This window comes from Actinoallomurus sp. NPDC052308, assembly GCF_040679195.1.
Taxonomy (GTDB): Bacteria; Actinomycetota; Actinomycetes; order Streptosporangiales; family Streptosporangiaceae; genus Actinoallomurus; species Actinoallomurus liliacearum.
The window spans coordinates 57,055-113,403 of record NZ_JBFAUM010000003.1; the positions used below are offsets into that span (position 1 = coordinate 57,055).

At 72.1% G+C, this 56,349-nt stretch carries 55 protein-coding genes (2 of these 55 cut by a window edge); 28 read left to right on the plus strand and 27 right to left on the minus strand.

Annotation, left to right across the window (positions count from 1 at the left end):
- Together AB0L00_RS11585 and AB0L00_RS11590 are read left to right on the plus strand one after the other, a co-directional pair.
- Positions 1-202: the end of an APC family permease gene (locus tag AB0L00_RS11585; protein WP_364431762.1), read on the plus strand. The gene continues 1,247 nt to the left of window position 1, outside the view; the window shows 202 of its 1,449 coding nt (coding positions 1,248-1,449); the start codon falls outside the window, past its left edge; it ends in the stop codon at positions 200-202.
- Complete coding sequence (locus AB0L00_RS11590; protein ID WP_364431764.1) at positions 199-642, plus strand: heme-binding protein; 444 nt, start codon at positions 199-201, stop codon at positions 640-642. Before AB0L00_RS11585 ends, AB0L00_RS11590 begins: the two co-directional genes overlap by 4 nt.
- A gap of 12 nt (positions 643-654) precedes the next feature.
- Here the strand turns inward: AB0L00_RS11590 and AB0L00_RS11595 are convergent, their stop codons facing one another.
- Positions 655-1,626 carry an SDR family NAD(P)-dependent oxidoreductase gene (locus tag AB0L00_RS11595; protein WP_364431767.1) on the minus strand — a complete coding sequence of 324 codons (972 nt, stop codon included), beginning with the start codon at positions 1,624-1,626 and terminating at the stop codon, positions 655-657.
- Positions 1,623-1,874 (minus strand): hypothetical protein, encoded by a 252-nt coding sequence (locus tag AB0L00_RS11600; RefSeq protein WP_364431770.1) that lies wholly within the window; start codon positions 1,872-1,874, stop codon positions 1,623-1,625. The genes AB0L00_RS11595 and AB0L00_RS11600 overlap by 4 nt, the downstream gene beginning before the upstream one ends.
- Positions 1,875-2,066: 192 nt before the next feature.
- Here AB0L00_RS11600 and AB0L00_RS11605 point away from each other — a divergent pair, with 192 nt between their 5' ends.
- Both AB0L00_RS11605 and AB0L00_RS11610 read left to right on the plus strand, forming a co-directional pair.
- On the plus strand, positions 2,067-2,885 hold the full coding sequence (locus tag AB0L00_RS11605; protein ID WP_364431773.1) for a helix-turn-helix domain-containing protein: 819 nt from the start codon (positions 2,067-2,069) through the stop codon (positions 2,883-2,885).
- Between the two features lie 54 nt (positions 2,886-2,939).
- Positions 2,940-3,620 (plus strand): hypothetical protein, encoded by a 681-nt coding sequence (locus AB0L00_RS11610; RefSeq protein WP_364431776.1) that lies wholly within the window; start codon positions 2,940-2,942, stop codon positions 3,618-3,620.
- Between the two features lie 22 nt (positions 3,621-3,642).
- Here AB0L00_RS11610 and AB0L00_RS11615 read toward each other — a convergent pair whose 3' ends face one another.
- From AB0L00_RS11615 to AB0L00_RS11630, 4 genes are all read right to left on the minus strand, one after another.
- The gene (locus AB0L00_RS11615) at positions 3,643-4,710 is read right to left on the minus strand and encodes a hypothetical protein (protein WP_364431778.1); all 1,068 of its coding nucleotides are present in this window, start codon (positions 4,708-4,710) and stop codon (positions 3,643-3,645) included.
- Positions 4,711-4,920: 210 nt separating this feature from the next.
- Positions 4,921-5,691, minus strand: coding sequence for an alpha/beta fold hydrolase (locus tag AB0L00_RS11620; protein ID WP_364431781.1), 771 nt, complete (start codon positions 5,689-5,691; stop codon positions 4,921-4,923).
- A gap of 68 nt (positions 5,692-5,759) precedes the next feature.
- Positions 5,760-6,977, minus strand: coding sequence for a sigma-70 family RNA polymerase sigma factor (locus AB0L00_RS11625; protein WP_364431784.1), 1,218 nt, complete (start codon positions 6,975-6,977; stop codon positions 5,760-5,762).
- 64 nt (positions 6,978-7,041) lie between these two features.
- Positions 7,042-7,374, minus strand: coding sequence for a YciI family protein (locus AB0L00_RS11630; protein WP_364431786.1), 333 nt, complete (start codon positions 7,372-7,374; stop codon positions 7,042-7,044).
- Between the two features lie 164 nt (positions 7,375-7,538).
- Here AB0L00_RS11630 and AB0L00_RS11635 point away from each other — a divergent pair, with 164 nt between their 5' ends.
- Complete coding sequence (locus AB0L00_RS11635) at positions 7,539-8,438, plus strand: PAC2 family protein (RefSeq protein ID WP_364431789.1); 900 nt, start codon at positions 7,539-7,541, stop codon at positions 8,436-8,438.
- A 164-nt stretch (positions 8,439-8,602) separates the two neighbouring features.
- A complete protein-coding gene (locus AB0L00_RS11640; RefSeq protein ID WP_364431791.1) occupies positions 8,603-8,875 on the plus strand; it encodes a GlsB/YeaQ/YmgE family stress response membrane protein in 273 nt (90 codons plus the stop codon).
- Between the two features lie 193 nt (positions 8,876-9,068).
- On the opposite strand, the gene AB0L00_RS11645 is transcribed toward AB0L00_RS11640, so the two are convergent.
- The 4 genes from AB0L00_RS11645 to AB0L00_RS11660 all read right to left on the minus strand — a co-directional run bounded on the left by AB0L00_RS11645 (position 9,069) and on the right by AB0L00_RS11660 (position 13,271).
- Positions 9,069-9,659: a helix-turn-helix domain-containing protein gene (locus AB0L00_RS11645; protein ID WP_364431793.1), complete on the minus strand. Its 591-nt coding sequence runs from the start codon at positions 9,657-9,659 to the stop codon at positions 9,069-9,071.
- A 7-nt stretch (positions 9,660-9,666) separates the two neighbouring features.
- Positions 9,667-11,814 (minus strand): YhgE/Pip domain-containing protein, encoded by a 2,148-nt coding sequence (locus tag AB0L00_RS11650; protein WP_364431795.1) that lies wholly within the window; start codon positions 11,812-11,814, stop codon positions 9,667-9,669.
- Positions 11,811-12,662 carry an ATP-binding cassette domain-containing protein gene (locus AB0L00_RS11655; protein ID WP_364431797.1) on the minus strand — a complete coding sequence of 284 codons (852 nt, stop codon included), beginning with the start codon at positions 12,660-12,662 and terminating at the stop codon, positions 11,811-11,813. The genes AB0L00_RS11650 and AB0L00_RS11655 overlap by 4 nt, the downstream gene beginning before the upstream one ends.
- Before the next feature lie 150 nt (positions 12,663-12,812).
- Positions 12,813-13,271 carry a helix-turn-helix domain-containing protein gene (locus AB0L00_RS11660; RefSeq protein WP_364431799.1) on the minus strand — a complete coding sequence of 153 codons (459 nt, stop codon included), beginning with the start codon at positions 13,269-13,271 and terminating at the stop codon, positions 12,813-12,815.
- A gap of 84 nt (positions 13,272-13,355) precedes the next feature.
- Here AB0L00_RS11660 and AB0L00_RS11665 point away from each other — a divergent pair, with 84 nt between their 5' ends.
- On the plus strand, positions 13,356-14,555 hold the full coding sequence (locus tag AB0L00_RS11665) for an MFS transporter (RefSeq protein ID WP_364431802.1): 1,200 nt from the start codon (positions 13,356-13,358) through the stop codon (positions 14,553-14,555).
- Between the two features lie 110 nt (positions 14,556-14,665).
- Here AB0L00_RS11665 and recQ read toward each other — a convergent pair whose 3' ends face one another.
- On the minus strand, positions 14,666-16,507 hold the full coding sequence (recQ, locus tag AB0L00_RS11670; RefSeq protein WP_364431805.1) for a DNA helicase RecQ: 1,842 nt from the start codon (positions 16,505-16,507) through the stop codon (positions 14,666-14,668).
- 119 nt (positions 16,508-16,626) lie between these two features.
- Positions 16,627-17,679, minus strand: coding sequence for a nitronate monooxygenase (locus AB0L00_RS11675; RefSeq protein ID WP_364431808.1), 1,053 nt, complete (start codon positions 17,677-17,679; stop codon positions 16,627-16,629).
- 163 nt (positions 17,680-17,842) lie between these two features.
- Between AB0L00_RS11675 and AB0L00_RS11680 the strand changes: the two genes are divergently transcribed.
- The 6 genes from AB0L00_RS11680 to AB0L00_RS11705 all read left to right on the plus strand — a co-directional run bounded on the left by AB0L00_RS11680 (position 17,843) and on the right by AB0L00_RS11705 (position 23,107).
- Positions 17,843-18,334, plus strand: coding sequence for a VanZ family protein (locus tag AB0L00_RS11680; protein WP_364431811.1), 492 nt, complete (start codon positions 17,843-17,845; stop codon positions 18,332-18,334).
- A 239-nt stretch (positions 18,335-18,573) separates the two neighbouring features.
- Positions 18,574-19,422: an STAS domain-containing protein gene (locus AB0L00_RS11685; RefSeq protein ID WP_364431814.1), complete on the plus strand. Its 849-nt coding sequence runs from the start codon at positions 18,574-18,576 to the stop codon at positions 19,420-19,422.
- Positions 19,419-19,796 carry an STAS domain-containing protein gene (locus AB0L00_RS11690; protein ID WP_364431817.1) on the plus strand — a complete coding sequence of 126 codons (378 nt, stop codon included), beginning with the start codon at positions 19,419-19,421 and terminating at the stop codon, positions 19,794-19,796. The genes AB0L00_RS11685 and AB0L00_RS11690 overlap by 4 nt, the downstream gene beginning before the upstream one ends.
- Complete coding sequence (locus AB0L00_RS11695) at positions 19,793-20,215, plus strand: ATP-binding protein (protein ID WP_364431820.1); 423 nt, start codon at positions 19,793-19,795, stop codon at positions 20,213-20,215. The genes AB0L00_RS11690 and AB0L00_RS11695 overlap by 4 nt, the downstream gene beginning before the upstream one ends.
- 1 nt (position 20,216) lies before the next feature.
- A complete protein-coding gene (locus AB0L00_RS11700) occupies positions 20,217-21,245 on the plus strand; it encodes an ATP-binding protein (protein WP_364431823.1) in 1,029 nt (342 codons plus the stop codon).
- Positions 21,242-23,107 carry a GAF domain-containing SpoIIE family protein phosphatase gene (locus AB0L00_RS11705; RefSeq protein ID WP_364431826.1) on the plus strand — a complete coding sequence of 622 codons (1,866 nt, stop codon included), beginning with the start codon at positions 21,242-21,244 and terminating at the stop codon, positions 23,105-23,107. Before AB0L00_RS11700 ends, AB0L00_RS11705 begins: the two co-directional genes overlap by 4 nt.
- Positions 23,108-23,166: 59 nt before the next feature.
- Here AB0L00_RS11705 and AB0L00_RS11710 read toward each other — a convergent pair whose 3' ends face one another.
- The gene (locus AB0L00_RS11710; RefSeq protein WP_364431829.1) at positions 23,167-23,691 is read right to left on the minus strand and encodes a hypothetical protein; all 525 of its coding nucleotides are present in this window, start codon (positions 23,689-23,691) and stop codon (positions 23,167-23,169) included.
- Between the two features lie 277 nt (positions 23,692-23,968).
- The gene (locus tag AB0L00_RS11715) at positions 23,969-24,175 is read right to left on the minus strand and encodes a hypothetical protein (protein ID WP_364431832.1); all 207 of its coding nucleotides are present in this window, start codon (positions 24,173-24,175) and stop codon (positions 23,969-23,971) included.
- A gap of 721 nt (positions 24,176-24,896) precedes the next feature.
- Here AB0L00_RS11715 and AB0L00_RS11720 point away from each other — a divergent pair.
- Positions 24,897-25,811 carry a universal stress protein gene (locus AB0L00_RS11720; RefSeq protein WP_364431835.1) on the plus strand — a complete coding sequence of 305 codons (915 nt, stop codon included), beginning with the start codon at positions 24,897-24,899 and terminating at the stop codon, positions 25,809-25,811.
- Between the two features lie 99 nt (positions 25,812-25,910).
- Entirely contained in the window at positions 25,911-26,906 is a 996-nt protein-coding gene (locus AB0L00_RS11725; protein ID WP_364431838.1) for a hypothetical protein, read from the plus strand.
- A 22-nt stretch (positions 26,907-26,928) separates the two neighbouring features.
- On the opposite strand, the gene AB0L00_RS11730 is transcribed toward AB0L00_RS11725, so the two are convergent.
- Positions 26,929-27,516: a hypothetical protein gene (locus AB0L00_RS11730; protein ID WP_364431841.1), complete on the minus strand. Its 588-nt coding sequence runs from the start codon at positions 27,514-27,516 to the stop codon at positions 26,929-26,931.
- A gap of 183 nt (positions 27,517-27,699) precedes the next feature.
- Between AB0L00_RS11730 and AB0L00_RS11735 the strand changes: the two genes are divergently transcribed.
- Positions 27,700-28,566, plus strand: coding sequence for a universal stress protein (locus tag AB0L00_RS11735; RefSeq protein ID WP_364431844.1), 867 nt, complete (start codon positions 27,700-27,702; stop codon positions 28,564-28,566).
- 27 nt (positions 28,567-28,593) lie between these two features.
- On the opposite strand, the gene AB0L00_RS11740 is transcribed toward AB0L00_RS11735, so the two are convergent.
- Positions 28,594-29,331 carry an HAD family hydrolase gene (locus AB0L00_RS11740; RefSeq protein ID WP_364431847.1) on the minus strand — a complete coding sequence of 246 codons (738 nt, stop codon included), beginning with the start codon at positions 29,329-29,331 and terminating at the stop codon, positions 28,594-28,596.
- Positions 29,332-29,401: 70 nt separating this feature from the next.
- The gene (locus AB0L00_RS11745; protein WP_364431850.1) at positions 29,402-29,617 is read right to left on the minus strand and encodes a V-type ATP synthase subunit F; all 216 of its coding nucleotides are present in this window, start codon (positions 29,615-29,617) and stop codon (positions 29,402-29,404) included.
- Between the two features lie 406 nt (positions 29,618-30,023).
- Between AB0L00_RS11745 and AB0L00_RS11750 the strand changes: the two genes are divergently transcribed.
- From AB0L00_RS11750 to AB0L00_RS11760, 3 genes are all read left to right on the plus strand, one after another.
- Positions 30,024-30,677: a universal stress protein gene (locus AB0L00_RS11750; protein ID WP_364431853.1), complete on the plus strand. Its 654-nt coding sequence runs from the start codon at positions 30,024-30,026 to the stop codon at positions 30,675-30,677.
- A gap of 90 nt (positions 30,678-30,767) precedes the next feature.
- Positions 30,768-31,580, plus strand: coding sequence for a GAF domain-containing protein (locus AB0L00_RS11755; RefSeq protein WP_364431856.1), 813 nt, complete (start codon positions 30,768-30,770; stop codon positions 31,578-31,580).
- Between the two features lie 166 nt (positions 31,581-31,746).
- Positions 31,747-31,908: a hypothetical protein gene (locus AB0L00_RS11760; RefSeq protein WP_345353787.1), complete on the plus strand. Its 162-nt coding sequence runs from the start codon at positions 31,747-31,749 to the stop codon at positions 31,906-31,908.
- 69 nt (positions 31,909-31,977) lie between these two features.
- Here AB0L00_RS11760 and AB0L00_RS11765 read toward each other — a convergent pair whose 3' ends face one another.
- Positions 31,978-32,157 carry a hypothetical protein gene (locus tag AB0L00_RS11765; RefSeq protein WP_364431859.1) on the minus strand — a complete coding sequence of 60 codons (180 nt, stop codon included), beginning with the start codon at positions 32,155-32,157 and terminating at the stop codon, positions 31,978-31,980.
- A gap of 54 nt (positions 32,158-32,211) precedes the next feature.
- Entirely contained in the window at positions 32,212-33,996 is a 1,785-nt protein-coding gene (locus tag AB0L00_RS11770; RefSeq protein WP_364431862.1) for a thiamine pyrophosphate-requiring protein, read from the minus strand.
- Positions 33,997-34,076: 80 nt separating this feature from the next.
- On the opposite strand from AB0L00_RS11770, the gene AB0L00_RS11775 reads away from it, so the two are divergent.
- Both AB0L00_RS11775 and AB0L00_RS11780 read left to right on the plus strand, forming a co-directional pair.
- Positions 34,077-36,959, plus strand: coding sequence for an FAD-linked oxidase C-terminal domain-containing protein (locus AB0L00_RS11775; protein ID WP_364431865.1), 2,883 nt, complete (start codon positions 34,077-34,079; stop codon positions 36,957-36,959).
- Entirely contained in the window at positions 36,956-38,026 is a 1,071-nt protein-coding gene (locus AB0L00_RS11780) for an enolase C-terminal domain-like protein (RefSeq protein WP_364431868.1), read from the plus strand. Before AB0L00_RS11775 ends, AB0L00_RS11780 begins: the two co-directional genes overlap by 4 nt.
- Here the strand turns inward: AB0L00_RS11780 and AB0L00_RS11785 are convergent, their stop codons facing one another.
- On the minus strand, positions 38,027-38,386 hold the full coding sequence (locus AB0L00_RS11785) for a hypothetical protein (protein ID WP_364431871.1): 360 nt from the start codon (positions 38,384-38,386) through the stop codon (positions 38,027-38,029). It abuts the gene before it with no gap.
- Positions 38,387-38,766: 380 nt separating this feature from the next.
- On the opposite strand from AB0L00_RS11785, the gene AB0L00_RS11790 reads away from it, so the two are divergent.
- Positions 38,767-39,678: a hypothetical protein gene (locus tag AB0L00_RS11790; protein ID WP_364431874.1), complete on the plus strand. Its 912-nt coding sequence runs from the start codon at positions 38,767-38,769 to the stop codon at positions 39,676-39,678.
- 155 nt (positions 39,679-39,833) lie between these two features.
- On the opposite strand, the gene AB0L00_RS11795 is transcribed toward AB0L00_RS11790, so the two are convergent.
- A complete protein-coding gene (locus tag AB0L00_RS11795; RefSeq protein WP_364431877.1) occupies positions 39,834-41,852 on the minus strand; it encodes a S53 family peptidase in 2,019 nt (672 codons plus the stop codon).
- A gap of 205 nt (positions 41,853-42,057) precedes the next feature.
- Between AB0L00_RS11795 and ctaD the strand changes: the two genes are divergently transcribed.
- Positions 42,058-43,734: a cytochrome c oxidase subunit I gene (gene ctaD, locus AB0L00_RS11800; protein ID WP_364431880.1), complete on the plus strand. Its 1,677-nt coding sequence runs from the start codon at positions 42,058-42,060 to the stop codon at positions 43,732-43,734.
- Positions 43,735-43,767: 33 nt separating this feature from the next.
- Here the strand turns inward: ctaD and AB0L00_RS11805 are convergent, their stop codons facing one another.
- The 3 genes from AB0L00_RS11805 to AB0L00_RS11815 are packed head-to-tail and all read right to left on the minus strand — an operon-like array spanning position 43,768 to position 46,263.
- Positions 43,768-44,589 carry an SDR family oxidoreductase gene (locus AB0L00_RS11805; protein WP_364431883.1) on the minus strand — a complete coding sequence of 274 codons (822 nt, stop codon included), beginning with the start codon at positions 44,587-44,589 and terminating at the stop codon, positions 43,768-43,770.
- Between the two features lie 22 nt (positions 44,590-44,611).
- Entirely contained in the window at positions 44,612-45,607 is a 996-nt protein-coding gene (locus AB0L00_RS11810) for a diiron oxygenase (protein WP_364431885.1), read from the minus strand.
- An 11-nt stretch (positions 45,608-45,618) separates the two neighbouring features.
- On the minus strand, positions 45,619-46,263 hold the full coding sequence (locus AB0L00_RS11815) for a TetR/AcrR family transcriptional regulator (RefSeq protein WP_364431888.1): 645 nt from the start codon (positions 46,261-46,263) through the stop codon (positions 45,619-45,621).
- Positions 46,264-46,409: 146 nt separating this feature from the next.
- Here AB0L00_RS11815 and AB0L00_RS11820 point away from each other — a divergent pair, with 146 nt between their 5' ends.
- Complete coding sequence (locus AB0L00_RS11820) at positions 46,410-47,621, plus strand: pyridoxal phosphate-dependent aminotransferase (protein ID WP_364431890.1); 1,212 nt, start codon at positions 46,410-46,412, stop codon at positions 47,619-47,621.
- A 44-nt stretch (positions 47,622-47,665) separates the two neighbouring features.
- On the opposite strand, the gene AB0L00_RS11825 is transcribed toward AB0L00_RS11820, so the two are convergent.
- The gene (locus tag AB0L00_RS11825) at positions 47,666-48,154 is read right to left on the minus strand and encodes a nuclear transport factor 2 family protein (protein WP_364431892.1); all 489 of its coding nucleotides are present in this window, start codon (positions 48,152-48,154) and stop codon (positions 47,666-47,668) included.
- A 40-nt stretch (positions 48,155-48,194) separates the two neighbouring features.
- Here AB0L00_RS11825 and AB0L00_RS11830 point away from each other — a divergent pair, with 40 nt between their 5' ends.
- Positions 48,195-48,554: an ArsR family transcriptional regulator gene (locus AB0L00_RS11830; protein WP_345353805.1), complete on the plus strand. Its 360-nt coding sequence runs from the start codon at positions 48,195-48,197 to the stop codon at positions 48,552-48,554.
- Between the two features lie 190 nt (positions 48,555-48,744).
- A complete protein-coding gene (locus AB0L00_RS11835; RefSeq protein WP_364431895.1) occupies positions 48,745-50,832 on the plus strand; it encodes an ATP-dependent DNA helicase in 2,088 nt (695 codons plus the stop codon).
- A 212-nt stretch (positions 50,833-51,044) separates the two neighbouring features.
- On the opposite strand, the gene AB0L00_RS11840 is transcribed toward AB0L00_RS11835, so the two are convergent.
- A complete protein-coding gene (locus AB0L00_RS11840; protein ID WP_364431898.1) occupies positions 51,045-52,745 on the minus strand; it encodes an AMP-binding protein in 1,701 nt (566 codons plus the stop codon).
- 120 nt (positions 52,746-52,865) lie between these two features.
- A complete protein-coding gene (locus tag AB0L00_RS11845; RefSeq protein WP_364431901.1) occupies positions 52,866-53,900 on the minus strand; it encodes an aminotransferase class V-fold PLP-dependent enzyme in 1,035 nt (344 codons plus the stop codon).
- Between the two features lie 153 nt (positions 53,901-54,053).
- On the opposite strand from AB0L00_RS11845, the gene AB0L00_RS11850 reads away from it, so the two are divergent.
- Positions 54,054-55,307, plus strand: coding sequence for a DUF4192 domain-containing protein (locus AB0L00_RS11850; RefSeq protein WP_364431904.1), 1,254 nt, complete (start codon positions 54,054-54,056; stop codon positions 55,305-55,307).
- Positions 55,308-55,604: 297 nt separating this feature from the next.
- Positions 55,605-56,349: the start of a DUF2207 domain-containing protein gene (locus AB0L00_RS11855; RefSeq protein WP_364431907.1), read on the plus strand. It continues 1,031 nt past the right edge of the window; 745 of the gene's 1,776 nt are visible here — the first part of the coding sequence; the start codon lies at positions 55,605-55,607; its stop codon lies off the right edge, out of view.

The window sequence follows — 56,349 nt, forward strand, 5'->3', positions numbered from 1 at the left end:
CATGCTCATCCCGATCTACGGCTCGGTCTGGCCGATCCCCAAGGCGCCGTACAACCTCTTCCCGTATGTCATCGTGGCCTTCATCGTGGCCACGGCGCTGGTCGCGGTGTGGCTGGGCCGCGCCCGGCCGGAGCGTCTCACCCGGGCCGGGGCCGTTCTGGCGACCGGTGACACGGACGCGCCGGAGGCCGTCGCATCGTGAACACGGCGGCATCCATCACCCTGACGACGGCGCTGCGGATCTGCGAGGCGGCAGTGGTGGAGGCGGAGAGGGCCGGAGCGCTGGTCTCGGTGGCCGTGGTGGACGCGGGCGGCCATCTGGTGGCGTTCATGAGGATGGACGGCGCCGAGATCGCCGGCCCGGTGCTCGCGCCCGACAAGGCCTACACGGCGGTCGCCAACCGGATCGCGACGCACGAACTCGCCGAGCAGGCCGCCCCCGGAGGACCGCTGTTCGGCCTGCACGCCCACGCGTCCGGGCGGTTCGTGATCTTCGGTGGCGGAGTTCCTCTCTGGCTGGGCGACCACGTCATCGGTGGGGTCGGGGTCAGCGGCGGCACGGTGACCGAAGACGTGGCCTGTGCGCACGCCGGCGAGCAGGCATGGCGTCAGGCGATCATCGCTGGGCAACCACACCCTTGAAGAGCGAACCGGTCATGAAAGGTGCGGGTCCGGGGTTCCGGCGGTGAGGAGGAGGCGTTCGGACAGGTCCCAGAGGCGGTCGGCGTTCGCGGCGTCCAGGGCGTACGGCAGGTAGGTCCCGTTGGGCGGGTCGTCGTCGGCCGTCCAGGGTTCGGCGACGGCGCAGTCGTCCAGGAGCCTCCCGGCGACGCCGTCCAGCTCGGGTGCGACGGCGGCCCAGACGGTGGTGGCCGCGCCTTGTTCGGGTGTCTTCCATCCGGGCGGCATCGCGGTGTCCCACCCCCGGGCGGTCAGTTCCCGCTGCGACATGTGGCGTTGCAGACCGGTCCTGATGGCGCCGGGCATCACGGCGTTGGCGGTGATGCCGGACTCGCCGTAGCGATGGGTCAGGGCCACGCCGAAGAGCGCGTTCGCGGTCTTGGACTGGCCATAGCTCTGCCAGGGGTCGTACGGCCGGTGGTCGTAGTTGGGATCGTCGAAGTGGACGTCGCTGCGCCGGTGGGCCCGGGAGGACACCACCACCACCCGGGCGGTCCCGGCCGCGCGCAGCGACGGCAACAGCCCGATGGTGAAGGCGAAATGACCGAGGTGGTTGACGCCGAACTGCAGCTCGAAACCCTCGGCCGTGCGCAGCAGCGGGGTGGCCATCACGCCGGCGTTGAGAACCAGGACGTGGCACGGCTTACCGGTGGCCGAGTGCCTGCGCGCCCACGTGGTCACCGACGTCAGCGAGGCCAGGTCCAGGCGGCGATGGACGATCCGCTCGTTGCCGGTCTGCTCGCGCAGTGCCCTGACCGCGAGCACGCCCCTGGCCTCGTCACGTACCGCGATCACCACACGGGCACCGGCGGACGCCAGCGCACGGGCGGTCTCGTACCCGAGGCCGGACGCGCCGCCGGTGACGATGGTCTCCTTGCCGGTCAGGTCGTGACCCGCGATCACCTCGAGCGCGGTGGAGTCACCGCTGAACGGAACGGCGCTCATCGGGTCAGCCAGGGCCGGAACAGCCTGGTGAGTGCGGGCATCACCAGGAAGATCAGCAGTGCGACCGCGATCGGCACCATGATCAGGAAGTGCGCCCACACCGGCAGGCCGGCGGCCAGGCCGGCGAGCGCGTAACCGAGGGCGGTGATGATCGGGTAGATCGCGAAACAGGTCAGCGTCCACATCTTCCAGCGCCTGGGCGGCGTCATGGGGCGGACGGGAGCCGCCGGATCGGCGGGAGTGGTCATGGTCTCTCTCCATCGGTGTCGGCCATCGCTCGATGACGCGTCCAGAGTCGCGGGCGGCCGCGTTCCGGAGAAGATCTCGCCAGGGCGAGGCACCGTAGTCCTGGTAGTGACAGGGTCAGCCACGACACTGCCGGTACACGTGTCCGCCGTGACAGACTCTGCGGCGTGACGAGCTCCCCGACAGGATCGGCCTTGGGCGAGTTCCTGCGGGCTCGTCGCGCGCGGGTGGAGCCGACCGACCTCGGACTGCCCGCCGGCACCGGGCGCCGGCGCAATCCGGGGCTGCGCCGGGAGGAACTCGCGGCGCTGGCCGGGATCAGCGTCGACTACTACATCCGCCTCGAGCAGGGCAAGGAGACCAACCCGAGCGCCCCCGTGCTGCGGCAACTGGCTCGCGCGCTGCGGTTGGACGACGAGGAGACCGGTCACCTGTTCGCGCTGGCCGACCGCGCGGCCGGACGGGGTCCGAGGGTACGGACCGGCCAGGGCGTGCGCCCTGGCATCCGGCAGCTCCTGGAGACGTTGCGGCCCTGCCCGGCCTACGTCCGCAACCGGACCAACGACATCCTGGTCGCCAACCCGGAAGGGCTGGCGCTGCTGGCCGGCATTGACGACTGGCCGCCGGAACGGCGTAACACCACCCGCTATACCTTCCTGCACCCGGCGGCCCGTTCGCTGTTCGACGGCTGGCCCGCGGTCGCGGCGGCCACCGCCGCGCAACTGCGCACCGCGGTGGCGGCCGACCCGGAGGATCCCGCGCTGCCGGCGCTGGTCGAGGAGCTGACCGAGGCAAGCGCCGACTTCGCCGACCTGTGGCGGCGCCACGACGTCCGGTACCGGCACACCGATCACAAGGTCTTCCACCATCCCGCCGTCGGGGACATCACCTTCAGCTACGAGAGCCTCGGAATCGGCCCGGACGGCCAGCGGCTGGCCGTCTACCAGACCACTCCCGGCACGCCCGACCACGAGAACATGCGACTGCTCGCCCTCATCGCGGAGCAGGGATGAATCCTGTCCTCGCGGGGCTCGGACCGGCGCTCCGCTGTCGTTACAGTGCGGCGCGTGGGATTCATGCGCGAGTACCGCGACGGCCGCCGGGCGATCCGGGAGTTCGCGGCGGCGCGCGGCTGGGCCTTCACGACCTCCCCGGAAGAACACGAGGCCATCCTCGAACGGCTGCACGGCGAGCCGTTCCACCCCGAGCCTCCGGAGCCGAGCCCGTACCTCGTGCTCGGCCGGCGACGGCACCGGCTCTCGCAGGTGATGCGCGGCGCCCACCACGGAGGAGCCGCCGTCGTGTTCCTGTACACGGCCGAGCAGGAGATCCTCGACGACGGCTTCGGCCGGCGCGGCCGGGAGCTCTCCACCTACTGGGTCGCCGCGCTGGTGGACCTGCCCGTTCGCGTCCCTCGGCTGCAGGTCGCTCCCCATACCACCGTGCGGCCGCCGCGACCTGGGATCGCGACGGCGGACCCGCGCGTCGACGAGCGCTTCCACGTCCATACCGACGACCCCACGTGGGCCTCCAGGGCCACACGCGAGCTCGCCCCGATCCTGCTCGATGGCCCGCACCGGGCGTGGCGGATCTCCGGCACGTCGATTCTGACCTGGGAACACGTCCTGACCCGGCCGCTGGGGATTCCGCTCGGCCGGGTCGATGAGGCCCTCGACGAGCTGACCCTCATCGCCGCCCGGCTCCTCCCGCCGGCCCCGGGCGACGGGCCGGGCGCCGGACCGCGCTGAATCGGCCGCCTCGGCAAGGAGGCTAGGACGGTGGCTCGTTGATCGCCATGAAGTCGGTCTGGCGGGCCGGTACGACCCTCGACATCCAGGCGGCGGCCTCCTCCGGTCCGAGGACACGGTCGACGATGAGAGTCGGTGTCATGTGTTCGTAGCTGCGGCCCGCGGACCAGGCGAACCGGCCGAGGGGCGGGTGAAGGACCAGGATCCGAGTGCCGCCGATCGATGCGATGTCCGCCGGCCGGCCCTCCGGGAGAACGTAGGCTCCATGCCCGTCGAACAGCCGGAACCGGCGGACGATGGGTGTGGTCGGAGGCACTTCAGGTGGCCCGTCGCCGGCGGCGGCGACCCAGGCGGGTTCCGGGGAATCGGTGGTGAGGTGATCCCGCAGCCGGTCGGCGAGCAGGGTGTGCAGCTGGAAGTTGTCGCCGATCCCGCCCATCGTGAGCCTGAATCCGGACTTCGACCGAGGGTTGAGTACGACCAACGGCTCATCGTCCAACACGACCGACAGCCCGAACACCCAATGCGCCGGTTCAAGACGATCGGCGATCGCTGCGGCGGCTTCTCGCACCCGGTCGCGGTCCCTCATGGCCACACGGAACTCGCGCCTGGCCATGACCGTGATCATTGCCTGGAGCCAATCCGCTGTGTCGAACCAGGACATGGCGACCCGTGGCGCGACGTCCTTGGGGATTCCGGCGCGCCGACAGACTCGAACCATCGTCTTCGTCGCCGACAGGTCGTCATGACCTGGAAGAGCCCGGCCACGCGCGGCGCGCGCCCAGATCTCGGGCACCAGCGCGTAACACTCCATCGCTTCGGCAGCTCGTGGGGGCAGTACATCGAGTAGCGGCAGCGCGGAGCCACCACGCTCGACACAAGCTCCCGCCAGCACGGCCAGCTTGGCGTACAAGCCACCGAGCCCGGGCAACCACGGAGCCAGATCCTCGATGACCGCGGTCAATTCATCCGGGCTGCAACGCTGGGTGTCCGACCAGATGCGGGCGAACCCTCGATGAAATCCCGCGCCGTCACCGCGCCGCATCACCGTGACCAACTCATCGATGAGTGGGCGCAGGGTGGATGACACGAGATCTCACGCTAGGCCTTTCGCTTCCCGCCCGCTGTGTTTCGTCGGATCTCGGATGTCGGCTCGGCATCCTGTCGGTGGCGGCGGGCACGGACGAAGGCTCGGCGACCGGAGCACGGACGGCGCGGACCACCGCCGCCCGGGCCGGCGGTGGTCGATCGCCGAGCCTCGCCGCCCCGCCCGGCCGCGGTGCCGTACGGACCGGCGCGTTCAGGTGAGGAAGGACGTCAGGTGAGGGGCGAGGGCGTCCCAGGAGACGTTGTGGTTCTGGCCTTCGAGGACCGTGTGCACGGGAGTGGGCAGGACGTTCGACAGGGCCCGCGCGGCGGTCTCGGCCCACGGGCCGCTCCGCGACCCGGTGAGGACCAGGGTGTGAGCCTTGACGTCCGCGAGGCCCGCCGGGAGCCCGCCCTCGCCCATCACGGCGGCGTCGTAGGCGAGCGTGGGGGCGAGCGCCTCCATCGCGGCCCACACGGGGGCCTGGCGCATCTCGTCGATCACCGCGGGCGTGATGCCGACGGAGCGCATGAACAGCGCCATGGCGTCGCCGCGGCGGCCGTCCGCCAGGCAGGCCGTCAGCTCGGTGACGTACGCGCGGGCGCGCCCGGGCGCGTCGGCGTCGAGCTGGAACGGAGGCTCCCACAGGACCAGCCGGGTGATCGGCAGTCCCGCCGCCGCCGCGCGCAGCGCCAGCACGGCGCCGGAGGAGTTGCCGAACACGGCCGCGGCGGCGCCGGCCGCCTCGATCACGGCGGCGAGGTCCTCGATCTCGCGGTCAACCGCGTACGGCGCGGTGTCGCCGCTGTCACCGCGTCCCCGCCGGTCGTAGTTGAGGACGGTGAGGTCGCCGGCGAGCAGGCCGGCGAGCTCCGCGTGGACCTCGCGGGCGCAGGACGCGCCGCTCACGAGGACGACCGGGGCGCCCGAGCCCAGCCGGTCGAAGGCGATCGGCGTGCCGTCGGCGGAACGGGTGATGTGCATGGTCTCCAGCCTTTCCAAGGGGTCCGTCTCACCCACCTACGAACAAGCCTCCGGCGAACGGACCGGTTTCACGGAGAGATCTCGGCGAGGCGCCGGGCGAGGTGGCGGCGTTCGGGCCCGGACGGGGCCAGGGCGAGGGCCTCCCGGTAGGCGGTGGCCGCCTCGGCCGCACGCCCCTGCCGGCGCAGCAGGTCGGCCCGCGCGGCCGGCAGCAGGTGATGGCTCCCCAGATCGGGGGAGAGCGCGTCGAGAAGGGACAGCCCCCGTGCCGGGTCGAGCATCCCCACGGCGACGGCGCGGTTGAGCCGTACCATCGCGGACGGCACCAGCCGCTGGAGGTGGCCGTAGAGGGCCGCGATCTCGATCCAGGACGTCTCCTCGAAGGACGGCGCGGTCGCGTGGCAGGCGGCGATCGCGGCCTGCAGCCGGTACGGTCCCGCGCCGCCCTGACGCAGCGCGCCGTCGAGCAGGGCCACCCCCTCGGCGATCCGCTCGTGCTGCCACCGGGAACGATCCTGCTCCTCGAGCGGAATCAGGTCCCGCCCGTCGAGCCGGGCCGGGCGCCGGGCGTCGTGCAGCGTCATCAGTGCCAGCAGGCCGGCCGCCTCCGGGTCGGTCGGCAGCAGCCGTACGAGCAGCCGGCCGAGCCGGATCGCCTCGTCCGACAGTCCCCGTCGGATCGGCTCCTCGCCGCCGGTCGCGGCGTACCCCTCGTTGAACAGCAGGTAGAGGACGCCGAGCACGGAGTTCAGCCGGTCCGGCCGCTCGTCCGCGGGCGGGACCCGGAAGGGGACCCCGGCCTTACGGATCCTGCTCTTCGCCCGCGTGAGCCGCTTGGACATGGTGTCCTCGGAGACCAGGAACGCCCGGGCGAGCTCGGCGGTCGTCAGCCCCGTGAGGGTCCGCAGCGTCAGCGCGACCCGGGACTCGAACGGCAGGACCGGGTGGCAGCAGGTGAAGATGAGCGCCAGCCGGTCGTCCCCGAACTCCCCGGCGGCCGACGGCGCGTCCGCGGTGTCGTGGCGGGCGGCGAGTTCGCGCAGCTTGGCGGCGCCGACGGCGGCCCGGCGGAGCCGGTCGATCGCCTGGTTCCGCGCGGTCGTCATGAGCCAGGCGCCGGGCCTGGGCGGGATCCCGTCCGCCGGCCAGCGCTGGAGCGCCCGCGTGAAGGCGTCCTGCGCGCAGTCCTCGGACAGATCCCAGTCGCCGGTGGTCCGGATCAGCGTCGCGACGATCTGCCCCCATTCCTCGCGGAACAGGGCCGCGATGGTCGCGTCGACGCTCACGCGCCCTCCTTCTTCGGAGGAGTGACCTGAGGCACCGTGCCGCCGATTCACGCGCTCCGCTCGCTCATGCCTGCAGGGCCCGCACCTCGACGGTGCCGTGCCGTGCCACGGGATGACTCCGCGCGGCCTCGACCGCCTCCTCCCGCGACGCGCACTCGATCAGGCTGAACCCGGCCACGACCTCCTTGGACTCGACGAACGGACCGTCGGTGAGCAGGACCTCCCCGTCGCGTACCCGGACCGTCGTGGCGTCGGTCGGCGGTTCCAGGCCGCCGGACGTGACGAGCCCGTCACCCCGGGCGGCGGCCCAGGCCTTGCACGCGGGCAGGAAGTCGGGATCGGCGAGCATCGCCTGGTAAGCCGCCTCGTCTCCGCATATCAGCAGCAAGTACTTCACTTCACCGACCTTAGGCCTGACCGCCCGCGAAGAGGGCCTTTCGCCGTCGCCTCGGCGGCACGCCGTAGATTTGCGAACCGCTGCGGGAGGTCGCCGGGCCGATGGTGGAATTCACCCGCGGTCTGACACGTTCGTACGGACATTGACGCGTTGAGGAGGGCTCTGTGGCCGATCCGAGTGAGCTTTACACGCTGGCCGAGGACATTCCGGAGTTGGGCCGGCCGGTGCTGGTGTACCACCTTGACGGTTTCATGGACGCCGGCCGTGCCGGACAGCTGGCCGCCCGGCACCTGCGGACGATGGACGCCCGGCCCGTCGCGACGTTCGACGTGGACTCGCTGATCGACTACCGCTCACGGCGGCCCCCGATGATCTTCGACACGGATCGTTGGATCGACTACGAGGCCCCCGAACTCGCCGTGTACGCGTGTGAGGACGCCGTCGGGGTGCCATTCCTGGTGATGACGGGGCCGGAGCCGGACCGGGCGTGGGAGCGGTTCGCCGCCGCGTTCATCTCGCTCAGTGAGCGGCTCGACGTCCAGCTGGCGGTCGGCCTGCACGGCATCCCCATGGCGGTGCCGCACACCCGGGAGACCGGCCTGACGCCGCACGGCAACCGTGCCGACCTGCTGGGGGAGCACCCGGCGTGGATCAACCGCGCCGAGGTCCCGGGGAGCGCCGCCGCGCTGATCGAGTACCGCATGGCGGAGGCGGGCCACGACGCCATCGGGTTCGCCGCGCACGTGCCGCACTATCTCGCCCAGTCCGCGTACCCGACGGCCGCGATCGCGCTCCTGAACGGCGTTTCGTCCGCCACCGGCCTGATGTTCCCCACCGCCGACCTCGATGAGGCGGCGGCAGAGGCGCGCGAGCAGATCGACAGTGAGGTCGCCGCCTCGGAGGACGTCGCGGAGGCGGTGCGGGGCCTCGAGGCGCAGTACGACGCGGTGCTGGAGGCGGGCCGGAACAGCCTGCCGCTGGCCGGTTCGCCCGCCCGGATGCCGGACGGCGAGGAGATCGCCGCGGAGTTCGAGCGGTTCCTCGCCGAACAGAACGACCAGTAGGCCCGGTGGGGAGCTCCGCGGCGGCCGTCCGACCTGGTGATGAGGGGCCGAAATGGGCTCCTACCTGGGAAGACGCCGAATCGCGGAGGGAGCGTGCATACCCCGCCGGATCCAGGGAAGCATCCGATCGCCCGGAGCCCCGAGTGTAAAAGGAAGCCCTGGATATGCACGTCACCGGCATTATCACCGCCATCATCATCGGTCTGGTCATCGGTGCGCTCGGCCGCCTGGTCGTCCCAGGCCGCCAGCACATCCCGATGTGGCTCACCATCGTCATCGGCGTCGTGGCGGCGCTGATCGGCACCGCGATCGCGGGCGGCATCGGCGTCGCGGACACGAAGGGCGTCGACTGGATCGAACTGGTCATCCAGGTTGGTCTGGCGGCCGTCGGCGTGGCCCTGGCCGCCGGGATGTACGGCCGACGAGGGGTGCGCTGACCGCGGATCTGAAGCAACGCGGGTCGGCCGACGTCACGTCGGCCGGCCCGCCTGCGTCATGCCGGGCTCAGGTCGGCGGGCCCGCAGGCTTCCATCCCGGCTCGGGCCGGGCCACAGGGCTTCATCCCGGGCTCAGGCCGCCACCCGCGCGTCATGCCCGGCTCAAGGTCGGCCGGCGCGGGCCAGGCCCGGCTCAGGTCGCCGGGCCGGCGATGCGGCCGCGGAGCAGGTCGACCAGTGTCGCGTGCACGTCGGTGAGCGGACGCGCCGGCTGCAGGGTGCGCCAGTCCAGGGCCACGGTCAGCACCATCCCGAACACCGCCGAGGCCGCCATGCCGACGTCCAGGTCCGCGCGGAGGTCCCCGTTCGCGACGGCGGCGCGCAGCACGTCGGCGATCACCCCGATGGCGCGTTCGCGGATGAGCCGGGCGGCGTTCTGCCAGTCGCCGCCGGCCCGCCAGGTCTCGGCCAGCAGGAGCCGGGCGAACGCCTCGTACTGCCCGATGAAGGCGAGCTCCGCGCCGACCACGGCGTCGAGCGCGTCGAGCGGAACGCGTCCCTCGGCCGCGGTGCGCAGCGCGGCCGCGAGCCGCTCCACGCCGTACTCCAGCAGCTCGCCGAACAGCGCCGCCTTGCTCGCGAAGTTGTAGTAGACGGTGCCCTTGGCGACCCCGGCGCGTTCGGCGATCTGGTCCACGGTCGTCGCGGAGTAGCCGTGCTCCGCGATCAACTCGACGGCGGCCTCGTACAGGCGTTGCCGCGTGCGTTCCCGTCGGGTGGGCATGGTCTCCCTACAGCTTGAGCACCGGGTGCAGGCGCTTCAGCGTCCACACGCGTTCGCGTCGCACGGTGAGCATGGTCAGTGCCAGGCCGCCGGCCAGGTAGGCCAGCAGCACCGCACAACATTCCCATACCGAGGTGAGCGGCCCGCCACTGATCAGATGCCGCAGCGCGGTGACCACCCAGCCCATCGGCAGGATGGGGTGCAGGACCTGGAAGAACGCCGGGCTGGTCTGGATCGGGTACGTCCCCGCCGACGAGGTCAGCTGCAGCATCAGGAGCACCAGCGCGATCACCCGTCCGACCGGCCCGAATTTGCCGTAGATCAGCTGTACCACGGCCATGAACGAGGCGGCGGTGAGCACGAGGAGAGCGATCAACCCCGCCCACCGCGCGGCCGTCAGCCCCAGGGCGAACTTCAGCACGAGCAGCAGGACGGCGACCTGCAGGACGCCGACCAGCACCGCCGGCAACCACCCCGCGAACGCCACCCGCCGGGCGGGCGCGGCCGCCGCGAGCGCCCGGGGATTCAGGGGACGCAGCACCATGTAGACGAACATCGCGCCGACCCACAGGGCGAGGGGGACGAAGAACGGGGTGAAACCGGTGCCGTAGTCCGGGGCCGGGTTCGACTTGGCCGTCGCCAGCCGTACGGGGTCGCTCATCACTCCGGAACGCTGGTTCCGCTGGTCCTTGGTGTAGTCGGGGACCTGCCCGGTGCCCTCATGCAGGCCCTTGGCGAGCCGGTGCGCGCCCGTGGACGCCTGGCTCAGCCCGGACTCCAGTTGCCGGGCGCCCGTGTAGAGCCGGCCGAGCCCCGCGTCGAGCCGGCCCGCGCCGGACTGCAGCCGGGCGAGCCCCTGCGACAGCTCGACCTCGCCGCTGTAGGCGGTGCCGATGCCCCGGTGCAGGGTGACCAGGCCGGCGGCGACCTGGTGGGCGCCGCTGTTGAGACGGTGGACGTCGCGCCGGGCCTGCTGCACCTTCCCGGCCAGGTGCGGCGCGTCCGCGGCGAGCCGCCGGGCGTCGGCGGCGAGCCGCCGGGCCTGGGCGGCGACCCGCCGCAGCTCGCCGGTGTGCGCCCGTACCTGGGTGTTGACCTGCCGAGCGGTGGTCAGCACCGTCGTGGCCGCCGAGCAGGCGGATGCCGCCTCCGGATGGGTCGCGGCCAGCGCGCAGATCGTCTTGCGGGCCGCCGCGGCCTGGCGCACGGCCTGGGCGGTCTGGTTCGGGAGGGCGTCGAGGGCGGTCGCGGCGGCGTCGGCGCCACGGGCGACGAGCAGGGCGGCGTTCTCGATGTCCTGGGGATGCCCGTTCAGGACGGGCAGGAGCTTGTCCGTGACCTGGTCGAACATGGTCGTGAGCCGCTGGGTTCCGGCGGCCACCTGGGCGCTGCCCGACTGCAGTTTCGCGGCGCCGGCGTTCAGCTCGGCCAGGCCGGCGACCAGCCGGTCGGCGCCGCGCTTGGCGGTCGCGAGCCCACTGACGAGTTCACCGGTGCCGTTCTTCGCCGTGCCGATGCCCTTCCTGAGCTGGGCGGCGCCGCTCTCGGCCTGGTCGATGCCCCGGGCCAGCCTGTCCGCGCCGTCCGCGGCCTGCTGGAGCTTGTCGTGCAGTTGCCCGAACGAGACGAAGATCTGGTCGAAGTAGTCGTGTACGGCACCGGCCGCGGCGGCGGTCTTGATCTCGTTGAACGCCGCGTTGGCGATGACGCTCGCGATGTAGCTGTTGGCGTCGTTCAGGTGGACCTGGAGGGCGCCCGGCCGCGGCGCGTTCTCCTGGTCCTGCGGCGACGCGAGGCTCGCGCTGAAGTCGGCGGGGATCGTCAGTGACATGTAGTACCGGCCGTTCGCCACGCCGTCGGCGGCCGTACGGTCGTCGACCTGATGCCAGTCGAAGACCTGGCGCCGCTTCAGCTCGTCGGCCAGGTCCTGCCCGGCGTGCACCGTCCCACCGCCGGCGGTGGCCGGCCGGTCGTCGACCACGAGGGCCACCGGCAGCCGGGAGATCTTGCCGTACGGATCCCAGAACGACCACAGGTACAGCCCGGCGTACAAGAGGGGCAGCATCACCAGCGCGACGATCGCGAGGCGGGTGAGCCGGGCCCGGGCGAACCGGCGGAGCTCGAGCCCGGACAGTGACAGAGCGGGGAGCCTCACAGCGCGACCTCCACGTCGGCGAGGTCGGCCGCGGACGCGCCGTCGACGCAGCTCGCGATGATCGTCACCTCGGCCTGCCGCGTGAGGGCGCGCAGGCAGGCCCACATCTCCCGCTGGTGGTCACCGCGCATGCCATGGTCGACGTCGTCGAGGACGAGGAGCCGGGGCCGGTCCAGCAGGGCGAGGGCGGCGCCGAGCAGGTGCCGGTCGCGGGGACCGAGGTCGCCGGTCGGCGTGTCGGGATCCACGTCCAGGCCGACCGGGGCGAGCGCGGCGGCGACCTCGTCGGACCGCTTCGCCCGGCGGCGGGGGAGGAGCCCGGCGCGCAGGTGCCGGCGCTCGAAGACGTGCTCCGCGACGGTCAGCGCGTCGTCGAGCTCGTTGACGCCTTCCGTCTCCCCGATCGCGGCCACGCGTTGGATCGCCGCCGGGCCCGACCGCCCGGCGACCGTCACCTCTCCGGACGTCGGCCGCATCCGGCCGGCCAGCGTGAGCAGCAGTGACGTCCGCCCGCTCCCGGCCTCTCCGGACACCACGGCCAGGCCGCGCTCGGGCAGTGTGAGGTCGACGTCGCGGTACGCCCAGCCGCGGGCGCCGCGCAGCGCCAGCCCACGGGCCGCGACGAGGGGAGCGGGCGACCGGCGTCCGTCGGGCGCCGTGGGTTCGCCGGGCGCTGCGGGTTCACCGGGCGGCGCGGGTTCACCGGGCGGCGGTCCGGGCACGTCGGACGGCTCTGCCCTCGGCGTCGATACGTCGGAGGGCTCTGACGCCGGCGGCCCGGTCAGGCCGTGCGGGTCGTCCACCGGCTGCGGCGTCGCGGTGCCTTCGGGTTGAGGGTTCGCTGTCACGGTCGTCTCGCCTGCTTTTGAACTGACTGGTCAGTTCAAAAGTATCGTGATGAGGTGAACCATTGACCGTGATCCGTGGTGACATGACTCACCTGGGGCATTCGTGCCGCTGACCTGCCCGATCGCGGACACCACAAACCGGCGCGGGGGTCAGGGGTTCCGTCGCACCGAGGTCGTGTCGCTCGTCAGCGGCGATCCGTTCGCTGCCGCGGGCCGGAGGTCGGGTACGCGGGCGCCGTCGCCGTCGACCAGGACCGAGTGCGTCTCGCCCGCCTCGAAGGCGTGGCGTTCGCCCCACTGCCGCAGCGTGACGATCACGGGGAAGAGGTCTTTGCCCGCCTCGGTGAGCGCGTACAGCCTGCGTCTGCCCGAAGGGGCGTCGACCTGGGCGAGCAGTCCGTGGGCGGTGAGCTTGCGGAGCCGGTCGGTGAGGATGTTGCGGGCGATGCCGGTGCGCTGCTGGAAGTCGGTGAACGAGCGGGCGCCGTCCATCGCGTCGCGGATGATGAGCAGGCTCCATCGGTCGCCGACCAGATCGACCGTGCGGGCGACCGGGCAGTTCGGGTCCGTCCACGCGGGGCTCTGTCCGTCGGTGTCGTCGCGTGCCATCACCCCTCCAATGAGTTGCGTAATGAAACCATTCTCGCCTACTCTCCGATCAGTTGCAATTTGAAACCAATCGGAGGTGTGCCCGTGAACGGGAGGACGAGGCTGCTGCTGGCGGTGGTGTGCGGTGTCGCGGTGGCGAGCGTCTACGCCGGGCAGCCGGTGCTGGGCCCGATGGGGCGTGACCTGGGCGTTCCGGTCGACTCGCTCGGCTGGTTCGTGGCCATCGGCCAGCTCGGCTATCTGACGGGACTGGTGCTGCTGGTGCCGTTGGGCGACATGCTCGACCGCAGGCGCCTGATCGCCGCGCACCTCGCCCTGGTGGCCGCGGGAACGGCGATCACCGCGGCAGCGCCGGTCGCCTGGGCGGCATTCTCCGGACTGGCGACGGCGGGCGTGTTCGCGGTGGTGGTGCAGACCACCGTCGCGTACACGGCATCGATCTCCCCGTCCGCCGAGCGCGGGCGCAACCTCGGCATCGTGACCTCGGGCGTGGTGATCGGCATCCTCGGCGCGCGCGTCATCGCGGGAGTCCTCGCCGACCTGTGGGGATGGCGGAGCATCTACCTGGCCCTGGCGATCCTCGCCGCCGTCCTCGCGCTGCTCACCCTCGCCCTGCTGCCCGCGGACGTCCGTCCGGGCACGGCACGGTACGGGCAGGTCCTCCGGTCCTTCGGCGGGCTGTTCGCCCAGCCGGTGTTCCTCAGCCGCGGGCTGATCGCGTTCTTCCTGTTCGCCTCGTTCGGCACGCTGTGGAGCGGCATGGCCCTGCCGCTGGCCGGTGCGCCGTGGCACCTCAGCGAAGCGCAGATCGGGCTCTTCGGCGTCGCCGGGCTTGCCGGAGCCCTCGGCGCCGCCCGGTCCGGACGCTGGGGCGATGCCGGGCACGCGCGCCGGGTCACCGGCATCGCGCTCGCACTCCTGGTCGCCTCCTGGGCCGCGATCGGGCAGCTCCCGTGGTCGCTGCCGCTGCTGATCCTCGGCGTGATCCTGCTCGACTTCGCCGTTCAAGCCGTGCACGTGAGCAACCAGCACACGCTCACCGCCGCCTACCCCGACCGCACGAGCACCACCATCGGCGCCTACATGGTCTTCTACTCCCTCGGCTCCGCCCTGGGAGCGGCCGCGACCACGGCCCTGTTCGACGCCGCCGGCTGGATCGGCCCCACCGTCCTCGGCCTGGCGCTCGCGTTGTGCGCGCTCGCCACCTGGGCGTTCAGCGCCCGTACGGCGACTCGCGCCGCCCGTCGTCCCCCGCTCGGCCAGGCGGAAGAGGCATTCGATTGATCCCGCGGCTCCGTGCCGCCATCGTGGGCCGACTCGGCTTCGGCGGCGGCGCGGCCAGAACCGCCGTGCGGCACCCCGCGTGGGCGGCCGGCGGGGCCGGCCGCCTCCGCTCAGTCCTGGGCCGCGGCGAGGGCGTCGAGGATCTGCTGGCCGTACTTGGCCAGCTTGCTCTCGCCGACCCCGTTGACGGAGGACAGCTCGGCGAGGGAGCCCGGAACGCGGGTGGCGATCTCGCGCAGCGTCGCGTCGTGGAAGATGACGTACGCGGGCACCCCCTGCTCCTTGGCGGTGGCCCCGCGCCAGGCGCGCAGCCGCTCGAAGACCGGGAGGGCCTCCTCGGGCAGCTCGGCGGCCGCCGCGCGACCGGCCTTGGCGGCCTTCGCCGCCTTGGGCGCGGTACGCGCCGGGTCGCGGCGCATGGGGACCTGTCGCTCCCCGCGCAGCACGGTCGCGCTGGCGTCGGTGAGCACGAGCGTGCCGTAGTCACCCTCCACGGCCAGCAGCCCCTGGGCCAGGAGCTGCCGGACGACCCCGCGCCACTCGGCGTCGCTCAGGTCCGTGCCGACGCCGAACACCGTCAGGGTGTCGTGGTCGTTCTGGATGATCTTCGGTGTCTTCTTGCCGAGCAGGATGTCGACGATGTGCCCCGCGCCGAACTTCTGGCGCCGCTCGCGGAGCAGCCGGACGACGGTCGACAGGACCTTCTGCGCGGCGACCGTGCCGTCCCACGACTCCGGCGGCGACAGGCAGGCGTCACAGTTGCCGCACGCGGTGCCGCCCTCCTGCCCGAAGTAGGCGAGCAGTTGGACGCGGCGGCACTCCACGGTCTCGCACAGGGCGAGCATCGCGTCGAGGTGGGCGGCGAGCCGGCGCCGATGCGCGGCGTCCCCCTCTGAGGAGTCGATGAGCTTGCGCTGCTGGACCACGTCCTGCAGGCCGTACGCCATCCAGGCCGTGGACGGCAGGCCGTCGCGCCCGGCGCGGCCGGTCTCCTGGTAGTAGCCCTCGACGGACTTGGGCAGGTCGAGGTGGGCGACGAAGCGCACGTCGGGCTTGTCGATGCCCATGCCGAACGCGATCGTGGCGACCATGACGACGCCGTCCTCGCGCAGGAAGCGCGCCTGGTTCGCCGCGCGGGTGGCCGGGTCGAGGCCCGCGTGGTACGGCAGCGCGGTCACGCCGTTCTCCACGAGGAAGGCGGCGATCTTCTCCACCGACGCGCGGGAGAGGCAGTAGACGATGCCGGCGTCGCCCGGATGCTCGGTGCGCAGGAACTCCAGCACCTGCCGCTTCGGCTCCCGCTTCGGCACGATGCGGTACTGGATGTTCGGCCGGTCGAAGCTGGCCACGAAGTGGCGGGCGTCCGCCAGGCTCAGCCGCGCCGTGATCTCCTGGTGCGTGGCCGGAGTGGCGGTGGCGGTCAGCGCGATCCTGGGCACGTCGGGCCGGCGCTCGTGCAGCACCGACAGCGCCAGGTAGTCCGGCCGGAAGTCGTGCCCCCACTGCGCGACGCAGTGCGCCTCGTCGATCGCGAACAGCGAGATGTCGGCCCGGTCGAACAGCCGCAGCGTCGACTCCAGGCGCAGGCGCTCCGGCGCCAGGTAGAGCAGGTCCAGCTCGCCCGCCGCGAACGCCGCCTCGACCGTGCGCCGCTCGTCCGGGTCCTGGGTCGAGTTGAGGAACCACGCGCGCACACCGAGGGCGCGCAGCGCGTCGACCTGGTCCTGCATCAGGGCGATGAGCGGCGAGACGACGACGCCGACGCCCTTCCGTACGAGCGCGGGGATCTGGTAGCACAGCGACTTGCCGCCGCCGGTCGGCATGAGCACCAGCGCGTCCCCGCCGGCGACGACGTGCTCGATGATCTCCTGCTGGCCCTCCCGGAACTCCTCGTAGCCGAAGACCCGTCGCAGGACCTCGGACGCCTCGCTCATCGGTTCGGAAAAGGCCATTCCGCAACCCTACGGCGAAGCGTTCCCTCCCCGCGCCCGGAATCCCCCGCCTGTGGACGACCGAGGTGAGAGCCGCCAGGCGGCCGGTCCCGCAGGGCCGGGGCCCGCACACAGCCGCGCTACGGCCGCCGCAGGCGGGCGGCGGCCCGCAGCGCCGCGTCGGTCTCCGCGGCGAGCAGGCCGACGAGCTCGCCCGCGGGCACCTCCCGGGCGAGGGCGTGCGCCTGGCCGGCCCACAGGTTCACCCGGTCCGGGTCGCCGGCGGTGCGCGCGGCCTGCCGCAGCGGCGCGGTGACGTGGTGGATCTCGGGGTAGGCGACCGGCGCGTCGTCGCTGTGCCGCTCAAGGAACCCGTTGCGGATGCCGCGCGCGAGGCGCCCGGTGAACGCCCGCGTCATCGCGGTCGGGGTCGGCGAGGCCAGGGCCTGCCGGTGCACCGGGGTAGTGCCCGCCTCCGGGCAGCGCAGGAACGCGGTGCCGAGCTGGGCGGCCGAGGCCCCGGCGGCCAGCGCGGCCGCGATCCCGGCGCCGGTGGCGATGCCGCCACTCGCCACCAGCGGCACGTCGACGGCGTGCCGCAGGAGCTGCAGCAGGGACAGCAGCCCGATGCCCTCGCCGCGGTCGGCGGGGTCGTCGACGAAGGAGGCCCGGTGCCCGCCCGCCTCCGCGCCCTGGACGACGAGTGCGTCGGCGCCCGCGTCCACCGCCTGGACGGCCTCCTCCTCCCGGGTCACGGTCACCCAGACCTCGCTGCCCGCGCGGCGCAGCCGCTCGACGACGCCGGCGGGCGGGCGACCGAAGGTGAACGACACGACCGGGACGGGCGCGGCGGCGAGCAGGTCGAGCTTGGCCGCCCACTCGTCGTCCTCGAACCTGGGCTCGCCGAGACCGGCGCCCGCGCGCGCCGCCTCCTCGGCGAGGCCGGCGGCGTACCGCGCGACGGTCTCGGGGGCCGCCGGGCGGCCGGGGACGAAGAGGTTCACCCCGATGGGCCGCCGGGTGCGGGTTCGCGTCTCGTCGAGCCGGGTGCGCAGGGCCTCGGTCGTGAGATAACCCGCGGCGAGGAATCCCAGCCCGCCGGCCTCGCTGACCGCCGCGGTGAGGCGCGGGGTGGACGGGCCTCCGGCCAGCGGGGCCAGCACGATCGGCACGGGCAGTTCGTCGAGGATCATCCCGTCCTCCGTTCGCCGTGGGCCGGACGACCGACCACGAGTTCGGTGAACGAACCATCGTACGGCGCGTGGCATCCGCGTGCCCGGTCGGGCGCATATCCGGGGAACTGGCGGGTATCGGTGCGCAGTCCCCATCAGTGGCCCCGAGTCAGGGAAGGCGCAAATGCAGTCGGTCGCGAAGCGGCACGGTACGGAGCAGGTCTCCCGGCCTTTCATCACGCGAGTCATACGGTGGCTGTGGATCCTTCTCGCGCTGGCGGTGGCGGTGGTCTTCGCCGTCGCGCTCGCCCGGCTGACGCTGCGCCCGATGCCCGGAGCCAGCGGTCAGGTGCACGACAACCCGCACCCGGGGGCCACCCTGCGGTTCTACCTCGACCGCCCGAGCATCAAGGAGGCCGTCCTCGAGATCGGCGGCAACCTGGCGCTCCTGATGCCCCTGGGCGTCCTGCTGCCCGTTCTGTTCGACCGCTTCCGCGGCGTCATCCGGCTGACCTTGACGGTGGCCCTGATCTCGCTGGCGATCGAGGCGGTCCAGGGCCTGTTGATCACGGGGCGCAGCTTCGACGTGGACGACGTCATCCTCAACACGGCGGGCGCGATGATCGCCTATCTCGTGGTGGGGCGCAGGTTCGGCCGTTGGGCGCACCCGGGTTGACCTGGCAGGCGGGATGCGGTTTCGTTACCCGCCCGTGACGTCTCCTAAGATTGTCGGATGACAACGATGGTCGCCACCAAGGACTCGTCCCCCGGGGCGGCCGATCCGTCCCGGCTCTTCCGGAGGCTTTCGGGCCCGCTCCCGTGACTTCTTCCAACGCGGTGCCCGGCAGGGTCCGCGTCCCCTGGAACGGCGGGTAGCCGATCCAAGACCACCGATGAACCGGAGGAGATGATCAAGTGACGGTAGCGGAGGACCGCGGCGCCGCCGCGGTGGCGGAGTTCCTGCGGACGCGGAGAGAGCAGGTGGCGCAACAGTGGGCGGACCTCACGCTCTTCCGCGCCGTGTACGTCTCCGGCCGCGACGCCGCCGTTAACGCCGCCCGCCGCCTCGTGGACGCCCTCACCGAGGTCGCCCGGGATGGACGGGTCGACGACGTCACCGTGCCGGCGCTCGACCAGGTGCGGACCGTTCTGGCCCAGATGATCGCCGCACGGTCCAGGTCGGGGTCGCCGCTGCGGGTGGCGGCGGAGGTCGCCGAGCTCAAGCGGCCGGTGATCGCCATGGTCGACCGCGAGTTCGCGGACGCCGACCAAGGCGCTGCGCTGATCGCCGCCACCGACCTGATGGGCACGCTCCGCCTCGTCGGCATGGAGATCTCCCTCAGCGACGAGGGCGACATCGTGGCCCGGCAGCGCCAGCAGCTGTCCGAGGTCGCCACGCCGGTCCTGAAGCTCTGGGACAGGGTGGTGGCGGTCCCGCTGATCGGGACCCTCGACAGCGCCCGCACCCAGGTGGTCATGGAGACGCTGCTGGAGGCGATCGTCGACCAGCACGCCACCGTGGCGATCCTCGACATCACGGGGGTTCCGCTCGTCGACACGGTGGTCGCCCAGCATCTGATGAAGACCGCGCTCGCCGTGCGCCTCATGGGCGCCCGGTGCGTGATCAGCGGGATCCGGCCCCAGATCGCCCAGACGATCGTCCAGCTCGGCATCGACCTGGGCGACATCACCACCCGAGCCACTCTGGCCGACGCGCTCGAATGGTCGCTCGGCCAGGTCGGCACCAGCGTCGGCCGGGCGTGAACGCGGCGACCGGCATGCAGCGCGTGTCCGTGCACCGGATCGGTGAGATCCTGCTGGCGAGCATCCAGCAGGATCTCACCGACTCCCTCGCGGTCGCGTTGCAGCAGGATCTGGCGGAGATGGCCGCGGCGGGCACCGACGGTGTGATCATCGACATCTCCCAGGTGGACATGATCGATTCGTTCCTCGCCCGCGTCCTGGCGGAGATCGCCGCGGCGACACGCGTCCTGGCGGGCCGGACGGTCGTGTGCGGTATGCGGCCGTCCGTGGCGATCACCATGGTGGAGATGGGTCTCGGCCTGCCGGGACTGCAGACGGCGAGGTCGTTGGAGGACGCCCTCGCCCTCCTGGAGGTGGACGGGGTGGGCCCGTGACCACAGTGGCCGTGACGACCCTGCCCATCACCAGCGACATGGAGATCGCCGGTGTCCGCCAGGCGGTCCGTGAGGCCGCCGTGGCGGCCGGTTTCAGCCTGGTCGAGCAGACCAAGCTCGTCACCGCCGCCAGCGAGCTCGCCCGGAACACCCTGGTGCACGGTGGAGGCGGCCGGATGGAGATCGCGATGCCGGAGGCGCCCGGGGGCCGGGGCGTCCGGCTGCGGTTCAGCGACCAGGGGCCGGGCATCGCCGACGTGGAGACGGCGCTGTCCGACGGGTACACGACGGGACACGGGCTCGGCCTGGGGCTCGGCGGCGCGCGCCGGCTCGTACAGGAGTTCGCGATCGAGACCGGTGCCGGCCGCGGAACGACCGTGACGGTCACGGCGTGGCCGCGCGGAGTCCGGGGAGCCTGAGGTGAGCCTCCGCGTGCAGGTGGGCGCGGGCTGGAACCTACCCGTGTCCGACGAGAGCCAGGTCCACGGCGTGGTCGCCGCGACCACGGCCGCGGCCCGGACGGCGGGGCTCGACGCGCGGTCGACCGCACGCTGCGAACTGCTCGCGACGGAGCTGGCCACCAACCTGGTCAAACACGCGTACGGCGGCCGGTTGCTGGTGACCGCGTCGGGACAGGGCGTCGTCCAGTTGGCCGCCGTCGATCGCGGACCGGGCATCGCCGACGTTCCCGCGTCGATGGCGGACGGCTACACGACGACGTCGTCCCTCGGCGGCGGACTGGGGATCTGCCGCCGCGTGGCCACCCGCTTCGACCTGTACAGCCGGCCCGGTCAGGGCACCGTGGTGCTGGCCCGCGTCGGCGCCGCCGCGGAGGAGAGCGCGGACGGGATCGAGGTCGGCGGCGTGCTCACCCCGCACCCCGCGGAGTCGGTGGTGGGAGACGGGTACGGCGTCGCCTGGGAGGGCGACCGGCTGACCGTCGCGGTCGTCGACGGCCTGGGGCACGGCCCCCGCGCGGCCGAGGCCCGGCAGGCGACCCTCGACCTCGCCGGGCGGCACACCGTCACCGACGTCTCCCGGCTGCTGCGCGAGTTCGACGCCGGCCTGCGGACCACCAGGGGAGCGGCGGCCGGGGTGGCCCAGGTCGACGGCTGGGGGCGCAGGCTGACCTATGGGTGTGTGGGAAACGTCACCGGCCGGCTCTACCCGCCGCGCGAGGGGCGTACGCTCCTGTGCATGCCCGGCATTCTCGGCGCCGGAGTCCCCACCCGCTCCCATCGGCTCGACACGGCCGACTGGACGGATCCCGCGATGCTCGTCATGCACACCGACGGGATCAACGGCCGCTGGCGGCTGGAGGACTACCCGGAGGTCGACCGTCACCACCCCGCCATCCTCGCCGCGCTGATCTGGCGGGACGCGCACCGCGGCAATGACGACGCCACCGTGGTGGTGATCAGGACCCCGACGAACAAGGACGTCCGATGAGGCAGCGGATCTACGACGGACCCGTCACGGACGCCGGCCCGGCGCTGGCCTCCGCCGCGGCCGCCGCGGTCCGGCTCGGGGTGGCGGCCGGCGAACGCGCGCGCTTCCTCACGGCCGTCGCACGGGCGCTGCGCGACCACCACCCCGAGGGCACCGTCGAGCTGAGCGCCGAGGACCACCGGCTGACGGCCGTGATCAAGGTCGGGACGCCGCCGGAGGGTACGGTCACCCTGGCCACGACCGTCGGGACGGCTCCGCGGCCGATCGACGGCACGCCCGCCGCACGCGACGGGGCCGGCTCGCTCGACGGGGCCGCGTCGCTCGACGGGGCTGGGTCGCCTGATGGGACCGCGCCGCCCGATGGGGCCGCGCCGCCCGATGGGGCCGGGTCGCCCGATGGGGCCGGGTCGCTCGGCGGGACCGCGTTGCTCGGCGGGACCGCGTTGCTCGATCACCTCATCGAGCTGCAGACCATGGTCGAGTGGTCCCAGGAAGAGCTGGAGCAGACCAACAAGGGCGTCGTCGCGCTGCACGCGGAGCTCGCCGAGAACGCCGAGCGGCTGCGCAAGGCGAGCGAACTGCAGCAGCGTTCCCTCCGCGCCGAGCGCACGGCCCGCGCGGCGGCCGACGCGGCGCGGTCCCGGCTGGCGTTCCTGGCGCACGCCGGGTCGACGCTGTCGGAGTCCCTGGACCACGAGACGGTCCTGGCCCGGCTGCACTCCCTCGTCGTCCCCCGTTACGCCTCGGCGGTGACCGTGTGGCTGGTGCGCGGGTCCGGGCCGTTGGAACCGGTCCCGGCCGCGTCGTCCGCCGCGGCGCCGTCGCCGTACGTGGAGAAGGCCTATGTCAGCGGCCGCGTGCAGCGGGTCACCGTGGCCCGTGACGACCCGCACCCGTCCAGGGACCTCGACACCAGACCGGGACGGGAGCCGCTCCTGGCGCTCCCGCTGATCTCCCACGGAGTCACCCTGGGCGTCCTGGAAGCGAGGGCCGCGGCGGCGTCGTTCGGCACCGAGGACATCGCGATGTTCCGGGAACTGGCGCGGCTCACCGCGGCGGCGATCGACAACGCGCTGCGCTACGAGCACGAGCGCGACGTCGCCGAACGCCTGCAGCGCGCCATGCTCACCGATCTGCCGCCGGCCGCGCGGCTGGAGTTCACCGCGCGCTATCTTCCGGCCGAGGCGGGACTGAACGTCGGCGGCGACTGGTACGACGCGTTCGAGCGCCCGGACGGCGACGTGATCATCGCTGTCGGCGACGTCACCGGGCACGGGCTGCAGGCGGCCGCGCTGATGGGGCAGCTCCGCACCGCCCTGCGCGCCTACGCGATGGAGGCCGAAGGCCCCGGCGAGGTGCTCACCTGCATGCACCGGATGCTGTCCCACCTGCAGCCGGAGGACCTGGCGACCGCCGTGCTCGCCCAGATGTCGCCCGACGGCCGGTTGCGCTGGTCGAACGCCGGCCATCCGCCGCCGCTGCTGCGCGCGCCGGACGGCTCGGTCACCGTCCTGCACGGCCATGACTTCCTGCTCGGTATGCCGTTCGAGAAGGCCGCGATCAAGGAGCACCGCACCTGGCTGACGCCCGGATGCGCCGTGATCTTCTACACCGACGGCCTGATCGAGCGCCGCGACGCGAGCCTGGATCACGGCATCGAGCGCCTCGCCGCCGCGTTCCGGTCGGCCGAGGGCGAGCTCGACCACGTCGCCGACAGCGTGCTCGAGGCCATGCTGAGCGACAGCGTCCGGGAGGACGACACCTGCCTGCTGATCTTCCGTGCGATGCCTGATCCCGTGGCCGGCCCGGACCTCGGGACGGAACCGCTCCTGTCGTGCCGGGAGGGCGGGCCGGACGCCTGACGGACGGCATGGGAACGGCCCCGCACCGCTGAGTGCGAGGCCGTACCCGGACGGCGGGGTCAGGAGGTGACGGTGAGCGTCTCGGCGACGGGGCGCGGGCTGTTCGGGGTGCACGTGGCCGTGATGTTCCCGAAGATCGCGACGTTCGCCTTGATGCTGAGGTTGCCGCCCTGGAACTGATCGGTGCCGACCGCGGTCGGCGTCCAGTTGCCGGCGACGTCGGCGGTGATGGGCTGGTTGGCGGGGAGCGCGCCACCGGAGCCGGTGAGCGGGAAGGACGCGGTCTGCGCGCCGCTGACGTCGGCGGTCAGGGTGGCGCTCCAGGAGTTGATCGCCAGGGGGGAGGACAGGGTGGTCACCACGTGCACCGTCGCGTGGACCGAGGTGTTGACCTTGGCCGGGTTCGGCGACGCCGTGGCGGTTCCGTTCACGCTGATGCTCTGGGTGCCGAGGATCGAGTTGCAGGTGTAGGAGGTCGAGAAGGTCGACGCGCCGGCCGGTGCCTGTGCCGCGACGACGCCGAGGCCGCCGAGGGCGATGACCGTGGCGGCGGTGGCCGCGCGCCGGCCCAGGGAGGTGTTCATGGCGGGGCTCCTTCCGGCCCGGGACCGAGCGGGGGATGTTGACCCGGGCCTCTTACTTATCTGTAACAAGCCGGTAATGCCCGTCAACTTACTAGTGAGTAAGCTTCATGTTTTAGGAGTCCGTGCGCGCGTGAAGGGGTCCCGCACCCGAAAGGTGCGAGACCCCTTGCCGGTGGCGCCCGGTCGCGTACGCGTCCCGGGGTGCGCCCGACGAATCCGCTGTGCGGCGCCCGGACGCGCCCTAGCCGGACGCCGGCCTGCTAACGGCTGCCCGCGATCAGCACCAGCAGTCGTCCCAGCAGTCGTCCCAGCAGTCCCATCCGCTCCAGCAGCCACCCCAGCCGCCACCGCAGGTCACGAGGCTCTGAGGGGCGCCGCTCACCGTCTGGGCGCCGGCCGGCGCGGCGGCGCCCAGCGTGAGGGCGGTCGCTCCCGCAAAGGCCAGGCCGGAGATGCCGAGTGCCATCCGCTTCGGAATCCTCATGTGAAGAACCTCCTTGGGTCGGCGCGTTGGCGTGTCGTGTTGATCACGCCCGGCAATTGGGCCATTTCGGCCCGTTCGCCACAAACAACACCATATCCCCGCCTGGTCGGAATCAACCGCAAAAGTCCATATATGGCGATAATTGACTCTCGTCCTCCATGCAACATATCTGCGCTTTAGGCGGCAAATGTAGCTACTTTGGGTCCGGGGTGGCGGGTGGTCGTGTGAGACGGATCCGCAGGCCATGCCGTACGTCCGGAGCGGGCCGCCGGTCGAGGGTGAGCGAGGAGCCGCCCGGCTCCGAGGCGATGAGCGCACCGGCTCGCCGGCGAGATCCGGCCGCGCCGATGGTGCCCGACCGGGCGCCGCGAATGGTGCTTTTCTTCGCCTTCGTTGGCCGCATACTCCGGCGTCATCCTTATCAATCAGGACACAGCCTAAGGAATCGCCAAGGGAAGTCGGTGCAATGGAATCCTTATGCGCGGGCCTCTGGTCCGCAATGGACGGCAAACGGGGATTCCGCCGCGTCGCGGGACCGTGGGCCGGCCGGCCGGACCGAGCGAGGCGCCGGCGCGCGGCCTGCCCACCGCCGGGCGGACGGGATCCGTCCGCCGTTCGACGGGACCACGGGACCAACGGGAGCCTGTCAAGGACCTTTCGCCCTTGGAGTCCCCGGCTCCCGCCGGATGTCCTGAACATGAGGCTTCATGGCGGATGGCGGATGGCGACCGAGCGCAGCGCCGCGGGCACCGGAGAGGAGACGACCCTGGTGAACGAGATCCTCGCGGGGACGGACGGGTCCGACAGCGGCACGGCCGCCACGCGGTGGGCCGCCGAGGAGGCGGGCCGCCGGGCCCTGCCCCTGCGGATCCTCCACGCCGTCGCCCCATGGCTGTACGAGACACCGGTCGACCCGCGCTTCGCCTCGATACGGACGTGGCTGCTGTCCCAGGGCCGTACGGTCGTCGACGAGGCGGTCGCGGCCGCGCGCGAGCGCGCTCCCGGTGTCGAGATCGAAGGCGAGCTCGTGCCGGGGCCGGCGACCCGAATCCTCCTGGAGCGGGCGGGTGCGGCCGCGATGGTCGTGCTGGGCGGCCGCGGAGTCGGCGCGGTGGCGGGCCTCCTGCTGGGCTCGACGACGCTGCAGGTGGTCGCGCACGCGCCGGTGCCCGTCGTCGTGGTCCGGAGCCTGCAACCGCCGGCCCGGGGGGAGGTCGTGATCGGCGTGGACACGGCGGCGACCGGGGAGGCGGCGATCGCCCTGGCGTTCGAGGAGGCGGCGCTGCGGACCGCGCTGCTGCGCGTGATGCACGCCTGGTGGCATCCGGCCTCGACCGCTCCGGGCGACATCCAACCGCTGGTGTACGACCCGCAGGTCATGGCCGAGGACGAGCTGCGGCGGATCGAGGAGGCGCTCGTGCCCTGGCGGGGCAAGTTCCCCGGCGTCGAGGTGATCCCGGAGGCGGTGCACGGCCGCGCCGCACGGGTACTCGCCGACGCCTCCGAGGGAGCGGAGCTGCTGGTCGTGGGGACCCGCGGCCGGGGCGGTTTCAAAGGGCTGCTGCTCGGCTCGGTCTCGCACGCGCTGCTGCACCGGGCGAAGTGCCCGCTGGCCGTCGTACCTGCCGGGCGGTGACGGTCCCGGGCTGCTCGCCGGCCGCGCGGGAGCGCGTCGTGCCCCGGCTCGGGCGGACCGGCCGTGACGACCAGACCGTGGAGTACAGGAGGGGACACGATGGATGCCGCGAACGGGCCGGAGCGCCAGGAGACGGTCGCGCAACTGCTCGTCGACGCCGCGGTGTGGGCGCCGTCGCCGCACAACACCCAGCCCTGGTGGTTCGAACCCCACGGTGAGACGGTCACATTGCACTCCGACACCGAACGCCGCCTGAGCGTCGCGGATCCGTCGGGCCGGGAGATGCTGATCAGCTGTGGCGCCGCCCTGTTCACGCTGCGGCTCGCCGTACGCCGCCTCGGGCGGCTGCCGGAGGTGCGGATGGCGTCCGACCCGGACCGGCCGGGCTTGATCGCCGACGTGGTCCTGGGCGAGCCGCAGTCCGCCACCGACGAGGAGCGGCGGATGTACGACCAGATCAAACGGCGGCGCACCCATCGCGGTGGCTTCCGGGCCGGCGCGCTGCCGGTCGGCCTGCTGCAGTCCCTGCGGGCCCACGCGTGCGCCGAACACGCCTCACTGCGGATCGTCGCCGACCCTCGCGTCCGCATCGCGCTCGCCGCGTTGTCGGAGGTCGCCGAGCAGGTCCAGTGCCTGGACCCGGCGTACGTCGACGAGGTGGCCCGCTGGGCGCCCGCGCCGTGCAGCGAACCGCTGGACGGCGTGCCCGAGACGGCCTACCCGCGGGATACGGACCGCACCGATCCGCACTTCGCGGGCCGGGACTTCGCGCGCGGCCAGGGGTGGGGCCTGGTCGGTGGCGAACCAGGAGAGGCCACCGGAGTCGTCGCCGTCCTGGCGACCATGGGGGACGGCCGGGACGACTGGCTGCGGGCGGGCCAAGCCCTCCAGCGGGTGCTGCTGCGCGCCACCGAGGACGACGTGTCGGCCGCGTTCCACACCCAGGCGCTGGAGGTGCCGGAGTTGCGGGAGTTCATCCGCGCGCGGTTCTGCGACGGTACCTACCCCCAGATGATGGTGCGGTTCGGAGTGGCGGACGACGAGTTCGACAGCGTCAGGCGCCCGGCGGCCGACGTGACGGTCGGCGAACTGTGACCCACCCGACCGGCCCGTCGCCCTAGGAGCGTCCGGTCCAGCGGGGAGCGGTGGCGGCCCACGCGTTCTCCCACAGCACCATCCGCCGGCGCTCCAGACGGCGGTTGACCGCGGCGTACGCGCCGGCGTGCAGGATCATGAGCGACGTCAGGGCGGCGAACACGGCCAGCGTGGTGTCGGTCAGCGTCTGGGCGTGCGTGCGGGGCCGGGCCGTGAGGTCGCCCGCCTGGTTGATCCAGACCCGGCGATGGACGCCGACGTGGTCGTCCCCGGCGGGGACGACGCCGCCGGTATGCCAGCGGCCCGTTCGGGCGAGCCAGCGCAACCGGGTCTCCTGCTCGACACCGTTCCGCGACGCCGCCGCGCCGGTGGCGGTCACCACCGCGTCGACCTGGTACCGGGTCCGCGCCTGGCGGTGCTCCGCCCGCAGCCCGGCGCCGTCGACGAAGTGGATCATGAGCGCGGAGGCGATGACGCCCGTGATCAGGAAGAGCGCTCCCAGCACCGCCACGAGGCGGGAGTGGAGCCGGTCGAGCGGACGCCGCAGGGGGTTGCGGTCCGGGCGCAGGTAACGGATGAAGCCGAGCACCTGGATAGTGAGTGCACGCATGGGACACCTCCATCACGGCCACCTCTACCCGCAGGTTAGGCGTCTTCTCCTGGAAATGGGGAGGGTCTCTGGTCCTGGCCTGAAGGCCCGAGAGTCCTTCCCCTCCGCGGGCCTTCGCCTCTGTCGGCCGAAGGCGCGGTGCGATTGGCTTCGAATAGGCCGAAGCAGGGGGGATCTGATCCCATGGCGACCTTCGATGGCAGTTACGTCCTGGTGGGCTTCGACGGTTCCCCGGGAGCCGAGCGCGCGCTGCGCCGGGCGGTGGAGGAGGCGCGGGTCCGCCGGCTTCCGCTCACCGTGTGCCACGCCTGGCACTGGCCGTACCCGGTCCCGCCGTCGGGGCCCGAAGCGCTGGAGACGGCGCGGCGGATGGGGCGGCACACCCTCGAGCACGGGGTGTTCGTCGCCCGGCAGCTGCGTCCGGCCCTGACGGTACGGCCGCGCTTCGCGACCGGCCCGGCCTCGGCCGTCCTCATCGACGAGTCCGAGAACGCCGCGCTGGCCGTCGTCGGCTCGCACGGGCGGGGCGGGTTCGCCGGCCTCGGCGCCGGATCGACGGCGCTGCACCTGGCCGCCTACGGGCACTGCCCGGTGCTGGTGATGCGCGACGACCCGGAGCCCGGCGGCCCCATCGTCGTGGGGGTTGACGGGTCGCCCGCCGCCGAGGCCGCGCTGGCGTTCGCCTACGAGGAGGCGGCCCTGCGCGGACGGTCCGTACGGGCGGTGTTCGCCTGCTGGGAGGCGGAGGCCATCGCCTCGGCCGAGATGGGCATGCTGCGCGACCCGGAGCAACTCCGGATGCTCGGCGCCGCGCGGCTGGAGCGCACGGTGTGCCCGTGGCGGGAGAAGTACCCGTACGTCGAGACCGAGACCAGTCTGGTCATGCGGACGCCGCGGCACGCGCTGCTGGAGGCCGCAGCCGACGCCGGGCTGCTCGTCGTGGGGGATCGGGGACTCGGCGGTGTTCCGGGGCTCCGGCTGGGCTCGGTGAGCCACGCCGTGCTCGTGCACGCGCCGTGCTCGGTCGCCGTCGTACGACCCCGCAGGTGAGCGCACCGGGGCCCGTACGGCGGCCGGTCAGGCGACGCGCTCCCCGACCCCGAGCTCGGACAGATCGGTGATCACCCGGTGCGCCCCGTACTCGGGCAGCAGCAGGGACCGGCCACCCCGGTCGACCCCGATGACGAGACCGAATCCGGCACGCCGGGCGGCCTGGACGGCGGTGAGGTTCTCCTCGATGACGGCCGTCCGCGCCGGAGCGACCCGCATCCGGCGCGCCGCCTCCCGCAAGAGGCAGTCCGCCGACACGGCGGGACCCTTCTCGGTCGGGTGGAGCGCGTCGAGGCGGACGTCGAACAGCCCCGCGAGGCCCGCTCGGCGCAGCAGTTCGGCGGCGTACCGGGTGGCGGAGACGGCCGCCGTGGGCAGCCCGTGCAGGCGGACGGCGTGGACCACGCCGACCGAGGAGGCGAACGCCTGGACGCCGAGGCGGCCGATGATCAGGAGGAACAGCTCCTCATGACGCGCGCCGAGGCCGCGCAGGGCGTCGAAGCACAGGGGGATCTCGCACGCGGTGAGGTACTGGCGCAGGCCGTCCATCGTGGTGCGGCCCTGCATGTACCGGCGGTAGTCGGTGCCCGCGTCGAAGTACCGGCATTCCGTCTCGTACACGACGGCGTGTGAGCGCAGGAACGGATCGAGCACGGCCTTCCAGGCCGTGCCCGACGCGTGGGCGGTGTCGACGAGGACGCCGTCCACGCCGAAGATCACCGCTGCGATGTCCCCGCATCCGCAGTGGCGGGTTGTGGTCGGCATGGCCGTTTCCCCTTCTCGTGCTGTTCCGGCACGCTTCACGACCGCCCGACCGTGACGCGTGGCCGGCTCCTCATGGCGGCATCACGACGGTGAGCGGCCAGGAGGACGGCTCGCCGTCCAGGACACGGGCGGCCCGCGAGGTCAGGATGACGATGGCGACGTCGGCGCCCAGGGAGCGCCAGGCGGCGCGGACGGCGTCAGGTTCTTCCGCGGGCAGGACGATCGCTCCGGCGAGCCCGAAGCCCGTGACCTTGACCCCTTCCCCGATGATCGCAATTTTGGCCATCTGATGCCTTTCTTTCGGTCTTCCCTTAATTGGCCGTGTCATCACCAGTGGGGGGAGAAAGGCGTCGCCCCGAGGCCGCCACGAGGGGCGGGCCGTCCGGCCGGTTCGCGCCGGCCGAGGACGGGGCGCACCCTCATCGTCCGGAGGCGGGGCCGCGCCGGACAGGGCCGGCCGGGTGCCCGAAAGGGGACCTTTGTCCCGCTTAGTCGCCCGCTGGGGTGGAAACCCGGTAGTGAACGCGCGCATCCCGTCCCGCCGGCCGGCTTCGTCGCCCCGCCCGGCTGCGCCGAGCCGCTGATCCGCGGACCGCCGGCCCGGCCGGCCGGTGGGACGGGACGGTCGCCGGCGGAACCGACCTTCGGGAAGAACGATGAGCGGCTCTCGGATCCCCGAGGAAGCGGGGCCCGTGATCGCCTATGTCGACGGCACCCCCTCCGGGGACGAGGCCGTCACGTGGGCGATCGAGGAGGCGGGCCGGCGCGGCTCGCTCGTACGGGTGCTGCCGAGACGGGAGCCGGACCGGCTGCTCTCCGAGGCCGCCGACGCCGCGATGATCGTCGTCGGATCTACCGGCTTCCTGGCCATGTCCCGGCTGGTCACCGGTTCGACCGCCATGGAGGTCGCGGTCCGCGCCGACGTACCGGTCGTCGTCATCCGCCCGGGGCTGCCCGACGCCGCGCCCGGTCCCTCCGCCGGCCGGGTCGTCGCCGGTGTGGACGGGACCGGCCTGTCGGAGGCGGCGATCCGGTTCGCCTTCGCCGAGGCGGACGACCGCGAGTGCGGGCTCACGGTCGTCCACGCCGTGGACCGGGAGGAGGACCGGGAGGCGGCGGAGGCCATGCTGACGCGGCTCGCGGACGGGCGCCCGGACGTACGGACGGTGGTCGGCCTCGGCGTGGCGAGCCGGGTACTGATCGACGAGTCCGCCGGCGCGGAGCTCCTCGTGGTCGGATCCCGCGGCCGTGCCGGCCTGAGCGGCATGCTGCTCGGCTCCGTGAGTCAGGCCGTCGTCCACCGTGCCCACTGCCCGGTCGCCGTCGTCCGCGCACCGCCCGGCTGAACGACGGCCGCCTCACTCGCGGTCGACCGATGACCGACATCGTGACCGTAGGTCAAGCGAATCGACCGAAGATCGCCTAATCTGCGGTGGGTGCGGCTACCTCCCAAGGGCAACCGGCGTCCCGTCGGGCGCATCTACCTCACCACCGGCGTGAGCGTCGCCTCCGTCGGCCTGGTCGCCCTGGCGGGTGCCGAGGCCGGCGACGGCGGCGCGCTCAAGCCCTGGTGGATCGGGCTCAGCATCATCATGAGCGTGGTGGGCGCTGCGGTGCCCGGATACGAACAGATCCGCAAGGAACGGCTGCGCAAGGAGGCCGAGCAGGCGGCCATCGAGGCCGCCGTCGAGATGCGGGTGACGATGAACGACGCGCTGGACCCGATCGTCCGGCAGCTCGGGCGCATCGCCACCGCCACGAACCGGCAGGAGCGCGGCAACCTGCGGGAGGCCACCGTCCCGATGATCCTCGACTCGGCGGCGCACCTCATCGACGCCGAACGCGTCCGGGCCTGCTGGTTCCGGTTCGCGCCGGGCAAACCGCGCAAGCTGGAGCCCGCGCAGTACGCCGGGCGCGCGGACGAGCCCGTGACGGTCTTCGAGGAGGGCACCGTCGAGGGCGACTCGGTGTTCGCGATGATCCGGCACAACCAGGACGTCGTGTCGCTGGACGTCGAGGCCGACCCGCCGCCGGGGTGGCGCGGCTCGGCCCAGCACGGGTACCGGTCGTTCGTCGCGGTGCCCGTGGTCGCCGGGCATCGGGCGTTCGGCATCCTCACGGTCGACGCCATCGACGTCGCCGGGGTGACCGAGGCGGAGGTGCCGTTCGTCCGGCTGCTGGCCGGCCTGCTCGCCGACGCGCTCGCGTACGGGGCACCGGACGAGGGAGTGCTCCGGGTCGGCCGGTGACCGGACCGAAGCCCACGCCGGACGGCGGAACCGGATCCCGTGCCGGCCCGTCTGATCGGACCCCGCGCCGAGGCGGCGGGATCGGACCCCGCGCCGAGGCGGCGGGTGATCCGGATTGACCTTCGCCCCGACGGCACCGACACTTACGGAAAGGGAGGGAGTGGATATGGCGGACGACATCGTCGTGCAGGACTCCGACGATCGCTCGGAGCGCATGATCCGTGACCCCAAGCGTTACTTCGCCGAGGCCCGGCGCCGGGCCGAGCGGGAGGTCAGACGCGAGGTCGAAGGCGGACCGCGCCGATCCGAGCGCCCGGAACACGGCTAGGAACGCCCCTGTGCCGACGCGGACCCCATGTGGGGCCCGCGTCGGCGTTTCGATCAGGGGTGCCCGGGGTCAGCTCGGAGAGACGTCCTCATCGTCCTCGGATTTGCCCTGTTCGCGCTGCTCGCGCACGAAGGCGTCCTGGGTCGAGTCGTAGCCGCGTCCGACGTGCTCGGCGGCCTGCTCCGAGAGGCGCGCGGCCGAGTTCGACTGCCGGTCCTCGTCCTGCGTCTCGCGCGGATCTGAGTCCATGAGTACCTCCACGGGTCGGGGTGCGGTCGGCGGATGGCAGGAGCGCCCGCGCGCTCAGCGGTGGATCAGCTCCTGCATCTTGGTCTTGATCCCCTTCTTCACGATCCCCACCCGGTCGGGATCGCCCTTGAGGACCGCCTCGGTCATGTCCTTGATCTGTGAGAACTCCGCGTGCGGCGGGATCGGCGGGATGTCGGGATCGCACCGGACGTCGAGCACGACCGGGCCGTCCGCGCTCAGCGCGCGGTCCCAGGCGGGCCCGATCTCGTCGGGCTTGTCGACGTGGATCCCCTCCAGGCCGATCATGCTCGCGAACCCGGCGTAGGAGACCTCGGGCAGCACCTGCGACTCCTCGAACTTCGGCGCGCCGCCCATCGCCCGCAGCTCCCACGTGACCTGGTTCAGGTCGTTGTTGTGCAGCACGGCGACGATCAGCCGCGGGTCCTGCCAGCGGTCGGCGTAGCGGCGGATCGTGATCAGCTCCGCCATGCCGTTCATCTGCATGGCCCCGTCGCCGACGAACGCGATCGCGGGCCGATCGGGGTGGGCGAACTTCGCGCCGATGGCGTACGGCACACCCGGCCCCATCGTGGCCAGCGTCCCGGACAGCGTGCCGCGGACGCCCGACGGCAGCCGCAGGTCGCGGGCGTACCAGTTCGCCGCCGATCCTGAGTCTGCGGTCAGGATGGCGTTCTTCGGCAGCCGGTCGTTGAGCTCGTAGAAGAGCCGCATGGGGTTGATCGGGTCGGCCTCGACCATGGCCTCGCGCTCGACGGTGCCCCACCACCGCTCGACGTTCTTCTCGACCTTCTTGCGCCAGGAGCGGTTCTTGTTCTTCTTGAGCCGGGGGATGAGCTGCCGCAGCGTCTCGGCCGCGTCGCCGACCAGGTTGACCTCGGTCGGATAGCGCATCCCGATCAGCTTGCCGTCGACGTCGATCTGCACGGCGCGCGCCTGGCCGAAGTCGGGGAGGAACTGGGTGTAGGGGAAGTTCGACCCGACGATCAGCAGCGTGTCGCAGTCACGCATCAGCTCCCACGACGGCCGGGTGCCGAGCAGGCCGATGGAGCCGGTGACGTACGGCAGGGTGTCCGGCAGCACGTCCTTGCCGAGCAGCGCCTTGGCCACGCCGGCGCCGGTCAGCTCGGCGACCTCGTGCACCTCCGCGGCCGCGCTGCGGGCGCCCTGCCCGATGAGGATGGCGACCTTCTCCCCGGAGTTGAGGACCTCCGCCGCCCGCTCGATCTCCTGGGGCGGCGCGACGGTGACGGGCGGCGTGTAGCCGGGGGCGCTGGAGGGGACGTTCTTGAACGCGTGCGCGGGCGGCTCGTACTCCACTTCCTGCAGGTCGGACGGGATGATGATGGCCGTGGGGGCCCGCTCGTCCATGGCGATCCGGATCGCGCGGTCCAGCAGGTTCGGGAACTGCGCCGGCACGGTCGCCATCTGCACGTACTCGCTCGCGACGTCCTTGAAGAGCGACAGCAGGTCGACCTCCTGCTGGTAGTTGCCGCCCATCGCCGACCGGGCGGTCTGCCCGACGATCGCGACCACCGGGACGTGGTCGAGCTTGGCGTCGTACAGGCCGTTCAGCAGGTGGATCGCGCCCGGCCCGCTGGTCGCCATGCAGACGGCGGGCTTCCCGCTGAGTTTGGCGTACCCGACGGCCTCGAAGGCGGACATCTCCTCATGCCGGGCCTGAATGAACTTGGGGTTGTCGTCCGCCCGCTCGAGCGCGGCGATGATGCCGTTGATGCCGTCCCCCGGATACCCGAAAAGGTACTCCACGCCCCACTCACGGAGGCGTTCCAACAGGTGGTCGGCGACAGTTCGCGTCATCTCTCCTCCTCGTGCGGTCACTAAGGACGCCGTTCCCGGCGCACGCGATTGAAACCTGCCGGGCGGGTAACCGGAGTCTTATGAGCCTTCAGCGAGATCTCGAAGCGCGGGTCGATGGGGAGGTCCGGTTCGACGCGGGCTCGCGCGCGGCGTACGCCCATGACTCCTCCAACTACCGGCAGACGCCGATCGGCGTGGTGGTGCCGCACAACGTCGACGCCGCCGTCGAGGCGATCGCGGTCTGCCGGGAGCACGGGGCGCCGGTGTTCTCGCGGGGCGGCGGGACGAGTCTCGCGGGCGAGTGCTGCAACGAGGGCGTGGTCATCGACTGGTCCAAGTACTGCCACAACCTCATCCGGCTGGACGAGAAGGAGCGGCGGGCCCTCGTACAGCCGGGGATCTGCCTGGACGACCTGAACGACCTGCTGGCCCCGCACAAGCTGCAGGTGGGGCCGAAGCCGTCCACACACGACACGTGCACGATCGGCGGGATGATCGGCAACAACTCCTGCGGCGCGACCGCGCAGGCGTACGGCAAGATGGCCGACTCGGTGATCCGCCTGGAGGTGCTGACGTACGACGGCGTGCGGATGTGGGTCGGGGAGACCTCCGACGAGGAGTACGAGAAGATCCTCGCCGAGGGCGGCCGCCGTGCCGAGATCTACCGGGCGATGCGGGAGCTCGTCGAGGAGAACCTCGCGCTGATCCGCACGCGGTACCCGGACATCCCGCGCCGGATCTCCGGCTACAACCTCGACTCCCTGCTCCCGGAGAAGCACTTCAACGTGGCGCGGGCGCTGGTCGGCAGCGAGTCGACCCTGATCACCGTGCTGCACGCGGAGATCGAGCTCTTCCCGGTGCCGAACCAGCAGACGCTCGTCGTCCTGGGCTATCCCGACATCTTCCGCGCCGGGGACGCGGTCACCAAGGTCGCGGGCTACCGGCCGCTCGCGCTGGAGGGCCTCGACGAGACGCTCATCGACATCGCCCGGGCCGAGAACGTCGCGGGCAAGGACGCCCTGAAGGGACTGCCCGAGGGGTCGGGCTGGCTCATGGTCCGCTTCGGCGGCGACACCCGCGAGGAGGCCGACGAGCGGGCCGAGCACATGATCAAGGAGCTGCGGGGGACCGACCACGATCCGCACGTGGTCTTCATGGACGACCCCGCCGAGGAGGAACGCCTCTGGAAGATCCGCGAGGCGGGGCTCGGCGCGACCGCGTATCCGCCGGGCCACCCCGACACGCACGAGGGCTGGGAGGACGCCGCCGTGCCGCCGGACCGGCTCGGCGACTACCTGCGCGACTTCCGGGCGCTGCTGAGCGAGTTCGACTACGGGCAGGCGTCGCTGTACGGGCACTTCGGGCAGGGCTGCGTGCACACCCGCATCGCCTTCGACCTCGAGGACCCGGACGGGGTGGGGAAGTACCGGCGGTTCGCCGAGCGGGCCGCCCGGCTGGTGGCGTCGTACGGCGGGTCGCTGTCCGGCGAGCACGGCGACGGGCAGTCCCGCGCGGAACTCCTGCCGATCATGTTCGGCGACGAGGTCGTGGCGCTGTTCGGCCGGTACAAGCAGATCTTCGACCCCGACGATCGGATGAATCCGGGCAAGGTCGCCGCGCCGGCCGGCCGCCGCGTGTACCGGCTCGACGAGAACCTCGACCACCTCGACTACAACCCGCGCGAGCCCCGGACGCACTTCTCCTACCCGGATGACCACCACCGGTTCACCCACGCCGCCGCCCGCTGCGTGGGCATCGGCAAGTGCCGGTCGACCTCTGGCGGCGTGATGTGCCCGAGCTACCGGGTGACCCGCGAGGAGGAGCACTCCACGCGCGGCCGCGCCCGTGTCCTCATGGAGATGATGCGCGGCGAGGTGATCACCGACGGCTGGCGCTCCAAGGACGTCGACGACGCCCTGGACCTGTGCCTGGCCTGCAAGGGCTGCCGCGGCGACTGCCCAGTCCACGTGGACATGGCGACCTACAAGGCGGAGTTCCTGGCCCACCACTACCGGTGGCGGCTCCGGCCCCGCCCGCACTACTCGATGGGCTGGCTGCCCCTGTCCGCGCGGCTGGCCGCCGCGGCGCCGGGCGTGGTCAACGCGGTGACGCACGCACCCGGCCTGAACCGCGTCGTCAAGTGGGCCGGTGGCGTCGACCAGCGTCGTGACCTGCCGCGGTTCGCCGGGGAACGCTTCACCGACTGGTTCGCCCGGCGCGGATCCCAGGGGGACGGCGACCCGGTCGTGCTGTGGCCGGACACCTTCACGAACAACTTCCACCCCGCGGCCGGGAAGGCCGCCGTACGCGTGCTGGAGGCCGCCGGGTTCCGCGTCGAGGTGCCGCCCGTCCCGCTCTGCTGCGGGCTGACCTGGATCTCCACCGGCCAGCTCGGTGTGGCCGCCCGCGTGTTGCGCCGCACGGTCCGTGCCCTCGCCCCACGGCTGCGCCGGGGCGTGCCCGTCGTGGGCCTGGAGCCGAGCTGCTCGGCCGTCTTCCGCTCCGACGCGCCGGAGCTGCTGGCCGGGGAGCCGGTGTCCGAGGACGTGAAGCTGCTGGCGAAGCAGACGCACTCACTGTCGGAGTTCCTCCTCGACCGGGCGCCCGCGTTCGTCACCGCGCCACCGCCCGGCACCGGGATCCACGCCATCGCGCAGCCGCACTGCCATCAGCACGCCATCTGGGGCTTCGACGCCGACGGCGAGCTGCTCAAGCGCGCCGGGATCGAGGCCGAGGTCCTCGACGAGGGCTGCTGCGGCCTCGCCGGCAACTTCGGCTTCGAGCGCGGGCACTACGAGGTGTCCGTCGGCGTCGGCGAGCTGGGTGTGCTGCCCGCCGTGCGCGACGCGACGGACGGCACCCGGATCCTCGCCGACGGCTTCTCCTGCCGCACCCAGATCGAGCAGCGGACTGACGCCCGGCCCGTCCACCTCGCCGAGCTCCTGGCGGAGGTGTTCACGTGATCGAGCTGCACGCCTCCGCGTACACGATCCCGACCGACGGACCCGAGGCCGACGGCACGCTGGAGTGGACGTCGACGACGATGGTGCTCGTCGAGGTCCGCGCGGACGGCCGTTCCGGCCTCGGCTGGACGTACGGCCCGGCCGCCGTCGCCGACGTCGTGACCGGTGAGCTGGCCTCGGTGGTGAGCGAGGACGTCGCCGCCTCGCACGAGGCGATGTGCCGGACGGTCCGCAACGCCGGCCGGCCGGGGATCTGCTCGATGGCGATCTCCGCGGTCGACTGCGCGCTGTGGGATCTGCGGGCACGTACCCTCGGACTCCCGCTGCACCGGCTCCTCGGCGCCGTCCGCACCGAGGTGCCGGTGTACGGCTCCGGGGGCTTCACCACATACGACGCGGGCCGGACGCGGGAGCAGCTCGGGCACTGGGCCGGGGACCTCGGCATTCCGCGGGTGAAGATCAAGATCGGCGAGTCGTGGGGGAGCAGGGAGAGCCGCGACCTGCAGCGGCTCGAGCTCGCCCGCGAGGTCGTCGGCGGCGGCGTGGAGCTGTACGCCGACGCCAACGGCGCCTACTCCGCCAAGCAGGCCATCCGCGTCGCCCACCAGGCCGCCGACGTGGACCTGCGGTGGTTCGAGGAACCGGTCTCCTCCGACGACCTGCCCGGCCTGCGGGAGGTCCGATCGGCGGTGGAGTGCGAGGTGGCCGCCGGTGAGTACGGTTACGACCTGCCGTACTTCACCCGGATCATCGACGCCGTCGACTGCCCGCAGGCCGACGTCACCCGGGTCGGGGGCATCACCGAGTTCCTGCGCGTGGCCGGCCTGGCCCGCGCGCACGGCAAGGACCTGTCGGCGCACTGCGCGCCGCACCTGCACGCGGCGGCGATGGCCGCGATCCCGAACGCGCGGCACATCGAGTGGTTCCACGACCACGTGCGGATCGAGTCGATGCTCTTCGACGGCGCCCTGTCGCCGAAGGGCGGCTGCGTCCGCCCGCGTGAGGACGCTCCGGGCCTCGGGCTGAGTTTCAAACACGCCGACGCCGAGCGGTACCGCGTCCGATGATCAGGTCGTGGAGGGCAGGGCGACCACGGTGCGGACGCGCCGGGCCACCTCCTCGACCTCCTCGATCGGCCGGATCGGCTCGGAGTCGTGGCCGCCGCGGTCGACGTCGGCCCACACCCAGCACCACCAGAGCCGGCCGTCGTGGGACTCGATCGTGACGGACTGACTGAGCGGCTCGGTGGGCTCGAGAAGCGCGGCGAGCCGGTCGCCCGGGTCCTCGGGCGCGGGCCGCTCACCGCTGACCACCAGGGTCAGCGGCCCGGCCATCGTGACGTGCAGCCCGAGCGCGGCCACCGCGTCCGCGAGGGCGCGGAGCGCGTGTTCGAGGGCTTCGCGGTGGGGAGTGGGACATGCGCCCATGGGAGTTCCCTTCCCGAATGACCGGTCTTCGAACAGGTTATCGACACCTGCTGTTTCAGCCGGTCAATGAGGCTGTTTCGAACGGTCCTCTGTTTTGTTGGAAATGATGCACGCCTTCCGGGTGGCGACGGTAGCCGGGTGAGTGCGGTGCGCACTACTCTGCGAATATGGACGGTCACGGTCTCCCGGAGGCGCTTCATTCGATCATGGGGCTGCGCGGCTGGTCGCAGCTCGATCTCGCCCGTGAGCTGGGCGTATCTCAGAGCTGGGTGTCCCAGGCGTCGCGCGGGATGCGCGATCCTGGAATCGCCCGTACGGAACGGCTGCTGAACCGCATAGGTTGGGAAGTACGCATATCGCCCATTTCGGAGGACGATCCCGTGAGGCGCAGAGAGTTCGTCGCGGCGGCCGCATCCATCACTTTCGTTCCAACTCCGAAGGTCGGCCCTTATCAGGATCCGGGTTACGTCCGGCAACTCGCCGAACGCCTCGCGCACGACCGCTATCAGCAGGGCGGAATCCCGGTCGTCTCCACGGCGCTCCGGCATCTACGGAAGGTCGGGCCGGCCGTCAGCGGGTCCGACCGGGCGCTCCAGGAGGCATCCTCCGACCTCGCGTGCGAGGCCGCGCGCGTGCTGTACGACTCCCGGCGCTACGCCGCGGCCGAGCAGACCGGGGTGTTCGCGCTCGACCTGGCCCGGCGCTCCGGCAGCACCCGCGCCCAGGCCGACGCGTACAGCACCCTGAGCCGCATCAACATCGACCAGCGACGAGGCGACCGCGGTGCGATGTACGCGCGGCTCGGCCTCCGGCTCGGCGACCTGCCACCGGCCCGCCGGGCGTGGCTGCGGCTGCGGCTCGGGCGCTCCCTGGCGCTGCTGCCCGGGCAGGAGCGCGCGGCACGGGAGGTGCTGGAGGAGGCGCTCGTCGTCGACGGCCTGCCGACGTACGGGATGTCCGACATGCTGGGCAACGTCGGGGTCGCCATGCTGGGGATGCGTGAGCACGGCGGCGCCCGGTCCGCCATCGCCGAGGCCGTCCGCCTCGGCGCGCAGTGCTCCACCCTCCTCTTCGTCGCCTACCAGGCGTGGGAGGTCGAGGCGGCGCTGCGAGCCGGCGACGCGCCCATGGCCGCCGACCGCATGACCGCGCTCGCCCGCATCGTGCCGCTCGTCTCCTCGGTCCGGGTCAACGACCACATCGCCGGCGTCTACCGGCTGTCGGGCCGCTGGGCGGGACTGCCGGAGATGCACGACGCCCGCGAGCAGCTCCGCTCCGTCATGCGAGCCTGACCGCCCCCCGGAGACGAAGGGCTTCGCCTCGTTCATCCCCGGGTGGCTTGCCGAACGTTAGGTCCGGCCCGGTACGCCCTGGGGACATGAAGGGGGCCGGGTGCGCTGACGCACCCGGCCCCCTTCGCCGGCCGGCTATGGCCGGTCAGGTCCGGTCAGAACCGGTAGGACAGCAGGTACTTCGACGTCGGGGTGCCGACGCCGGTGATGCTGTCGTAGCCGCGGACCGCGGGCAGCGCGTCACCCTTGGGGATGCCGTAGTTGCCGGTGGTGCGCAGCACGTAGACCAGCGGGCCCTGCTTGGCGTACGGGTCGGTGTAGTTCGTCCGCACGAACGCCACCGGGTTGTTCTTGCCGAGCGGGGTGTCGGTCACGTCGTGGAGCAGGCCCTTGCCCGCCCGCAGGTAGATCGCCGGGTTGGCGAAGCCGATCGGCGCGCCGCCCTGACGCTGCTGGGCGAGCGCCTGCAGGCCCGCGATGACCGGGCAGGCGAGGCTGGTGCCGCCGACGCGGCTCTCCGCGTAGCCGTACGACCCGTCCGGCAGCTGCGCCCACTCCGGGTACCGGATGCCGGTCGTCGAGTCGGCGACGGCCGCGATGTCCGGGATGACGCGCATCGGCTTGGCCGCCTTCGAACCGTCCGGCAGCGTACGGCTCAGCGACGACGGCACGACCGCCCGCTGGTAGCCGGGCTGGGTGAACAGCTCGCTGGTGCCGCCGCCGGAGCCGCCCGCGTAGTTGTCCGGGTAGTGGCCGGGAGGCGCCGGGTCCCACTTCTTGCCGTCCTTGGACAGGCTGTCGGTGGTGAAGTTCCAGCCGGTCTCGAACTTGTAGTCGTTGCGCTTGCCGACCGCGAGGGTCGTGCCGCCGACCGCGGTCACCCACGGGTCGGAGGCCGGCATGTCCGTCTGCCGCTTCGTCGACCCGCTGTCGCCGTACCGCGCCTGGCATGGCGTCTTGGGCACCTCGTAGCCGCAGTCACCGGTCGAGAAGTAGAAGCCGATGCCCTCGATCGCGCCCTGCTTGTAGATCGACTCCTCCGCGTCGATCATCGCGGAGTCGTAGTGCTCCGACAGGTCGCCCCAGGAGTTGCTGACGATGTCGGCCAGGTGGTTGTCGACGATGTTCAGGAGGGCATCGTCCAGGCCGGTGTCGTAGCAGTTCTGCGCGCCTACGTACACGACCTTGGCCTTGGGCGCCACGGCGTGCACGGCCGTGACATCGAGGGCCTCCTCGCCGTACCACCCGGAGGCCCCGCACTCGTCCGTCTTGTCGAACGTGGCGGGCAGGACCTCGCGGTATTGGCCCTTGGCGAACGGCTGCTCACCGTACTTCTTGGAGAAGGTGTTCGAGACCTCGAGCATCTTGGGCGCGGCGTAGGCGTCGACGATCGCGACCGTCGAGCCCTTACCGGTCAGGCCGCTCTTGGTGGCGCCGTACGCACCGCGGAGCTGCTTCGGCAGCAGGCCGCACATCGCGTACGGCTGGTGCTTGCCGTACGCCTTGGGCTGCTTGGTGGCGATCTTCTGGCCGTAGTACTGCTCGCACGGCTGGGCGACCCAGTAGTTGGGCTCGGGCGGCGGCAGCGTGTCGCCGGCCACCCGGACGTGCTTGGCGCTGTCCAGGCCGGTGATCGTACGCACGGCCGAGGCGACCGAGGCGGGGACGGTCGCATCGCCGGAGGGCGCCCGCACGATCGTGTTCTGGGCGGCGTAGTTGCGGAAGTCGGTGCCGAACGCCTTCTTGGCCTCGGAGACGCGGCCGGTGACGTGGACGTAGTGGCTGTTGGAGCCGGCCGTGTCCACCTGCAGACCCGCCGAGTCCAGCCAGGACTCGACGGCCTTGACCTGCTCGGCCGTGGGGCCGAAGCGGGCATTGAAGTCGGCGGGGGTGAGGAACTTGCGGTATTGCGCGCTGCCGGGCGTGGACACGGCCTCGGCGTAGGCGTCGAGACCCTTCGGGTCCTTCCCGGCCAGCCAGATCCTCGCGTCGAGCCGCTGGGCGTCGTTGGTCTTGCCGCGGTCGGCGGAGGCACGGGCCCAGGCGGGCCTGGTGCCCGCGACCGGTCTCCGGTCGTTCGCCTGTGCCGTCGTCGTGGCCGACAGGCCCGCCGCGAGGAGCGGCAGGGCCAGGGCCGCGGCGGTCAGCACGCGACGTCGTCCGTCTCGGGACATCCACCAGTCCTTTCGTGAGCGGCGTAGGGGAACGCCGCGACGCGAGGATTTCGGTGGGGACCCTGTTAATCAAGAGTTGTTATGGAATAGATGCGAAAATCGGGAACTGGGGGCCACAACTGGACATCTAGCGCCACTCTTGCGCGCGGCGGCGCGACGGCTAATAGTGGAAGGCGGCGGTGCCTGAGGGCAGGGGGAGACCTCGATGGTCCTACTTGGGCGTACGCCGCCTACGGCGGCGCAGCCGTCCCAGCCCCGTTCCAAGGGGCAGATCCTCGTCGGCTGGCTGACCTCGACCGATCACAAGGTGATCGGTTATCTGTACCTGGTCACCTCGTTCTTCTTCTTCCTGGCCGCCGGGTTGATGGCGATGCTCATCCGCGCCGAGCTCATGCAGCCCGGCCTGCAGATCATGAGCAACCAGCAGTACAACGTGCTGTTCACCCTGCACGGCACGATCATGTTGCTGCTGTTCGCCACACCCCTGTTCGCCGGGTTCGCCAACGTGATCATGCCGCTGCAGATCGGCGCGCCGGACGTGGCGTTCCCACGGATGAACATGCTCAGCTACTGGTTCTTCCTGTTCGGCGGGCTGATGGTGCTCGCGTCGGGCTTCGTCCCGAACGGTCCGGCCGCCTTCGGCTGGTACGCCTACGCGCCGTTGAACGGCGCCGCCCACTCGCCCGGCCTCGGCCCGGACCTGTGGATCATGGGACTCGTCCTGTCCGGGATGGGAACCATCCTGACCTCGGTCAACTTCATCACGACGATCATCTGCATGCGGGCGCCGGGCATGACGATGTTCCGGATGCCGATCTTCACGTGGAACATCCTGTTCACCGGCGTCCTCGTCCTGCTGGCCTTCCCCGTCCTGGCCGCCGCGCTGCTCGCCCTGGAGGCGGACCGCAAACTCGGCGCGCACGTGTTCGACGCGCAGGTGAACGGCGGCATGATCTGGCAGCACCTGTTCTGGTTCTTCGGCCACCCGGAGGTGTACATCGTCGCGCTGCCGTTCTTCGGCATCGTCACCGAGGTCATCCCGGTCTTCGCCCGGAAACCGTTGTTCGGCTACGTCGGCATGGTCGGCGCGACGATGGCCATCACCGGCCTGTCGGCGACGGTCTGGGCGCACCACATGTTCCCCACCGGGCAGGTCCTGCTGCCGTTCTTCTCCTTCATGACGTTCCTGATCGCGATTCCGACCGGGGTCAAGTTCTTCAACTGGGTGGGCTCGATGTGGCGGGGACATCTGTCCTTCGAGTCGCCCATGCTGTGGTCGATCGGCTTCCTCGTCACCTTTCTGTTCGGCGGCCTGACCGGCGTGATCCTCGCGTCACCGCCCCTGGACTTCCACGTCAACGACTCCTACTTCGTCGTGGCGCACTTCCACTACGTGCTGTTCGGCACGGTGGTGTTCGCGATGTTCGCGGGGTTCTTCTTCTGGTGGCCGAAGATGACGGGGAAGATGCTGAACGACCTGCTGGGGAAGATCCAGTTCTGGATGCTGTTCATCGGGTTCCACACGACGTTCCTGATCCAGCACTGGCTGGGCGCGGAGGGGATGCCGCGCCGCTACGCCGACTACGCCCGGGTCTTCTACACCTTCAACCTGATCTCCAGCATCGGCGCGTTCCTCCTGGGGGCGTCCACGCTCGTGTTCATCTACAACGTCTACATCACCTGGCGGAAGGCACCGCGCGTCGGCGTCGACGATCCCTGGGGCTTCGGCAACTCCCTGGAGTGGGCGACCTCCTGCCCGCCGCCGAGGCACAACTTCCTCTCGATCCCGCGGATCCGCTCCGAGCGGCCGGCCTTCGACCTGCACTATCCGCGCCTGCCGTCGCCCCCGGCCGAGGAGCTCCCGGCCGGGCAGAAGGACTGAGCGGCTCCCGCCGTACGGCCCGTGCGGCCGCCGTCAGCCGGCGAATCCGCGCATGCGCCGTACGCTCAGGCCGGCGATGCGGACCGCCGCCCGGGGCGACAGCCGCGCACCGAGCCACGCCGCCCGCCCGGACGCCGGCGCGACGATGAGCGCGTCGTTCCGGTCGATCCCCCGCAGCACGTCACGGGCCAGCGCGGAGGGGGAGTAGAGCCTGCGCTGCACGCGCTGTGCCGCACGCCGGGCGTTCCTGCCGGTCTCGGTCGGCGGCAGGTCCGGATTGGCGTTGTCGAGCAGGGGCGTGTCGACGAAACCCGGACAGATCACGCTGACCCGGACGCCCCGGCTCGCGGCCTCCGCGCGCAGCGCCAGGCTCATCCCGACGACCGCGTGCTTCGTGGCGGTGTAGGGCAGCATCAGCGGCGCGGGCACGAGACCGGCCAGCGACGCGGTGTTCACGATGTGCCCGTGCCCCTGCTCCAGCATGATCGGGTACGCGGCGTGCACGCCGTGGACGACGCCCCGCAGGTTCACGTCGATCGTGCGGTTCCAGTGGTCGAGGGTGAGCTCTTCGGTCATCCCGCCGACCGCGATGCCGGCGTTGTTGAACACCAGGTCCAGGCGGCCGTGCTCCTCCCGGACCGACCGGTACAGCGCGGCGACCGCGTCGGCGTCGGTCACGTCCAGGGCGGCGGCCGTGGCCGGCGCGCGCTCGGACAGCCGGGCCGCGAGCTTCTCGGCGCCGTCGGCGTCGATGTCGGCGACGGTCACGATGTCGCCGCGGGCCGCGAGGGCGGCCGCGATGGCCCGGCCGATGCCGGAGGCTCCGCCGGTGACGATGGCGATCCGGGAGGTCATGCGAGGGCTCCTCGTTGGTGTCTCAGCGGGCGGCTCGGGCCCGGCGCGGCTTCGGCGTGTCCCAGAGGCCGACGGCCTTCCAGACCCGCCTGCTGACAGGGGTGATCAGGTCGAGCTCGGCGGCGAGGTCACGGATCTTGGCGACGCAGTTCTTGAACTCCGCGGTCCAGTCGTCCGTGCCGTACGCCTCGCGGACCACGTCCTTCGGGATGCCGAAGTGCCGCACCATCGGGCCCGGGGGAGCGAGCATGATCCGTGCCATCAGGCCGAGGACGAGGGGAGTGGCCACGCCCAGCGCCCGGCGGCGGGGGGCGGGCATCGTGGGCACGCGGTGCCGGAGGTAGTGACGGGCGAACGAGATGTGCCGCGCCTCCTCGGCGATGTGGATCCGCATGATCGTCTCCTGCAGCGGATGCTTCGCCTCGCCGTTCTTGACCGTCTTGCGCTGGACGTAGTCGATGGGGTCCTCGCCGCCCAGCACGAAGACGAAGAACAGCTCCGTGGAGATGCGCGGGATGTGCGGGGCGACCTGGGACAGGACGTCCAGGGCCTTGGGCATCCCGCGGATCGGCATCTTCGTCCGGTTGACGAACTCCTGGAACATCATCGCGTGCTGACATTCCTCGCTCGCCTCGTGCAGGACGTAGCGGAACTCCGGGGAGCCGTTCGGCAGCCGGTAGGCGTAGCTCAGCAGCCCGCGCTTGAGGAGGTTCTCGAACTGCAGGCCGATCTTCATCATCGTGGCCACTCGCCACAGGCCGATCCGGGACTGCACCTCCGGCGGCTGCGAGCGGTACCACTCCGTACGGCCGAGGGGATCGACGGTCGGCAGGATCCAGCGGGGGTCGTCGGGGTCGACCGCGAAGTCGGGGTCGGACCAGGGGATGTCGGCGTAGGCGTCCCAGTGCTTGTCGACCGACGCCTTCGACAGACGCTGGATCACACCGGTGTAGGCCGCGCGGTCCTCGACCTTCGCGTGGATCTCCTCGTCGAGTGTCTTGCTCGGGGGGTTGGACATGACTCTCTCCCTCAGACGGGATCCGGGATGAGCAGGCGGGCCAGCGCCTTGACCTGACCCAGCACCGCCGCCTGGCGGCCGTGGGCGTCATCGTCCAGGGAGTTCTGCAACGTGAGCCCGACGAACATGGCGAACACGGCTCGGATGAGCGTTCCCGCCGTCTCCTCGTCCACCGACTCGGGGAAGAGCCGCTGGAACACCTCGAGGATCACCGCGATGATCCGCTCGTTGATGTCGATGCTCAGCTCGCGCAGCGTCGCATCGGTGCGCGCGGCCATCGCGAGCTCCATGAGGGCCAGTGCGGGTGCCTGGCGGAACGTGTCCCACAGCAGGTCGAGCGCGCCCTCCACGTTGCGGCGCTCGGCCGGCAGGGCGGCGAACGCCTGCTCGAACGCGAGCCGCTGCCGCTCCAGCAGGTGCTTGAGCGCGGCGCCGACCAGCAGCATCTTGGTGGGGTAGTGGTGCTGCTGCGCGCCCCGCGAGACGCCGGCCCGGCGGGCCACCTCGGTCGTCGAGGTGCCGGCCCAGCCGAGCTCGGCCAGGCACTCCACGGTCGCGTCCAGCAGGCGGGTCTGCGTCTCCGCCCGCCGCTCCTCCTGGGTGCGGGGAGCGCGGCGCGCGACCTGCCCGGGACGTCGGCGGCTGCTCACTGACACGTCTTCGACGGTAGGTCGCGAGAAACATGCAATCAAGCCTGATTGTTTGTTGCGCCCGTCACACTATTGGACACGGCGTCCAAATGATCATGCGCGACGCGGTAATCCCCACGACGGCTCGGGGGACGTCCCGTTAGGGTGTCCCCATGCAGGTCAGCCAGTCGGACAAGCTCGCCAACGTCCTGTACGACATCCGGGGACCGGTCCTGAAGCGGGCCATGCAGCTGGAGGCTCAGGGCAACCAGATCCTCAAGCTGCACATCGGCAACCCCGCGCCGTTCGGGTTCGAGGCCCCCGACGAGATCCTCCAGGACGTCATCCGCAATCTGCCGGCGGCGCACGGCTACAGCGACTCCAAGGGCATCCTGTCCGCCCGCCGGGCGGTCGTGCAGCACTATGAGCAGCAGGGCTTCCCTGGAGTCGGCGTCGAGGACGTCTACCTCGGCAACGGTGTGTCCGAGCTGATCGTCATGGCCCTGCAGGCGCTACTGAACAACGGGGACGAGGTGCTGATCCCGGCGCCGGACTACCCGCTGTGGACGGCCTCGGTGTCGCTGTGCGGCGGCACGCCGGTGCACTACCTCTGCGACGAGGAGCAGGGCTGGATGCCCGACCTCGCGGACGTCGAGGCGAAGATCACACCGGCCACCAAGGCCATCGTCATCATCAATCCGAACAACCCGACCGGCGCGGTCTACTCCCGGGAGCTCCTGCAGGGCGTGGCGGAGCTGGCCCGGCGGCGGGGGCTGCTGATCCTCGCCGACGAGATCTACGACCGGATCCTGTACGACGGCGCCGAGCACGTCTCGATCGCGCCGCTCGCCCCGGACGTGCTGTCCCTGACCTTCTCCGGTCTGTCCAAGGCGTACCGCGTCTGCGGGTTCCGTTCCGGCTGGATGGTCGTCACCGGGCCCAAGGACCACGCGGAGTCCTACATCGAGGGCCTGGACATGCTCGCCAACATGCGGCTGTGTCCCAACGTGCCGGGGCAGCACGCGATCCAGGCCGCGCTCGGCGGTCACCAGAGCATCAAGGACCTCGTCCTGCCCGGCGGCCGGCTGCGCGAGCAACGCGACCGCGCCTGGCGGCTCCTCAACGAGATCCCCGGGGTGAGCTGCGCCAAGCCCTCCGGCGCGCTCTACGTCTTCCCGCGCCTGGACCCGGAGGTCTACCCCATCGACGACGACCAGCAGTTCGTGCTGGACCTGCTGGAGAGCCAGCAGATCCTCGTCGTGCAGGGCACCGGCTTCAACTGGCCGACCACCGACCACCTGCGGATCGTCACGTTGCAGCACGCCGACGACCTCGAAGAGGCGATCGGCAGGCTGGGCGAGTTCCTCGCCACCCGCCGCGCCTGAACCCGATCCGCCGCTCCGAGGCCTGGCGCGCCGCCGCGGCTCGGTCAGCCCGTCACGGCGCGCTGGTACGCCGCCAGGGCGTCCGGGTCGTCGATGCTGCCGTGGTGGTGGAACTGGCGCCAGCGCCCGTCCTCGTAGCGGAAGTACCGGGTCGTCCGGATTCGCAGGGGGACCGGCACGCCGTCCGGCCCCGTGTACGTCCCGACCTCGCGTCCGGCGAACACCGCGTGGTCCGCGCCGACGTACTCGACGACGTCACCGAAGGTGACCTCCACGCGCACCGGCCCGGTGAAGATCTTCTCGTACAGTCCGGCGACCGCGTCGCCGCCGCGCAGGACGCCGCCGAGCGGGTTGTTGAGCTGGGCGAGGGGGTGGTCGCTCCAGTCCTCCCGCAGCGCTCGCGGGTCGCGATGGTTGAGCGCGTAGTAGAAGGACTCCAGGGCCGCGTACGCGCCCGCGGGAGACGGGTCCGCCGCCTCGGGCAGACGGTTGCGCGCGTCCGGGCCGTACGCGGGGTCTGTGTGCTTGATCACCGTGACTCCTCACCTAGAGTGTTCGATGGAGGTCGACCACATGAGTGTACGACGGGAATCGAACACCGAGGCGCGCGGGCCGTCCGCGCGCGCTCGCGGGCTGACGCACCGGCATCCGTCCCAGGTGCCGCTCCAGGACGCCCTGGACGCGGTCGCCGACCCGGTGCGCCGCACGATCCTCCGCGAACTCGCCGGACAGCCGGACTGGACGCGCGCCTGCGGCACGTTCGACCTGCCGGTGTCCAAGGCGACCCGGAGCCACCACTTCGCCGTGCTGCGCGCCGCCGGGCTGATCGAGCAGCGCGACGAGGGGCCGCGCCGGTTCAACCGCCTCCGGCGCGCGGAGTTCGACCAGGCGTTCCCGGGCCTCCTGACGCTCGTTCTCGCGGAGCGCGCCTGACCGAGCGCGGTCACGGCCGGACCCGGTGATGCGTCCGCGGGCGGGTCGCGTCGTCGACCGCGGTGTTCCTGTACGGAGCCGCGGCCTGGCCGGAGAGCTGCCGGATCGCCGATCGGAGGTCGCCTGAGGGCGGTGGGGAAAGTGCGGCTGTGGCGGCGAGCGGTCCCGGTCGCCCGGTAGCGTTGACCGGGTGGCCGACGACCTCCTCGACTCTCCGGAAAAGACCGACGTTCCCGGCGTCGGACCCCTGCTCGCCGCCGCGGTCGCCGGCGTCGGCGGCGCCGAGCGGCCGGGACAGGTCAAGATGGCCGAGGCCGTCGCCCACGCCATCGAGTCCGGTGAGCACCTGGCCGTGCAGGCGGGCACCGGCACCGGGAAGTCCCTGGCCTACCTCGTCCCCGCCGTCCGCCACGCGGTGGCCGAGAACGCGTGTGTCGCGGTGTCCACGGCGACGATCGCGCTGCAGCGCCAGCTCGTCGAGCGCGACCTGCCGCGTCTCGCCGAGTCCCTGACGCCGCTGCTCGGCCGCGAGCCGGCGTTCGCGATCCTCAAGGGCCGGCGAAACTACCTGTGCCTGCACCGGATGCAGGTCGACGAGCCGGACGACCCGGACGAGATCCTCTTCGACGCCCAGTCGGTCTCCGCGACGGGGCGGCAGGTGCAGCGCATCCACGAGTGGGCCGAGACCACCGAGACGGGCGACCGGGACGAGCTCGTCCCCGGCGTCTCCGAGCAGGCGTGGCGCCAGGTCGCCGTGAGCGCCCGCGAGTGCCTGGGGGCGCAGCGCTGCCCGTTCGGCACCGAGTGCTACGCCGAGCGTGCCCGGGACAAGGCGGGCGAGGCGGACGTCGTCGTCACCAACCACGCGCTGCTGGCCATCGACGCGCTCGAGGAGTTCCAGGTCCTCCCCGAGCACGACGTCGCGATCATCGACGAGGCGCACGAGCTCGTCGACCGGGTGACCTCGGTGGCCACCGCCGAGTTGTCCGCGTCGGCCGTGGAGTTCGCCGCGCGCCGCTGCGGCCGCCTCATCGAGGAGGATCTCGCCGACCGGCTCAAGGAGGCGGGCGAGGCGCTGCAGCCCATCCTCGCCGACACCAACGCGGGCCGCATGGACGTCCTGCCGCAGGCCCTCGGCGGGGTCCTCCTCTCGATCCGCGACGCCGCGTACGGCTGCGCGACCGCCCTGCGCACCAGCCTCAAGACCGCCGAGGACGACGCCGAGCGGCTCGGCGCGGGCCGGGCCGCCCTGACCGCGCTGGAGGAGATCCACGACACGGCCGGGCGGCTCCTGGAGACGTTCGAGGCCGACCTGGCCTCCCGGCACGACGTCGTCTGGCTGGACCGGCCCTTCACCGAGGACTCCCGGCGGCCCACCGCGCTGCGGGTCGCGCCGCTGGGCGTCGGCGGCCTGCTACGCGAGCGCTTGTTCGGCCGCCGTACGACCGTGCTCACCTCGGCGACCCTGTCGCTGGGCGGGTCGTTCGAGCCGCTGGCCCGGCAGTGGGGCCTGCCGCCCCTCGGCACGGCGGCGGACGGCGCCGCCGAGGCGTCCGAGCCGCCCGAGGGCGACGAACCGGCGAAGAAGGACGGCGCGGAACGGCCGCTGCGGTGGTCGGGGCTGGACGTCGGCTCGCCGTTCGACCACGCCCGCAGCGGGATCCTCTACATCGCGCGGCAGCTTCCGCAGCCGGGCCGCGACGGCCTGCCTGAGGCGTACCTCACCGAGCTGACCGAGCTCATCGAGGCCGCCGGGGGCCGTACGCTCGGCCTGTTCTCCTCGATGCGGGCCGCCAAGCAGGCCGCCGAGGCACTGCGCGGCCGCCTCGCGCAGCCGCTGCTGTGCCAGGGCGACGACTCCACGTCCCAGCTCATCAAGCAGTTCACCGACGACGAGGCGACCTGCCTGTTCGGCACGCTGTCCCTCTGGCAGGGCGTCGACGTGCCGGGGCCGTCGCTCCGGCTGGTGGTGATCGACCGCATCCCGTTCCCGCGCCCGGACGACCCGCTCTCCTCGGCCCGGCAGCGGGCGGTCGCCGCGCACGGCGGCAACGGCTTCATGGCCGTCGCCGCGACGCACGCCGCGCTGCTCCTCGCGCAGGGCGCCGGACGCCTGTTGCGGTCGATGACCGACCGCGGGGTCGTCGCCATTCTGGACCCGCGGCTGGCCACGGCGCGCTACGGCGGTTTCCTGCGGTCGTCGCTGCCGCCGTTCTGGACGACGTTCGACTCCGCCACGGTCAAGGCGGCCCTGCGCCGCCTCGACAGCGCCGGCTGAGCCGAGGCGACCACCCCCTCAGGGACGGCGCGGTGGCCTGCGGCGGGCCGGGTACGCCGGGCGGCCGGCCCCAGGGGGCCTGATCTGTGGTGCGCCTGCCGGCTGGGTCGAGGTCGCACCCACAGCGGTGGCGGGGCGACCCGCCGCGCCGGGCGCGACGGCCGACCGAGCCGGGGACCGTGCACAGCGGTGGCCGGCGCCGGGGGCATGGGTCAGGGCAGGGCGTTCTCCTCGCGGAGGACCCGGCGCAGGACCTTGCCGAGCATGTTGCGGGGCAGTGACGGGCGGAACTCGACGAAGGCGGGCACCTTGTACGCGACGAGGTGCTGCGCGCAGTAGGCCCGCAGCTCGTCCTGGCTCGGCCGGTGCGGCTGCTTCGGGATGACGTACGCGGCGACGGCCTCGCCGTGGCCCGGCTCCGGCACTCCGACGACGGCCGCCTCCTCGACGGCCGGATGCGCCTGCAGGACGGCCTCGACCTCCGAGGGGTAGACGTTGAAGCCGTCGACGATGATGACGTCCCGTTTGCGGTCGATCAGCGTGAAATAGCCGTCCGGGCTCATCATCGCGATGTCCCCGGTCCGGAACCAGCCGTCCGGAGAGAGGGTCTCCGCGGTCTCGGCGGGCTGGTTCCAGTACCCCGCGAACACCTGGGGGCCGCGGACCAGCAGTTCGCCCGGATACCCGACGGGGAGGACGCGGAAGGGGTCGTTCTCGTCGACGATCCGCGCCTCGGTGCTGGGCAGGGGAGTGCCGACGGACACGTGCCGGGCGTTGCCGTCGAGGGGGTTGGCCATGACCACCGGAGACGTCTCGGTCATCCCGTACCCCTGGACGACCTGGCCGCCCGTACCCGCCTTGAAAGCGTCGACCGTCGTACGGGCGAGTCGCATCGCCCCCGAGACGCAGGTGCGGATCGCCCCGGCCCCCGCCTTCTTCGCCTCGGGCGCCGCCGCGAGCTGCTGGAAAAGCGGCGGTACGCCGGGGAACAGCGTCGGCCGGTGCTTGTGCATGGCGTCCAGCACGAGCTGCAGGTCGAAGCGGGGGATCAGCACGACCGTTCCCCCGATCAGGATCGTGCAGGTCAGGCAGAACGTCAGGCCGAAGACATGGAACAGCGGAACGACGGCCAGGGTGACGTCCTGCCCGGGCCGGATCGCGGGGTCCCACGCCGTGGTCTGCAGCGCGTTCGCGACGAGGTTGCGGTGGGTGAGCATGGCGCCCTTCGGCCGACCCGTCGTGCCGCCGGTGTACTGCAGGACGGCCAGGTCGCGGAACGGGTCGACCATCGCCTGCGGGTGGGGTTCGGCGGTCTCCTTGAGCAGGTCGTCGAACCACAGGACGGGCGCGTCCGCCGGCACCTCGGTGCTCAGCTCGTCGGCCAGCCGGCGTGCCCTGGCGAGCGGGAGCTTGAGCAGTTCCCGTTTGACGAAGGGCAGGTAGTCGGGCAGTGAGGTGACGATGACGTGTTCGACCATCGTCCCGGGCCTCGCCTCGCGCACCGTCTCGTACGCCTTGTCGAAGACGACCACCACGCGGGAACCGGAGTCGGCGAGCTGGTGCCGGAGCTCCGACGAGGTGTACAGCGGGTTGGTGGGGACCACCACCGCGCCGAGCCGCAGCACCGCGTAGAAGGCGATGACCTCCTGCGGGCAGTTGGGCAGGATGACCGCGACCCGGTCGCCTTTACGGACGCCCAGTCCGGCCAGCGCCGTCGCGAACCGGTCGACCGCGTCGCGGAGCCGGGCGTACGTCATCGAACGGCCGAGGAACTCCAGCGCCCGACGGCCGGCGAAGCGGTCGGCCGACGCGTCGAGCAGCCGCGTGAGCGGCACGTCCGGCACTTCGACGTCGGCGGGGACTCCTTCCGCGTAGAAGCGGAGCCATGGCCTCTCTTCGTAGGGTGTGGGCATTCGCCGCGATCACCACCGTGAGCAGATGACACCTTTCTGTCACCCTCGCATCATCTGCCGCTCCATGCCCAGTGTTCTGATCGATGGGACATTTCCGGCTTTTTGTCAGTCCGGTGCGTATCAGGTCAGGGCGTTGAGGGCTAGGTCCACGTCGGCGTCGGTCGTGTACAGGTGGAACGCGGCCCGCAGCCGCCCGTCCCGTACGGCGGCGCGCACCCCCGCGGCCGCCAGCCGCTCCGCGGCACCGGGCAGGTCGACGCTCACGATCGCGCTGCCTGCGGGCGGCAGTCCCAGACCCCGCAGGAACCGGTCGGCGAGCGCGACGTCGTGGGCGTGGATCCGCTCCACCCCGATCGCGTTGAGCAGTTCCAGCGCCGGAGCCGCCCCGACGTAGGAGAACCACGCCGGCGACAGGTCGAACCGCCGGGCCGTCGGCGCCAGCCGGAGCGGCGGCCCGTAATACGCGTGCGGCTCGCCGCCGGGCTCGTCCCCGGCGTACCAGCCGGCCGCGACCGGCCGGATCCGGTCCCGCACGGCCGGGGCGACGTAGCAGAAGGCGGCGCCGCGCGGTGCCATGAGCCACTTGTACGCCGCGCACGCGAGCACGTCGAACCGCGTCGCGTCGAGCGGCAGCCAGCCGGCCGCCTGGCTGGCGTCGGCCACCACCAGCGCGCCGTTCGCCCGTGCCGCCGCCAGGATGTCCTCGACCGGGGACATCTCGCCGGTGGCGGACTGCACGACGCTGAACGCCACCACCGCCGTACGGCCGTCGACGGCGTCCGCGACCTTGTCCAGCGGCACCGTCCGCACGTCGAGGTCCCGGACCAGCCAGGGGAAGAGGTTCGAGGTGAACTCGATCTCCGGTACGACGACGCGTGCCCCGGACGGCAGTGACGCGGCCACCGGGGCCAGCAGCTGGGAGACGGCGGCACCGATGGCGACGTCATCGGTCTCGGCGCCGACGAGCCGGGCGAACTCCGCCCGCGCCCGCCCCGTGGAGACGTCCCACACGGACCAGGGCACATCGCCGCGCTGCCACTCGCCGAGCGCCCGCCGCACCGCCTCCACGGTCGGACGCGGCGGCAGTCCGTAACTGGCGGTGTTGAGCCATCCCGGCGTCGGTTCCCAGAGAGGGAGTGCTTCGCGTAGATCCACCCGACAAGTCTGCACCGCCCCGTCGATCGCGCCCGCCGGGTGGACGCGCACCGAGCCACTCGTGGACGCACGCCTGACATCAGGGCCTGCGGTTTTCCACAGAAGCGATTCCGGGGGTGTCGGGGGTGGAGACGGGCGCGGGAGGCTCAGGGCATGAGACCGAACACTCTGCGGCTCCGGTCGCCCGCCGACGTCGTCGCCGCGATTCCCTATCTCGTCGGGTTCCATCCCACGGACAGCGTCGTCGTGCTGTGCTGCGGCGGCACGGACGGCGCATACGCGATCCGGCTCGACTTAACCGCCTCCGACGCCCTGCTCGACCACGTCACCGAGCTCATCACCCGGCGCCGGCCCGCCGACGTCATCCTCACCGGCTACGGCCCGGGCGCGCGGGTGACGCCCGTCGTCGAGCGGGTCGGCGACCGTCTCGCCCGCGACGGCGTGCGACTCCGCGAGGTCCTGCGCGTCGAGGGCGACCGCTACTGGTCCTACCTGTGCACCGACCCCGCCTGCTGCCCGCCGGAGGGCACGTTCGTCGACGTGCGCGGCAGCGCGGTGGCCACGGCGGCCATCGCGGGGGGCCTGGTCGCCCTGCCGGACCGCGAGGAGCTGGCGCGGATGATCGCCCCGGTCGGCGGCGACGCGATGCGGCGGGCCACCGACCGCGCCGAGCGCCGCCTCACCTCCTGGGCCGAAGCCATCGCGACCGAAGGCGGCCCCGCGACCGGCGACGCCACCGCGCTCCCAAACGGTGCGGTTTCGGGCGGCGCTGCCTCGGGCACTGCGGTGCCGGGCCGTGCGGCTTCTGGCACGGCGGTTCCGGGCGGTGCTGCTTCGGGTGGCGCGGTTCCGGGTGGTGCCGCTGCGGGGGGTTCTATCTCGGTCGACTTCCTCAAGGCCGGGCCGGCTTCGGCCGACCCCACCGAGGTCGGTGTGAGCACGGCTGACGTGGCCAGGGCCGTCGCGGGGCGGGGTGGGGTGGCGCGTCGGGTGGTCGAGGAAGGGGTGCGGCTGGTCCGGCTCCTCATCGAGCGCGCGCGGGCCGGCGGCGATCCGCCCTCTGACGAGGAGGTCGCCTGGCTCGGCGTCCTTCTCGTCAACCTCCGGGTCCGCGACGAGGCATGGGTGCGCATCGACGACGGTGAGATCGGCGCGCACATCCGGCTCTGGCGGGACGTCGTGCGACGCGTGGCCGAGCCCTACCTGCCGGGGCCGGCCTGCCTGCTGGCGTTCGCGGCCTGGCGGGCGGGCGAAGGCGCGCTGGCCAACCTCGCGCTGGACCGGGCGCTGGCCGCCGACCCGCACTACTCCATGGCGCGGCTGCTGCACGAGTTGTTCGTCAGTGGCCTGCCGCCCTGGTCCGTCCCGCTCGACATCACCCCGGAACAGCTCGACGAGGCGAGCTGAGGGGACGGGGCATCGCGAGGCGACAGGCTCCTGGCGGGTGCTGTCTCACACCGGCAGTGCCCGCCAGGCGGACGTGTCACCGGGGGGAGGGGGCGCGCAGATCATGCGAGGTCACCACGCGGCCGAGTCACCACGCCGTGGTCACCACGCGGTCGAGGCAGCACGCGGCCGAGTCACCGCGCGGTCGAGGTCACCATGTGGCCCGATCTTTGCGTTGACGCACCGAAATGGCTCAACTGTCACGTTTTCCGTGCCGAGCCGCCGATAGCTTTACCACGTGCGTACCAAGGAAGATCGATGATCGGACGGATTTCGGCAGGGGTGGCGGCCGCCGTGGCCCTCGTCCTTTCGGCGCCGGGCGTCCCGGCTCGCGCAGTCGCGCCGAACCAGGCGGCCGAGCACATCGAGTCCTTCGCCGTCACCCTGACGCCGGAGCCCGGCGGAACGCTGCACGTGACCGAGCAGATCCGTTATGTCTTCGGTCCGGGCGAGCACCACGGCATCGACCGCTGGATCCCGGAGCGCTCACGGCATGACACCCTGCATCGTCGGCTCATGCCCATCAGCGGGTTCCGCATCAGCAGCCCGGCCGGTCCTGCGGGCGAGTCGACGGTTCGCGAGGACGACGGCACGGTGAAGCTGCGCATCGGTGACCCGCGCCGGACCGTCACCGGTACGCAGACCTACGGGATCGACTACGACGTCAGCCGAGCGCTGACCCGTGACGGCCACGGGATCTCCCTGACGTGGAACGCGCTCGGCTCCTCCTGGAAGATCCCGATCTCACAGGTGCACGTACGGGTCGTCTCCCCCGTCCTCATAACGAGCGTCGCCTGTGTCGCCGGTCAGGGAGGAGGCACCGCGCCGTGTCCGCATGCCACGCACAGTGGGGCGATCGCCGACTTCTCCGCCGCCGCACTGCCGCCGCACAGCGGCGTCACCGTTCGCGTCGGCCTGCCGAAGGACGCCATGCCCGTCGCGCCTCCCCGGCTGGTGGCGGTCAGCGCGCCGTTCGCCATGACGCGCTTCACCACGTGGGGAC

Excerpts from the sequence above, each read along its gene's own strand:
- AB0L00_RS11805 (WP_364431883.1), bottom strand. The coding sequence starts at position 44,589 with ATGACCTCCCGGATCGCCATCGTCACCGGCGGAGCCTCCGGCATCGGC.
- AB0L00_RS11645 (WP_364431793.1), bottom strand. The coding sequence starts at position 9,659 with ATGCCCACCCGACGGGAACGCACGCGGCAACGCCTGTACGAGGCCGCC.
- AB0L00_RS11715 (WP_364431832.1), bottom strand. The coding sequence starts at position 24,175 with ATGAGGATTCCGAAGCGGATGGCACTCGGCATCTCCGGCCTGGCCTTT.
- AB0L00_RS11600 (WP_364431770.1), bottom strand. The coding sequence starts at position 1,874 with ATGACCACTCCCGCCGATCCGGCGGCTCCCGTCCGCCCCATGACGCCG.
- AB0L00_RS11725 (WP_364431838.1), top strand. The coding sequence starts at position 25,911 with ATGGATGCCGCGAACGGGCCGGAGCGCCAGGAGACGGTCGCGCAACTG.
- AB0L00_RS11595 (WP_364431767.1), bottom strand. The coding sequence starts at position 1,626 with ATGAGCGCCGTTCCGTTCAGCGGTGACTCCACCGCGCTCGAGGTGATC.
- AB0L00_RS11820 (WP_364431890.1), top strand. The coding sequence starts at position 46,410 with ATGCAGGTCAGCCAGTCGGACAAGCTCGCCAACGTCCTGTACGACATC.
- AB0L00_RS11760 (WP_345353787.1), top strand. The coding sequence starts at position 31,747 with ATGGCGGACGACATCGTCGTGCAGGACTCCGACGATCGCTCGGAGCGC.
- AB0L00_RS11660 (WP_364431799.1), bottom strand. The coding sequence starts at position 13,271 with ATGGCACGCGACGACACCGACGGACAGAGCCCCGCGTGGACGGACCCG.
- AB0L00_RS11740 (WP_364431847.1), bottom strand. The coding sequence starts at position 29,331 with ATGCCGACCACAACCCGCCACTGCGGATGCGGGGACATCGCAGCGGTG.
- AB0L00_RS11745 (WP_364431850.1), bottom strand. The coding sequence starts at position 29,617 with ATGGCCAAAATTGCGATCATCGGGGAAGGGGTCAAGGTCACGGGCTTC.
- AB0L00_RS11675 (WP_364431808.1), bottom strand. The coding sequence starts at position 17,679 with ATGATCCTCGACGAACTGCCCGTGCCGATCGTGCTGGCCCCGCTGGCC.
- AB0L00_RS11640 (WP_364431791.1), top strand. The coding sequence starts at position 8,603 with ATGCACGTCACCGGCATTATCACCGCCATCATCATCGGTCTGGTCATC.
- AB0L00_RS11785 (WP_364431871.1), bottom strand. The coding sequence starts at position 38,386 with ATGGGCGCATGTCCCACTCCCCACCGCGAAGCCCTCGAACACGCGCTC.
- AB0L00_RS11620 (WP_364431781.1), bottom strand. The coding sequence starts at position 5,691 with ATGCACATCACCCGTTCCGCCGACGGCACGCCGATCGCCTTCGACCGG.
- AB0L00_RS11735 (WP_364431844.1), top strand. The coding sequence starts at position 27,700 with ATGGCGACCTTCGATGGCAGTTACGTCCTGGTGGGCTTCGACGGTTCC.
- AB0L00_RS11795 (WP_364431877.1), bottom strand. The coding sequence starts at position 41,852 with ATGTCCCGAGACGGACGACGTCGCGTGCTGACCGCCGCGGCCCTGGCC.
- AB0L00_RS11730 (WP_364431841.1), bottom strand. The coding sequence starts at position 27,516 with ATGCGTGCACTCACTATCCAGGTGCTCGGCTTCATCCGTTACCTGCGC.
- recQ (WP_364431805.1), bottom strand. The coding sequence starts at position 16,507 with ATGGCCTTTTCCGAACCGATGAGCGAGGCGTCCGAGGTCCTGCGACGG.
- AB0L00_RS11720 (WP_364431835.1), top strand. The coding sequence starts at position 24,897 with ATGGCGACCGAGCGCAGCGCCGCGGGCACCGGAGAGGAGACGACCCTG.
- AB0L00_RS11850 (WP_364431904.1), top strand. The coding sequence starts at position 54,054 with ATGAGACCGAACACTCTGCGGCTCCGGTCGCCCGCCGACGTCGTCGCC.
- AB0L00_RS11680 (WP_364431811.1), top strand. The coding sequence starts at position 17,843 with ATGCAGTCGGTCGCGAAGCGGCACGGTACGGAGCAGGTCTCCCGGCCT.
- AB0L00_RS11775 (WP_364431865.1), top strand. The coding sequence starts at position 34,077 with ATGAGCCTTCAGCGAGATCTCGAAGCGCGGGTCGATGGGGAGGTCCGG.
- AB0L00_RS11810 (WP_364431885.1), bottom strand. The coding sequence starts at position 45,607 with ATGTCCAACCCCCCGAGCAAGACACTCGACGAGGAGATCCACGCGAAG.
- AB0L00_RS11830 (WP_345353805.1), top strand. The coding sequence starts at position 48,195 with ATGAGTGTACGACGGGAATCGAACACCGAGGCGCGCGGGCCGTCCGCG.
- AB0L00_RS11705 (WP_364431826.1), top strand. The coding sequence starts at position 21,242 with ATGAGGCAGCGGATCTACGACGGACCCGTCACGGACGCCGGCCCGGCG.
- ctaD (WP_364431880.1), top strand. The coding sequence starts at position 42,058 with ATGGTCCTACTTGGGCGTACGCCGCCTACGGCGGCGCAGCCGTCCCAG.
- AB0L00_RS11770 (WP_364431862.1), bottom strand. The coding sequence starts at position 33,996 with ATGACGCGAACTGTCGCCGACCACCTGTTGGAACGCCTCCGTGAGTGG.
- AB0L00_RS11710 (WP_364431829.1), bottom strand. The coding sequence starts at position 23,691 with ATGAACACCTCCCTGGGCCGGCGCGCGGCCACCGCCGCCACGGTCATC.
- AB0L00_RS11765 (WP_364431859.1), bottom strand. The coding sequence starts at position 32,157 with ATGGACTCAGATCCGCGCGAGACGCAGGACGAGGACCGGCAGTCGAAC.
- AB0L00_RS11840 (WP_364431898.1), bottom strand. The coding sequence starts at position 52,745 with ATGCCCACACCCTACGAAGAGAGGCCATGGCTCCGCTTCTACGCGGAA.